This window comes from Asaia sp. As-1742 (assembly GCF_011753235.1).
GTDB classification, from domain to species: domain Bacteria; phylum Pseudomonadota; class Alphaproteobacteria; order Acetobacterales; family Acetobacteraceae; genus Asaia; species Asaia bogorensis_B.
Genome location: NZ_VWWA01000010.1, coordinates 1 through 57,671 on the forward strand (window position 1 = coordinate 1; position 57,671 = coordinate 57,671).

The window sequence follows — 57,671 nt, forward strand, 5'->3', positions numbered from 1 at the left end:
TCTTGACTATGCTGTATCGCTCGACGGACTGCCGCTGTCGTCGTGGCGCTCCCGTGGTGAACCTGGCCCATAGTGCTTCCTTCCATTCCGATGAAAAGATTGCACCATCAAAACCCGGGACCAAACACCTAATCCAGGATACCTTTCGGAAGATAGACCGCCCTATTCTGTCGGGTGATGCGCGAAATAGTAGGTATCGCTCAGGAAAAGATCCCGTTTCTGCGGTGAGGCTCGGAGATTCTGCGCTTCACGATCCAAACCATGCTGAACGTGTTCAGGGGTTAGCTCGCCCTTGGCTACTTCGTCGAGGATGTCATGGAATATGGCTTCATCCATGCGGAGCGAAAAATCGACCCAGTAATAGTCAACATATCCCCAGCGCTGGTCTGATGACAGCTCGGCCTCCAGCAAAACCTTCCCCCAGGAATAGCCCCCGATCCGATCGAGAACATGCTGGAGATCGCGGTAACCTTCCCGCTGGCGCTGTGTGCAGAAATCAATCAGCCAATGAGAGCCTAGAGGATTCTTTGCAGTATCCTCATATCTGGCAGCCTCCTGCGTGCACCGATACAGTGCTTTCTTTGCATCGAATGGCTCGAGCTTCAGCGTGTTGACCGCAGGTTTTTCATGCAGCAACGCCTGCGCATCACGCATGGCGAGGGGGAAAGAGCGCGCGTCCCAATAGGCCTCGATACGCCAGATCAGTATCAGCACGCTGCAAACCAGAGCCCCTGACAAAAGCCAGATGGCTGAACGTCTCGTCCTCATGATGCTGTCAGGCGCATTTTCAGGGGTGTCTCGGATAACCAGTCATGCCTTGGCCCGATCACATGATCCCTGCGTATACAAGGATCGTGCTCGGGTCGCCCTTCGGTAGAAATCAGAGATGCAGGGCCCGGTCGAAAGCCCCCATAGCCGCTTCCTTGAAGGCTTCGGACAGGGTGGGATGAGCGTGGCAGGCCAGAGCAACGTCCTCGGCACTGGCCTTGAAAGTCATGGCCAATGTGGCCTCGGCAATCAGCTCGCCCGCACAGGCCCCCAGAATATGCACACCGAGAATACGGTCTGTCTTGGCGTCTGTCAGAACCTTCACGCCGCCATCTGTCGCCGCAATGGCACGGGCACGGGCGCTGGCCATGAAGGGGAAACTGCCCGTCTTGTAGGCAATGCCCTCCTGCTTGAGCTGTTCCTCGGTCTTGCCCACCATCGCAAATTCCGGCTGGGTATAGATAACCGAAGGAATCGCATCATAGGGAACATGCCCGACGCGCCCTGCCAGTTGCTCGGCAAGCGCCAGACCTTCTTCCTCGGCCTTGTGCGCCAGCATCGGCCCGGCGATGACATCACCAATGGCATAGATGCTGGGGCAGGACGTACGGAAATGCCCGTCAACAGGAATACGACCAGCTTCGTCGGGATCGATCCCGACAGCGCCCAGATCGAGACCCTGCGTGTAGGGTTTGCGACCGATTGCCACCAGAACCACATCGGCCTCCAGCGTCTCGGTTTCTTCCTTCCCAACCTTTTGCAGCGTCAGGGCGAGGCTTTCACTCTCTGTCGCCACTTTGGTCACGCGGGTGGAAAGGCGGAATTTCAGGCCCAGCTTTTCGAGCGAACGCTGGAACTGACGCCCCAGACCACGGTCAAAACCCGGCGCGATATGGTCGCCATATTCGATGACCGTCACTTCACTGCCAAGGCGCTTCCAGACGCTCCCCAGCTCCAGCCCGATCACACCCGCACCGATGACGGCCAGACGCTTCGGCACGTTTTCCAGGCTGAGTGCGCCGGTCGAGGAGACAACGCGCTTCTCGTCAAAGGTCACACCGGGAAGGGCTGCGGGGGCGCTCCCTGTCGCGATCACGATGGATTGCGCCGTCACTGTCTCGCCGTTGATCGTGAGGCTGTGCGGCCCGGTCAGAACAGCCTCGCCCACACGAAAGGTCACGTTGTTCTTACGAAAGAGATATCCGATGCCCTTGACCGTATCACCCACCACGCGCTCCTTGCGGGCCATCATCTGGCCAAGATTGAGCGTTGGCTTGACGTTATCGATGCCGAGCGACGCAAATTCGGTCTCGGCCTCGTGCAGGCGTTCCGAACTGTGCAGCAGTGCCTTGGAGGGAATACACCCGACATTGAGGCATGTGCCGCCCGGCGTCTCGCGACGATCGACGCACAGCACCTTCAGACCACGCTGCGCGGCCTTGAGCGCACAGACGTAACCGCCAGGGCCTGCGCCGATAACGGCCAGATCGAAATCACGGGTTTCGGACATGGCAGCTGCTTTCTCTTCGGACATCGGGATTTTTGGGGCTCGGGCTTTTCAGAGGTGACGGGCTTCAGACATCAAGCAGCAGGCGGCGGGGATCCTCGACATATTGCTTGACGCGCACAAGGAAGCTGACCGCCTCGCGCCCATCGACCATGCGATGATCATAGGACAGGGCCACATACATCATCGGACGGATGACCACCTGACCATCCACGGCAACCGGGCGGTCCTGGATGGCATGCATCCCCAGGATACCCGATTGCGGCGGATTGAGGATCGGGGTGGAGAGCAACGAGCCGAACACGCCGCCATTGGTGATGGAGAATGTGCCGCGTGACAGCTCGTCGAGCTTGAGCGTGCCGGCGCGTGCGCGCGCGCCATAATCGTTGATATGACGCTCCAGCTCAGCAAAGCTCATCTGATCGGCATCATGAAGCACCGGCACAACCAGCCCGCGCTCGCTGCCCACAGCGATGCCCAGATTGACGAAGCGACGATAGATGATCTCGTCACCCTCAATCGTGGCGTTGATGGCCGGGAATTCCTGAAGCGCACGGATACAGGCGCGCGCAAAGATCGACATGAAGCCCAGCTTCACACCATGCTTCTTCTCGAAAACCTCGCGATATTCGGCCCGCAGGGCCTTGGCCGCGCTCATATCCACCTCGTTGAAGGTGGTGAGAATGGCTGCCGTATTCTGCGCATCCTTGAGGCGGCGAGCAATGGTCTGGCGCAGGCGCGTCATGGGTACGCGCTGCTCACGGCTGTCCTGCTCGGTCTTGCCCAGCAGGGTCGCCAGGGCGCTTGCCACTGCCGGTGAGGGGGCCGCCGGGTTATGGGCTGGGGCGGCAGATGCCGTCTGCGCGGAAGCAGGGGCTGCAACGGGTGCAGTCGCGGGCTTCTGCTCCATGTGCGTCAGCACGTCACCCTTGGTCACACGACCATCCAGCCCGGTGCCATGCGTCACGGATGACGGGTCGATATGTTCCTCCGCCATCAGGCGAGAGGCTGCGGGCATGGGTTCACGCTGGGCGGTACCTGCCGCACCTTGCGCCGCCGCAGCAGGCTGGGCCTGCACGGGCTGCGCCGGAGCAGACTGAACCGGGGCAGACTGTACCGGAGACGACTGGCCTGAAGCCGAGGCAGGCGACGGAGCCGGCTTGTCGGCGGGTTTGGCATCGGCCTTGCCATTGGGGTCCAGCGTACCAAGCACGCTGCCAACAGCCACTTCGGCCCCCGAGGCCATAAGGTCATGGCCGAGCACCCCGGCCTGCGGCGCGGGAACCTCGACACTGATCTTGTCGGTTTCGAGCTCGACAACAGGCTCATCGGCAGCCACGGCCTGGCCGGGTTGTTTCAGCCAGCGGGTTATCGTCGCTGATGTGACACTCTCACCCAGAACCGGCACCCTTATCTCGACCGACATCATCTCTCCCTTAGCCCGCTCGGACTTCTGTCGTGCGTCTGTTCGACCCGCCATGCCATGACGGCCTGAGACTGGCGACCATAAACAGGAACAACCGCCATGCCTACTCCGGCACAGCTGTCACATCGTGCTGAAATGGGGATGAATGGCCGGAAATGTCAGGTTCCACCGCCCAGGGGGTCCGTTCCGCCCCCTGATTTCACCCGATTGTGACGCGACAATCCTGCGAGGCGCGGTCTTTCATCCTGCCTGAGGGCTTTGCCTGAACCCGGAACGCGCATGCCCTTGCGGTCAGAGTCTGTGCGTCCGGAAAAAATAACCACGAAACCTGTCCGCCATCTTGTCGCGTTTCCATTTCTGCCCCGACAGGATGGCGCGTATCAAAGGCGGCGCTCATCTGCCTTTCGTCGACGCTACCCCTGATTTTCAAGCATCCCGCTCCCAGAAACCCACGACGCTTTCAAGTCCCAGACCCGAGGTTCGCTGCATCATGGCATCTGACACGCCCCCCAACGCCACCGGCGGTACTTATCTCGGCATTGATCTTGGCACGTCCGGAATCAAGGCCGTTCTGGTCGATACCAACCAGAAGGTGCTGGCTGCCCATACCGAAAAACTCGATGTCAGCCGGCCGCATCCAGGCTGGAGCGAGCAGGACCCCGAGGACTGGTACGAAGCCACCCTGCGCGCGCTTGATGCGCTTCATGCCAGCCATCCGCATGAACTGGCCGAACTCCACGGCATAGGCCTGTCGGGGCAACAACATGGTGCCGTGCTCATGGGTGCACAGGGCGAGGTCTTGCGCCCCTGCCTTCTGTGGAACGACACCCGAGCCGAGTCGGAATGCTCGTTGTTCGAGCATCGCTTCCCGCTTTGTCGTCAGATTACCGGCAATATCGCCATGCCGGGATTCACCGCCCCCAAGGTCATGTGGGTGGCCCGTCACGAGCCTGAGATCTTTGCGAAGGTAACGCATGTCGTCCTCCCCAAGGCGTGGCTCAGGTTTCGTCTCACAGGTGCATTGATCGACGATATGTCCGATGCTTCCGGCTCTCTCTGGCTCGATACCGGGCGGCGCCTGTGGTCCGACGCAGCCCTTGAAGCCTCCGGGCTGCGTCTCGCCGCCATGCCCGCGCTTTGTGAGGGAACGGCGCCTGCCGGTCGGCTCGATGCGTCACTCGCCGCACGCTGGGGCATGAAAGAGGCACCGGTCTTCGCGGGTGGCGCAGGGGATAATGCTGCGGGCGCTGTCGGACTTGGGGCCATTCACACGGGTGACGCCTTTCTTTCCCTGGGCACATCGGGGGTAATCTGGGTCACGACCGACAGCTTCCATCCGGGCGGCAACCACGCCATTCACTCCTTCTGCCATGCTGTCCCCGATCAGTGGCATCAGATGGGTGTCACACTCTCGGCAGCGGCTTCGCTTGCCTGGTGGTCGCGTGTCACCGGCCTTGATGAAAAGACCCTCCTTGCCGAATTGCCCGATGCCCCGCTTGCCCCCTCGCCCGTTTTGTTTGCCCCGTATCTGTCGGGCGAACGCACGCCGCATAATGACGGCACGGTACGCGGCGGATTTGTCGGGCTTACGCAGGACACGACACGCGCCCAGATGACGCAGGCCGTGCTCGAAGGCGTCGCTTTCTCGTTTCGCGACGCATTGGAGGGACTCGCCGAGTCCGGCACCGTGATCACTGAAGCGGATGTGATTGGCGGAGGGTCGCGCAGCCCGCTCTGGACCGCCATTCTCGCCAGCGTTCTGGGGGTCAGGCTGCATCGTCTGGCCAATGGCGAGCAGGGCGGCGCGTTCGGCGCAGCACGGCTCGCCCGCATTGCCGTTACGGGCGAGGATGTCGCCAGTGTCTGCCTGCCGCCAGAGCGCGTGGCAACCATCACGCCGGATGAAACGCTGAGTGGCCCCTATCGTGCAGCCTACGCACGGTACAGAGCGCTTTATCCGGCTCTCAAATCCATTCCCTGATCATCCCACGCCGGAACGGGCGAGCGCCGGCGACGGCTCGAATATGTTCCTCAGGGCTCGGCCGGACAGACCCGGCCGATAAATCGCTGTAACACGGCAAGCCCACCGCTCTCGATCAGGGTGGAATGGCTGCCCTGTTGCGTCGTCCAGATCTGTTTCGGCTCGGGGGCGGCCTCGAATACTGCGAGGCTCTGGGCCGGTGGCACCGTATGATCCTGCAATGTGCGCATCACCAGCAGCGGCATTTTCAATGCGGGAATACGGCCAAGCGTATCGAAGCGGCTGCGCAGGAGAAGCCGGACAGGCATGTAGGGATAACGTGAGGCGGCCACATCCACGATGCTCGTATAGGGTGCATCCAGAACCAGCCCGGCTGCCGGGAAAGCCAGGGCCGTGCGCAGGGCCACATTCGTGCCCAGGGACTCCCCATACAGAATGATCTGTCTCGGCTCGATGCCCTGCTCGCGCAGGAACGCCATTCCGGCAGCGGCATCCATCATCAGACCCGCTTCTCCCGGCTTGCCGGGATTACCACCATAACCGCGATACTCAACAGCCAGAAGCCCGGTGTTTCCTTGCGCCATAAGGGCCAGACGGCGCGCCCGGCTGGCAATCGTCCCGGCATTGCCGTGCAGATACATGATGACCGGCCCCTGCCCGACCGGCGGCCGGTAATAGGCTGAAAGCGCCAGCCCATCCTGCGTGTGCAGGGTGACGCGGCGCGCGCCGTCGATCAGATCGTCGGGGCTGGCGAGGGGGGTGGTGTCGGCTGGGAAAACCAGACTGTCCTGACGCAGGTACAGAAACGCCCCCATGACGAGATAGGCAAGAATGACGAGACCGACAAAAAGGGAGAGATATCTGATCAAATCAAGGGTCTCGGAACCAATACGACGATACAAGCGTAAGCAGGGAAATGTGACCTGCCCATCCCCAGATTGTCGAGAGCCGGATCGATGAAATATTTATGGCCCGTACCCGTTTTTCTGGCTTTCCTCTCTACTGCCGTGATGGTGCAGGCTGCCGACAAGGCTCCCCCCAAGCCGCTACGCAGCTATCAGCATCTCTGGACGGATGATAATGGCGTGAGCCACATCGCCCGTTGCCCGGTGTCGAATTTCTTTCTGAAAAGCATGTCGCCGCCTGCCGGACCTCAATGGCAAGACCCCATGGAGCCCCAGACGGCAACCGTGATGATGACCGTGCAGCCGCAGCACTGGAATGGCGCATGGCACCCCGACCCCAAGCCGCAATGGATTATCCCGCTCAAGGGGCGCTGGTGGGTGCGCGCCATGGATGGCACGCGCGTCGAAATGGGACCGGGCGATATTCTTTTCGGTGAGGACCAGAATGTGCGCCCCATGGAAAGCGGCCCCTACAAGGGCAAGAAAGGCCATGACGCCGGCAATGTGGGTGATGATGAAGTAACGCTTCTTGTCATTCAGTCGGCTAACCCACCCGAGCGCAACAAGCCTTGCCGCTACCACTGAGGGCCCTGCCCCTTCGTCACATCCGGCCTTATGCCCTGCACGCTGCGATCGGGCGGGATCGCGCAAGGGCCATGAACTGTGTCATGATCACGCCATGACCAGACGTGTGATCACCTCTATCGATGTTGCCCGTCATGCCGGGGTTTCCCAATCGGCCGTCTCCCGCGCCTTTTCCACGACGGCCAGCATCTCGCCGGCCATGCGTGAACGCGTTTTCAAGGCGGCGGAAGAGCTCAACTACAAGCCCAACCGCATACCGGCCATCATGCTGACTGGCCGTTCGGGCATGATCGGCGTCATCGTCGGCGGGCTTGGCAATCCCCTTTACGGTTATGCTCTTGAGAAGCTCTCTGCAGGCATCAGGGAGGCTGGTTTTCAGGTCCTTCTGGTTCAGGTCATTGATGACGTGACGCTCGATGCTGCCCTCGACCAGCTTGCAAGCTATCGCGTGGACGCCCTTATCACGGCGCTGGCAATCGGCGCCGAAGAGACGGTTCAGGCCATCTCGGCCCTGAATATTCCGGTCATCTGCTTCAACTCGGCGCTGACGGGGCCCGGAATCTCGTCGGTGCAATCCAGCAACATGAAATCCGGCCATCACGCGGCCACGCTTATGCATAGTCTCAAGGTGAGACATCCCGTCTGGCTGGCTGGCCCTGTCCAGAATGCTGCATCCCGCGCGCGCGAAGCCGGGTTCATGCAGGGATGCGCCGAACACGCGCTTGAGGTCACCAGAATTCAGGGTGCCGATGACTATCAATCGGGGTTTGACGCCATGTCAGCCGCCCTCGCACAGGGCCATCGCCCTGACGGGGTGTTTGCCAGTAATGACCTCATGGGGTGCGGCGCACTGGATGCCATAAGGCAACACACCGATCTGCGTTGCCCGGAGGATGTCGTGGTGATTGGCTACGACAATATCCCGCAGGCCGCATGGCAGGCCTATCAGCTCAGCAGCTTCGACCAACGCCCCGATGCGCTCGTTACCGCAGCTCTGGACATTCTCGCCCGGTCCTTCTCCACCCCGGATGAGCGTCTGTCCGAACGTCATGAGATCGAAGCGGAGCTCGTGCTCAGGCGCAGCACCGGACGGGTGTAATTCATCCTGTAACACTTGAATCCTGCAACCATCTTTTCTTCTGGCGTTAGTTTGCATAGCTATGCATTTTAGGTCGGGACGAGAGGCTCTGTACTCCCGTCCGGCCGCTCCAGGAGATTGCCTCATGACAGACCGTTCCTTCCGTTCGATCCTGACCGGATCCTTTTCCACTCCCTGCGCCAAGAACCCCACCGTCGCGATGATGGAAGCGGGTTATGCCAAGGCCGGTATCGACGCCCGCTACATCAATTGCGATGTCAAACCGGAAAATCTGGCTGCCGCCATTGCTGGTGCAAAAGCGATGGAGTGGGCGGGATTCAACTGCTCCATCCCTCACAAGATTGCCGTGATCGACCATCTCGATAATCTGGCTGAATCAGCCAAAATCATCGGCGCCGTGAATTGCGTGCAGATCCGTGACGGCAAACTGACCGGCAACAACACGGATGGAAAAGGCTTTCTGGCTTCCCTGCGCAAGGTAACAGCACCTGAGGGCAAGACCATCGTCATTCTGGGTGCTGGAGGGGCCGCGCGGGCCATTGCGGTGGAACTGGCCCTCGCCGGTGCCGCCAGAATCACCATCGCCAATCGCAGCCCCGACAAGGCTCAGGCTATTGCCCGGCTTCTGACCGAAAACAGCGATATCGAGGCCCATGCCATGACATGGGAGGGCGAGTTCGTCGTTCCTGAAGGCACGGATGTGCTGATCAACGCGACCTCCATCGGTCTGGGCGATGCTGAGGCAATACCCGCCGTCAAGGTTTCGAGCCTTGGTCATGCTTCCATCGTGGCCGATGTCATTCCCAACCCGCCCATGACAAAGCTGCTGCGCGAAGCAAAGGCACAGGGCTGCCAGACGCTCGACGGCCTCGGCATGCTGGTCAATCAGGGCATCATCGGGGCGGAACTCGTGCTTGATGCAAAGCTCTCGCCAGACATCATGGAAAAGACGCTCGCCACTCTGTTCGGGGCGCAGGACTGACCCCAAACGTCGATGAAGCCAAGAGAGCGCCATGCTGACATGGCGCCTCTCAGGCTCCTGGCACCACACGCAACGCGCACCCGTCGAGGAGCAGGATGATGACTGACTCACATGACGCGCAGCCGCCATCGCACCCCGAGACTGTCGAAGTGGCCCTGCGGCGCCTTGAAAAAGCGCCCGACCAGCGTGACCACGCGCATCGTATGGTGGCCCTTGCGGCAGCCATTGCTGCCATTGGCGGACTGCTTTTCGGCTACGATACCGGCATCATCGCTTCAGCGCTGATCTATATCACCCATAGTTTCAGCCTCGACAGCACGGGACAACAGGGCATCGCCGCTGCACTCAATCTGGGTGCCGTGTTCGGGGCAGTCATGAGCGGCCCGCTCTCGGACAGGATCGGCCGTCGCCCTTCGGTGGTAAGTGCCGCACTGGTCTTTATCCTTGCCTCGCTGGGCTGTGCGCTCTCACCGGATGAAACATGGCTGATTGTCGCGCGCTTCGCGCTGGGCTGGGCCATAGGCGCCACAACACAGATCGTCCCCGTCTATGTGGCTGAACTGGCCCCGGCCGAGCGTCGTGGCGGGCTGGTTTCACTCTTCCAGCTTGTCTTCTCGCTTGGGCTGCTCGTCGCATTCTTCACAGGATATTTTCTCGCCGGAGCTGCCGATTGCTGGCGCCTGATGTTCGGGCTTGGTGTCATCCCTGCGATCTTGCTGGCTCTGGGCATGATGTTTCTGCCCGAAAGCCCGCGCTGGCTGCTCGAACATGAGCGCGAGGCGCAGGCTGTGGCGGTGCTCTATCGCCTGCGCGGTCATCACGAACCCATCCGTCAGGAGCTTGACGCCTTGCGTGATGCACAGGCGAAATCCGCCGATATACCCGGCTGGTCGGCCCTGCGCGCACGCTGGCTCCGCCCGGCGCTGATTGCTGCCATCGGGCTTGCTGCCCTGTCACAGCTCTCGGGCCCGAATGTGATTGTCTATTACGCGCCCATCATTCTTTCCGAAGCCGGGCTGGGCCATGCGGCCTCGCTTCTCACCTCGGTCGGCGTGGGGGTCACATCGACAATAACCACCCTCATGGGGATCATGCTGATCGACCGTGTCGGCAGACGACGCATGCTGCTCGTCATGCTTCCTTTTGCTGCCCTCGCCCTGTTCGGGCTTGGGGCCTTGTTTCTTGACCACGCGCCCCTTGGCGGAACACGGCTCGTCCTCGTCATTATTGCGCTGCTGGCCTATATCTTCTTCAATTTCGGCTCGCTCTCCGTCGCGGTCTGGCTGATCGCCTCCGAGGTTTTTCCGCTGATCATACGCAGCAAGGCCATGGGGCTCGCCAGCGCCACGGTCTGGCTGTCTGACACGCTGGTCTCGCTGTTCACCCTGTCACTGGTTCACGATCTGGGGCGCAGTGGCACATTCTGGCTTTTCGGCGCCATCAACGCCCTCGCTTTTCTGTTCGTCCTGCGCTTTGTGCCCGAGACGAAAGGCACCACGCTCGAGGCTATCGAGACCCGTTTGCGTGAGGGACATTTCCGCCCCTGATACGCTTCCTGACCCGAAGCGAGGGACCTGTAGCTCAGACGGATTTCTGGCGTTTTTCGGCAGCGCGACGCCAAAAATTACACAGCACCATGCCCGTAATGCCAGCCAGCATACCGAACGCCGTGGAGCTGAGCCGCGTTGGCGGCAGCAGTGCCATCAGGATACCGCTCGACCCGCCAATGGCGAACGCCATCGTGCCCAGCAACGCCGAGGCCGCCCCCGCCTGATGCCCATGATGAGTGAGCGCCAGTACGTTGGCGTTGGGACCAATGAAGCCAAGCGTGAAGGTTGTGGTGATAATCAGCGCGCAAAGCGGCCAGGGGTCGCTTTGCCCCACGATATGACTGGCGCTGACCGCCAGCAGGATCAGCCCTGACACGAGGCAGGCCACAAGCCCTGCCTGCATGACCGTCGTGAATTCGTAACGATGCGACAGACGCCCGTTGATCTGCGTTGCCAGAATGAACCCGCCAGCATTGATGCCAAAGAAAATGGCAAAGGCGCGAGGCGTAAAACCAAGCAGATGCTCGAAAAGGAGCGGCGCGTTGGAAAGATAGGCAAACATCACGAAAGTGCTGAAGCTCGACAGGGCGGCCGAGGACATGAACACAGGCTCACGCACCAGACTGACATAACGGCGCAGAATCTCGACCGGCGGCAGGGCATAACGCCGCTCGGGCGGGAGTGTCTCGGGCATGACGGTCAGCCAGAGCCCGGCCAGCAAGGCAGCGGCGACGGCACCCGCCCAGAAAATCAGGCGCCAGCTTCCGAAAGCGAGAAAGATACTGCCCAGCGTGGGCGCAAGAATAGGCCCGACGCCGAAGACAAGGGTAAGCTGCGACATCAGGCGCACAGCCTCATGCCCGGTTGCCACATCGCGCACGATGGCACGCGGGATGACGCTCGTGATGGCGCCGCCCAGAGCGGCAACCAGCCGCAGAAGACAGAACGACCAGTAGGAACTGGTTGTCGCCAGCGCGATGGTCGCGGCCACATAGATGGCCAGACCCACCACCATGGGCTTGTGTCGGCCAAAGCGATCGGACAGCGGCCCCAGGCAGAACTGCCCGATGGCGAGCCCGATGAACCATGCTGCCAGCGTAAGCTGCGCAGAGCCTGGCCCCTGCCCCAGATCCTGTTCCAGCTGGGGAAAGGCTGGCAGATACATATCGGTCGAGATCGGACCGATCGTACTGACAAGCCCGAGCAGGATGATCTGCCCGGTGGAAAAACGTATGGCGGGTTGGGTCGATGAGGTCAGCACGGGAAAACCGGGTCCAATCAGTCTTGGCCATCGAGACACGAATACGAACCAAAGGCGCATGGCGCGCCCTGGCCATCACCCGGAAGGAGGGCTGAGCCCGGTTTCTCAGGGGGAGTCGTGTCTGTCAGACATAGAGACCTCTTCTCCTCCTCCCCTGCCAGAAAGGCAACCAGCCTTTTTGCCCATACGCCCTGTGCCGCCTGCATATAACAGGTTTGTGTGGCTGCCTTGTTCTGCTGCGGAGCTTGACCAGCCCCAACCCCGAGGATCGAGCCCCCTCACTGACGCGACCCCGATCGGGGAACCCTCACGGACAAGCGCTCCATGTCGTGACAGGCGACCTCTGTCCTGTTCCTGCGATCTGGCTCGCACATACGAAAAGAGTGCATTTTTTATTTATATTCGTCTCGCTTTTAAGAAATATTACAATAAACCACCAACTATCTCATGATTCGATATATCACATATAGACGAGCCAACGATGAAATCGCTGATACGTTCTATTCTGACGTTCATCATGATCATGACCGGAGCATCCGGTTATGCGCGGGCCAATGCCCTGCCCCACTGCACCAGTCCTCGGGAAGTGGTGTCAGGCACCTGACTGACCATCAATCGCGCCAAAGGATATTTCGACTGGCAAAGAACGCGTGAGGTATTCAGGTTTCACCCGGTGTTCCACCTCGATTTCGTCTTCTGCATTCCTGATATCGTCTCATTCAATACCGGTGTGTTCGCAACACGTGACCGCCAGCTCTTCGAACTCAGTCCACGGGGTTTGAAGCATTAAGGAACTGACAGGGCCTGCGACCCCGCATTTGACGATCAGGGTGAAACCAGACGTTGCAACGAATACTCGGTAACAGCCGATATCTAAGGCAAGCGCGATGTCGATCATGCTGTCATCTTCATCGAGAACCATCGCCCGCCCCGGCAACGCATTGAGCTCATCATCTCCAGAACCAGAGCCATACGAAGCTTCGCGTTTCTCCCCTCCCCCGATGCGCCCGGTTGTCTCGTCAGTCTGATGATCGATGGGCGCACCGGCCATGATTTCATCACGGCTGACATCTGGCTGCTGTCAGAACAGCCATGGTCAGAAGCACGGTCAAGGCCAGCTCAGACACCATAGAGGAGGCGAGCCGCCCCCCTTTCCAGTACGCGAGCTTTATCCCGTGCCCGGTTTGGGCTACGCCCTGCACAAAGAGAGTTCGCACAGGATAAGAGATCACATGCGCATAGCGATGATTGGCGGCGGTTATGTCGGACTGGTTTCCGGCGCCTGCTTTGCTGAGTTCGGCACCGAGGTCGTGATTGTCGAAGCGGATCAGGACAAGCTGGCCGCGCTCCGCGCCGGGTCCATTCCCATCTACGAACCTGGTCTCGACAAGATTGTCTCGGCCAATGTCGCAGCCGGTCGCCTCAGCTTTACCGATGATTTCGCCACCGCCATTGCGCAGGTCGAGGCTGTCTTCATTGCCGTGGGTACACCGACACGGCGCGGCGATGGCCATGCTGATCTGACCTATGTGTATGAGGCCACGCGCCAGATTGCCCGTCATGCCCGTACGGGTCTGCTGGTTGTGACGAAATCGACCGTGCCAGTGGGCACAGGGCGTGAAGTCGCCCGCATCCTGCGTGAGGAACGCCCCGAACTGACCTTCAGCGTAGCCTCGAACCCGGAATTCCTGCGTGAAGGCAATGCGATCGGGGACTTCATGCGCCCTGATCGCGTCATCATCGGCATTGACGACACCGGCGCCGACAAGGGCGAAACTGCCAGCGCCCTCATGCGACAGCTCTATCGCCCGCTCTATCTGATCGAGACGCCCATCGTCATGACCGGTCTTGAGACGGCCGAACTGACGAAATACGCTGCCAATGCCTTCCTTGCCATGAAGGTGACCTTCATCAACGAAATGGCCGATCTTTGCGAAAAAGTCGGTGGCAATGTTCATGACGTAGCGCGCGGTATGGGCCTCGACCAGCGCATCGGCCGTAAATTTCTCCATGCGGGGCCGGGCTATGGCGGCTCCTGCTTCCCCAAGGACACACGCGCCCTGACCGCCATTGCCCGTGATGCCGGGGCGCCCTCCCTTCTGGTCGAGGCCACGGTCTCCATCAACGAGTCCCGCAAATCGGCCATGGCCGAACGCGTGATCGCCCTGTGTGGAGGCACGGTCAAAGGCAAGACGGTGGCCGTTCTCGGTCTGACCTTCAAACCCGACACCGATGACATGCGCGAGGCCTCTTCCCTTCCGCTCATTCATCGCCTCGTGGAAGAAGGTGCCATCGTTCAGGCTTTCGATCCGGAAGGCATGAAACCGGCCCGCCCCCTCCTGCCAGAGAGCGTGATCTACGCAAATTCTGCCCAGGAGGCCGCAACGGATGCCGATGCGCTGATCGTCCTGACCGAATGGAACGAATTCCGCGCCATCCCGCCCGCCAAGCTCAAAGCCGCGATGCGCGGCAGGGTGATTGCCGATTTCCGCAATATCTGGGACCCCGCCACCCTGCGCGACGCAGGGTTCACCTACCGCTCCATCGGTCGCCCCTGAGCGATCCCGCCCATGAATACGGTGAAGTCAGTTCCCTGACGTCACCGCACCTGGGTCGATCCGGTTTCTGTACCCATGTCCCTGACGCGGTACGGGCCGGAGTCAGGCATGGCAGGGGCAACGCCCCCAGCCATGCATAAGTAAAATGGTTCAGATTGCGCGTTTGGCCATAGCAGCGGCACGGGCTGCCGCCTTCTCTTCATCGGTCCAGATCTTGCGCTCGCGTATTTTCGGCACCTTGATCTGCTTGACCGGGCCGCCGCCCAGCACCGGCGCCCGTGCCGTGGAATGGCGTGCTTTCTCGCAATGCCATTCGTGATTTTCATGCACTGTCAGCGTGCGTCCGATCGTGCGCTCCACATCGTGCAACCAGGCGCGCTGCTCGGCATCGCACAGGGTGATGGCCCGCCCGCTCCGTCCCGCACGGCCCGTACGGCCAATACGATGGACATACGCCTCAGGCAGGCTGGGCAGATCGTGATTGACCACATGCGTCACCGTATCGACGTCGATACCGCGTGCGGCAATATCCGTGGCGACAAGAACCCGTGCACGGCCTTCGCGGAATGCTTTGAGCGCCCGTTCGCGCTGACCCTGCGACTTGTTGCCGTGCAGGGCTTCAGCCGTGATGCCCGCTTCGGTAATATGAGAGCAGACCTCATTGGCGATGTTCTTCTGAAGCGTGAACACGACAGCCTGCCCGACATCGGGGGCGCTGAGAAGCGATAGCAGGGCCGCCTTCTTGTGCTCTGCATCGAGAAACATGACTGTCTGCTCGATACGATCCACAGTGGTGGAAGGCGGGGCAATTTCCACCTTCGCCGGATCGCGCAGCAGGCTGTCTACCAGTGCCGCAATGGATTTCGGCATGGTTGCGGAAAAGAGGACCGTATGGCGCTCAGCCGGCGTTGCAGCAACGATCTGCTCGATAGGCTTGGCAAAGCCCATATCGAGCATCTGGTCTGCCTCATCCAGCACCAGGGCTTCGAGAGTGGACAGGTCGCAAAGCCCCTGCTCGATCAGATCCAGCAAACGACCCGGCGCCGCGACGAGAATATCGACGCCTTCCTTCAGCGCATTGACCTGATGAAACTGGCTGACACCCCCAAAGATTGTGGTCACGCTGAAATCCAGATGGCGGCCAAATGCCTCAAACCCATCGGCAATCTGGCTGACCAGTTCACGCGTAGGCGCCAGCACAAGAACACGGGCACCGTTTTTCGGCGCGGGACGTGGGTCAGCAGCAAGGCGATGAAGCAGGGGCAGCGCGAAGGAAGCGGTCTTGCCCGTTCCCGTCTGGGCCATGCCAAGAAGATCTCGGCCTTGCAGCAGCAGGGGTATGGATTGCGCCTGGATCGGCGTGGGCGTCTTGTAGCCAGCCTCGGCCAACGCCTTGAGAATAGCGGGCGCGAGGGCCAGTTCGTCGAATGTCATGGTCAAGATAGAGCAGCGCCTCCGGCGCACAAATTGGTTGCGCCTTGGCGGGCATTTAGACTGTGGAAGTGCTCTTTTGCGGGCGAATGGTCGTCGCGTCAACGCAATCGCGCATTCATGTCCTTATGGTCATCCATTGTGGCAAAACGGACGCGTTTCACGCTTGTTCTGCCCCTCGCACGATGCCCGGATCACACTCTCCAAGGAAAAGCGCCGGAGTAATACAGCCGATCCAGCAGGGCATTTACACCCCTTGAGGCGACAACAATGCCGAACTCGGGGCAACAGCTTATCCCTGCCACCTGTCAGAAAAGCAGCGCGGTACACACCCCGACTATATCACCCCTGAAAAAACCCCCTGTCAGCGTGCAGGCTCGCACATCTTCCGAGCGTCGATCGCACCAACATACGGAGGCAATTTCTCCCAACTTATGGTGGTTTACACCATATCAAAATGAACAAAGGCGGACACCCCTCAGGGATAATAACTTTGGCATGTTTTTTGCATGATTAAGATCATGCTCAAGATCCCACCCCTTTCAGGCTTCGGTTCCGACGGATTTACGAGCGTTACGCTCGGCGAAGCCATGCGCACGGAGCAGGTGCCGGAACTGGTAATAGGTCAGCCCCAGAGCCGTGGCGGCCTGCTTCTGGTTGAAGCGCGCATGGCTCAGGGCGTGTTCGATCAGGGCACGTTCATAGGCGCGCGTGGCTTCGGTGAAGGTCAGCCCCTCAGGGAGGGAAGCAGGCAAAGGCGCGGATGGAGCTTCACGCGAGGCCGGCGCGGCGGCGTCCTGCACGATGCGCTCCGTCATGACGGGCAGCTTCGTGGCCGTCACTCCTTCGGGGGCGAGAGGACGCAACCAGTCGGGCCCATTGCGGAAAGGATCGAACACGATGTCATCGAGGGGGCGCTCAGGACGCTCCATACGATAGACGCTGCGCTCCACAACGTTGCGGAGCTCACGCACATTGCCGGGCCATTCGTACTGCATGAGACGCTCGCGGGCCTTGTCGCTGAACCCGGCGAAAAGCTTGCGACCAAGGCTTGCGGTCATACGGGTGGCGAAATGCTCGCAAAGAATGAGGATATCCTCGTGTCGGACGCGAAGAGGTGGCAGCATGACCACATCGAAGGCGAGACGATCGAGCAGATCGGCTCGAAAATCACCCTTGCGGGCCATGTCGGGCAGGTCGGCATTGGTTGCGCCGATAATGCGGACATCGACATGGATGGTCTCGTTCCCGCCCACGCGCTCGAAGCTGCCATACTCGATGACACGCAGGAGCTTCTCCTGAACCGCCATGGAAGCCGAGGCAATCTCATCGAGGAACAGCGTGCCACCATGCGCCTGCTCGAAACGCGAAAGCCTGCGACGCTGGGCCCCGGTAAAAGCACCAGCCTCATGACCGAACAGCTCGCTATCGAGAAGGGTATCGGGCAGGGCTGCACAGTTGAGCTTGATGAGCGGCCTGTCCCAGCGCGGCGAGAGGAGGGCCAGTCGCGCAGCGACAAGCTCCTTGCCTGTACCGCGCTCGCCGATGATCAGCGCCGGCCGATCGAGCGGTGCGAGACGCGAGATATGGTCGAGCATCTCCAGAAACGCGGGAGATTGTCCGATCGGTGTCGGGTTTTCTTCGTTTCTGGCAGATCGCGCCATTTTCTGGCCAGTCTCATCCGTGGTGTTGCAAGAACTCTATCTTTCACCCCGGATCGTTACGCTTGCAAGAGAAGCCTGTGTTCTCCTGCCCCGATTTCCTGTTAAATTCGTTCCAGCAAAGAAAGATCGTCACATGGGTATCTTCTCCCGCCTTGCGGATATTGTGAACTCCAACCTCAACGCCATACTGGCCAGCGCCGAAGACCCGGAGAAAATGATCCGGCTGATCATCCAGGAGATGGAAGACACGCTGGTTGAGGTACGCAGCCAGGCTGTCACCATGATTGCCGAGCGCAAGGGGCTTGAGCGCCGTGCACGCACGATGGTGCAGGAGGAAGACGAGTGGCTGCGCAAGGCCGAACTGGCCCTGACCCGCGACCGCGAAGATCTGGCCAAGGGCGCACTTGCCGCCAAGGCCACCATCGAGCAGTCGCGCAAGACGCTGGAGCGGCAGATTGCACAGGTCAATGAAAGCCTCGACCAGCAGCATGACGATATCGGCAAGCTGCAAGCCAAGCTGGCCGACGCGAAATCCCGCGAGAAATCGCTTTCGCTGCGCCACAAGGCTGCGACCAATCGCATCAAGACACGCGAGCGCCTTTATGACACGCGCGTGGAAAATGCCTTCAACCGCTTCGAGCAGGTCGAGCGCGCACTTGACGCCCTTGAGGGGAAGGCCGAAGCCTATGATCTCGGTCGCGGCCCCGGTGGCACACGCAAGCCGAGCCTGCAGGAAGAGCTGGCGGGTCTCGAAACCGATATGGCGGTCGAGAACGAACTCGAAGCGCTGCGCGCCAGAATCAAGAGCCGTCAGGGATAAGAACAAGCATGAGACGCTTTGACAGCACAAGGGTCGCTTATGAGGCATGCCAACATGGATGATCTTATTGGTCTTGCGGCAGTCGTCCTGTTTTTTGTCACGATCATGTATATCGTGACCATTCGGGCCCGCTCGAAGACAACGGCCAGCAAGTTGCAGGAAGCGGATCTCGCTGCGCTCAATATGGCGCATGTGCAGGCACGCCGCCTTGAAGAACGTGTCGACCAGCTCGAGCGTATTCTGGACGAGGATGTCCCTGGCTGGAGAACGCGGAGCTTTTCATGATGGCAGACTGTCTGTATCGCCGCCCCGCCTCTCGTCACACGCGCCGCGTGGCGCTTGCGGCCCTGCTTCTGGCTGGCCTGGCACCGCTCGGGCCGGGTGGGGCCCTGTTTGGCGGCCATGCCATGGCTGCGCCGGCTCATGCCGGTTCGCCGGTCGTGATGGATGCTGAGGATCTCGATCTCAGCGTTCCCTGCCTGGGGCGCTTCGAGATCATGGTCGATCCGGCCATGAGCGACGGGGTATCGATCGACAGTTCTCCCTCGGGTGGGGCGCATCTGACCATGCGCACAGGCAAGACGCAGGGATCGTCCAAGGTTCTGATCACCAGCCGGACCTGTGCTCCCAATGCCCGCGTCTCCATTCTGGTCGCGCCGAATGTCGGGGTGATGATCCATGACAGTCATGACACCCATATTATCATTCACGGCACGCTGGCCTCGCTGGAGGCCAGCCTTGAAGCCGGTCAGCTCGATGCCGACACCATCCAGTCGCTCGATCTGAGCCTGCGTGGCACCGAGCAGGTCCATATCGCCAGCCTCAACCGCGCCGCGCAGGTGGTCGAGACCGGGGCTTCGGGTCTTGTCGTCGATCACGCCGATCTCGATGCCTTTTCGGCCCAGCTTTCCGAGACCAGCCATCTGACCGTGACGGATGGCCGTTTCGACGTGTTGACCCTCATGGTCGAAAACGCCGCCAGCGCTCGCCTTGGGGGGAGCGCCAATACGGCCACCGTCTCCGCCTCTGGCACAGGCCTCGTCGCCATACCAACGGTGAGCGGTGCCCTGACACGCACGGGCAACGTGCAGATCGGCCCGGTCGCCTCGCCACCGCCCGATGCAGGATCACCACCCCAGAGCCCCTCTGCTCCGACAGACGCACCGCCCGCCCCTCCTGCTCCCGGGGACAAGACCCTGCCGCAGGATCATGCTGCGCAAGGGAGCGTTCCCCAGGATAGCGCTACCCCGAGCGGCGTCCCTCAGAGCGGTGTCGCAACGGGAAGCGCTTTCCCTGCCGGAATACCGCAGGGTAGCCCTGTGCAAGGCAATGGCGTTTCTGGCCCGACACAAATTGCACCGCAGGGCATGACGCCCCCCAGCACGCCGCCGCTTCCCCCGGAAGCATCAGGCCAGAATGTGCCGACACCGCCCACACCGGCACCTGCCCCAGGGAATCCGGGCCAGAGCCGCACGGCAACAGCACCCGCTACGGGCTCGACTTCGCGCATCGCGACGCCCCCTCCCGCCTCGCCCTCTGTCGCGACGGTACCGAACACGGGTATCGCGCCCCAAAGCCCAACAGCGGGCACACCGGGAGTAGCCAATGACGCTCCCAATAGCGCCGGGCAGCCCTCAGGCACGAACACGCCCACCACGCAGCCCGTGACGAATGGTGCAGCCCAGAGCAGTCCTCAGGATTCCTCAGGCGCGGCGACGCGTACGACAGGGAGCGTCACGCCCGCTGCCCCTGCCGCTCCCCCCGCATCAAAGGGAGATCAGACGAGGTGATCCGCCTGCCCCTGCCCCGCTATCCGTATGCAACCGTGAGCCGGATCCTGCTACAGGTCATAGGCCCTATGGGTCTGTGCATCCTGCTTCCCATCACGGCCCCTGCCGATCCGACACTTTCGAATGCGGCCCTTTCGAGCGCGGCCACGCCTCAGGCGCTTCTTGATGCAGCCCCCTATACGCTGCGCCTGAACACCTCATGCACGTCATCCATCACGATCGAAGGGGCCAGCGAGGGGCAGGGTGACGCTGCCCTGCTGGAGGACCGGGATGGTGGGCAGATGGCAGGGCTGACGATTGCCGGCTCGGGCCATGAAACAACTGTCGATGGCAATCAGTGCGAGCGTGCCGCGACCCTGCATGTCAGGCAGGGTACAGCCATCATCGCGTCCATGCGTGGCTTTGGTTCGCTGCATATTTCCGGCGTCAACGGGCCGGTTTCGCTCACTCAGCGTGGCAGCGGCACGATTTCCATCGATCAGGCAACGGCGCTTGTGCTGAACGAGAATGGGTTTGGCAGTTTGCGGCTCGGCTGGCTGAACGGCCCCGCCACTCTGACCACTTCAGGCAGCGGCAGTGTCACGATTGCCCGCGTAGATGCCTCACACCTTGCAGCGGATTCGGGAGGGTTTGGCTCCATCACCCTGAATGCCGGGACCATCGGGGCACTCAACGCCGATATTCATGGCTCCGGGCATCTGAAATTCGGCGGAACAGTCGGCACGGCAAACCTTGTCGCTTCAGGCTATGGCGGGATCGACATCGACAAGGTAACGGGCGAACTGCACCAGGAAGCCCATTCCCCAGCGACGATTTCACTCAATCATGCGTCGACCTTCCGCAAATCGTCTCATGCAAGCCATGCTATCCTCACCCTGCCTGATGGCACCGTCATCACGGCCCATAGTCTGACGCGGCCCGACGGCACGGTTATCAGCTTTGACAATGATGAAAGCAGCGACCGGGCCACAGCCGGTGATGACGCGACACCGCGTCACGGCCATCGGCGATGGCTGGGCTGGGGCCTGCTAGCGCTGCTCCTTATCGTGTTCCGTCGGCGTATCGCAGGCTTTGTACCGGTGGATTTTCTGTCGCGCATCCGGCGTTCTGTCGGCTCGTCCCATGCGCCCCAGCCCTTGGCGGCGAGCGCGCCGGAAATTGCTACACTGGAAGCCCGGTTGCAGCGTCTCGACAAACGCGTGAGCGATATCGAGCAATGCGTAACCTCACGCAATTTCCACCTGCATCGCGAATTTCATCATCTCGCCAGAAATCACGGGTGATGCAGAGCGTGCCTGGCGGCGACAGGACAACCGACGCCTGCGCGCAGTCAGCGGGTCCGAACTGCGGCCCCATGAAAAAAGGACAGACGTCATGAGCCGTATCAGCCTGGGCGTTTTTCTCGTCCTGACCATATCGCCCGCCCTTGCAGAAACGAGCTTGCCCACGACACCGGAGGCCGCACTCGCCGCCGCACCTTATACGCTGCATATCGAGGCGGGATGTACCGCCCATATTCACGTCCGGGGTGCCGGGGCACTCCAGCAGAATGCCGACATGCAGGAGGTGCCAGCAGGTCTTTCCTTCGAGGCAGGTCACCACGACGCGTGGCTGACCGGCAGCGCCTGCGGTCAGGATGCCACAATTCAGCTACGCGAGGGGGCAGCCATTGTCTCCACCGCGATGAATTACGACAAACTGGATATCGACTGGGTCAACGGGCCGCTTTCCCTGCGTCAGGGCCGGGGCGATATCTCGGTCGACAAGGCGAGCGCCCTTCTGCTGAGGGGCAGCGGTCCGGGGGCGCTTTCCCTGGGCACACTGACCGGGCCGGCAATTCTTGCCACCTCCGGGCCGGGCGAGGCGCAAATCGATACCGCAACTGCACGCTCGGTCGTGATCGGCACGACCGGCCCCGGCGATGTCGTCATACGCGGTGGCACCATCGACCAGCTTGCCGTGTCGCTGTCCGGTCCGGGTGACGCCATCTTTGACGGCGTGGCACGCAACGCCACGCTACGCACCAGCGCTTCGGGCGATATCCGCGTGCATCAGGTGCTGGCAGACGAGCACGCCCATTCGAGCGCGAGCGGCAGCATCGAAATTGCCATACCGTCCGGCCATGGCGAGCGCTTTACCGGCGTGGTGCGCGACAGCAACACGAATAACGGCACCCGCATCACGCCCGACGACATGCGTCTGGCCGATGGGACACGCATCAACAGCCATCGCCTGATCAAGCCAGATGGTACGATCATTGATTTCGATGCGCTGCGTCGCATGGGAAGTGAGAGCGTTCACGTCTCCACCCCCGAACCGCCTGAGCCTCCAGAGCCGCCTGAGCCACCAGAACCTCCCGAGCCACCGGTAGCGCCAGTCACGTCGGGGACGACCCATGTCAGCACGCAGCATACGTCCTCCAGCACAGGCAAATCCGGGCTGAGCCTTCCTATGTTGTCCGATAGCAGCGGAATGGTCTCCGGGCTGGTTGCGCTGGCTGTGCTGGCCATTGCCTTGATGCGTCGGCGTCTCATCCCGAAGATCATCGCGGCCCTTCAAAGCCATCATCCGGCACTTGCCCGCAAGGTCGAGCCTTTCCTTCTGTCGCTCATGACCCGTGTGTCAGACCCGATGCCACAGACCCAGCTTCCGCAGTTGCTTGAGCTGACAGAGCGTCTGCAAAAGCTCGACAGGCGTGTGGGGGCCGTCGAGACCTGCGTCACCTCGCGCGACTTCCACCTGCATACCCAGTTCCGCGATCTGGACCGGCGTCAGAACGGAGCCTGACCGCCTCATCTGACACACATGCCCTGCGGTCCGGAAGCATCTGTGTGGGCTGACAGAATTCAGCCCTCTCACACCCCGTCATCCCGATCCGGTTTGTCGCAGGTGTCCTGCGCGGAAAGGCAGACGATCGGGGTGCATCCTCGCGTCACAGAGGGCTTTGACGTAGCGCGTCAGGCAGGCTAGGGCTTGAAGCATGACCTTCCCTGATGGCAGCTGCTGACCGTGAATTTCCTACTCGATCCCGTTGCGGCCATCGGACGTGCCTTTCTCGGCATCGTGCGCAAGGCTGGTGCTCTGGCGCTTTTTGCCCTGGCAGGCCTGTCGCATCTGCTGCGACCGCCCTTCTATTGGGGCGTGTTCTTCAACAGCCTGATTGAAATCGCCTTCTATTCGCTGCCAGTCGTGGCGCTGACCGCGATTTTCTCCGGCGGCGTGATCGCACTCCAGTCCTATGCAGGCTTCGCCCAGTACCATGTGCAGAGCGCCATTGCTGGAATCGTCGTTCTGGCCGTGGTTCGTGAGCTTGGCCCGGTTCTGGCCGGTCTGATGGTGGCGGGCCGCGTCGGCGCAGCCATGTCAGCCGAGATCGGCACCATGCGCGTGACCGACCAGATCGACGCGCTGCGCACCCTTTCGACCGACCCGATGAAGTATCTGGTTACGCCGCGCCTTCTGGCTGGTACGCTGGCCCTGCCCTTTCTGGTGCTTATTGCCGATATTCTGGGCGTGCTCGGCGGCTTTACCGTTTCGGTTTCCAAGCTCGGCTTTGACCCGCAGAACTACATCATTGCCACGTTCAACGCGCTCAAGCCGCTGGACGTGCTGGTCGGTCTTTCCAAGGCGGCCGTGTTCGGGTTCATCATCAGCCTGATGGGCTGCTATCATGGCTATACCAGCCGTGGCGGCGCCGAGGGTGTGGGTTCGGCCACCACGGCTGCGGTCGTTGCTGCCTCGATCCTGCTTCTCGCTTTCGATTACCTCCTGACGGATCTGTTCTTCGCCCAATGAGCGCCCTGCCCAAGATCCGCATTCGCGGCCTGACCAAATCCTTCGGCTCCAAAACCGTACTGGATGGCATCGACCTCGATGTCGAAGCCGGAACGTCAATGGTGATTATCGGTGGTTCAGGCAGTGGCAAATCGGTGCTTCTGCGCTGCATCCTCGGTCTGATCACCCCGGATTCCGGCACGATCGAGATCGACGGCGAAAACGTGCTTACCGCTTCCCCCGCACGACGCGATGCCCTTGTCGAACAGATTGGCATGCTGTTCCAGAATGCTGCCCTGTTCGACAGCATGAGCGTGGCCGATAACATCGTGTTCGGCCTGCGCGCCAAGGGTCGCGGCAAGGCTCACCGCTTGAGTGCGGCACAAGCCCGTGCCCAGGCCGGTGATATTCTCAAGCAGGTCGGGCTCGATCCCTCGGTAGGGGCACTCGCGCCTTCCGAGCTGTCGGGCGGTATGCAAAAGCGCGTGGGGCTTGCCCGCGCCATTGCAGGCACACCCAACATCCTGTTCTTCGACGAGCCGACAACGGGCCTCGACCCGATCATGGGGGCTGTGATTGACGGGCTGATCGTGGATTGCGTCAAACGCCTTGGTTCAACCGCTATTGCCATCACCCATGACATGGCCTCGGCGCAGCGTATCGGCGACCGGGCGGCCATGCTCTATCATGGAAAACTGGTCTGGCAGGGGCTGGCGTCAGAACTGATGAACAGCGGAAACGCGATGGTCGATCAGTTTACCCATGGCCGCAAGGATGGGCCGATTGGTATGGAATTGCGGCGTTAGGGGACAAAGGGGCGTTCTTTTTTGCAAAAAAGAACCAAAAAACTCTTTCCCATGGTGGGGATCAAACCCCCCGGTTTTTCTCCGACTAGAATCTGAAAGTCTTTTTGCTTCTTTTTCCTCTGAAAAAGAAGAACCTCATCGCCGTTCTTGTTATGTTTCCCCATCTGCCCTATCTTCCGATCTGAACCCCAGACCGGAAGATGTTCCTCATGGCCAAGCGTCCCACAGCCCGTTTCGTGTGTCAGGCCTGTGGGGCAGTCACCAGCAAATGGTCGGGTCGCTGCGATGCCTGTGGCGAGTGGAACACCATCGTTGAAGAGGCCGTCGAGCCGACCAGTCGTGAAACACGCAAGCGTGCAGGTCGCCTCACGCTCATGCATCTGGATGGCGATCTTACTCCCCCGCCACGCATCCAGACCTCGATTGCCGAATTCGATCGCGTGCTCGGCGGCGGTCTTGTTCCGGCCTCTGTTGTGCTGGTGGGCGGTGATCCGGGCATTGGCAAATCCACGCTTCTGCTTCAGGCCACCTGTGCTTTGGCGCAGGCAGGCCGGCGCGTACTGTATGTGTCGGGCGAAGAAGCCGTGGACCAGATACGCCTGCGCGCGCGCCGCCTGAAACTCGATGCGCCGACGCTCGATCTGGCAGCCAGTATCAATGTGTCCGAAATTGCGGGTTCGCTGGAGCAGGACCGCGTTCATCATGTGGTGGTTATCGACTCGATCCAGACCATGTGGCTCGAGACCATCGAGAGCGCGCCGGGCTCTGTCGCTCAGGTGCGCGCCTGCGCTTTCGAGCTGATCCGACTGGCCAAGACGGTCGGGTTCTCGCTCGTTCTGGTCGGTCATGTCACAAAGGAAGGCGCTCTGGCAGGCCCGCGCGTGCTCGAACACATGGTCGATGCCGTCATGTATTTCGAGGGCGATCGCGGTCACCAGTTCCGCATCCTTCGTGCCGCCAAGAACCGCTTTGGTGCGACAGACGAAATTGGCGTGTTCGCCATGACCGATACAGGGCTGACGGAAGTCCCCAACCCCTCGGCCCTGTTTCTGGCAGAACGGCGCGGCAATATTGCGGGATCGGCTGTTTTTGCGGGCATGGAGGGCACACGCCCTGTCCTGCTGGAAATTCAGGCCCTCGTCTCGCCCAAGGCCGGTGAAGGCGCAGCCAGACGTGCGGTAGTCGGATGGGAAACGGCGCGGCTCAACATGCTTCTGGCTGTTCTTGAAGCCCGCTGCGGCCTCAAGATGGCTGGAATGGATGTGCACCTCAACATCGCGGGCGGTCTGCGGATCAGTGAACCCGCCTGCGATATGGCGGTGGCAGCTGCATTGATCTCGGCCGCGACGGGCGTACCGACATCGGCGGGCTCAACCTATTTCGGCGAGGTGGGGCTGTCCGGTGAGGTGCGTCAGGTCTCGCAAACGGATCTTCGTCTCAAGGAAGCCCAGAAACTCGGCTTCGCACAGGCCATCCTCCCCCGGCGTGTGGCGAGCGGAGGCGCACGCCCGAAACCTCCTGAGAGTCTGGCGCTGAAGGAAATCGGTCATCTGAACGATCTGGTGGAGCTGTTCCAGCCGCTTGACGAATAAGCGCGTCGTCCTGAGCCGTCAGGCAATGAGCGTCCGCATAGGATGTGCCGAACAGGTGCAAAAGACTGCCCGGTAACCGGGGCACCCGCTCCTTTTCACGGCTCGTGCGCAATCACCGCGCCAGTGTCGACGTTACGGTAGCGGCAACCTCATAAGCATGGGATTTTTGAAAAGCCACGATCATGTGGCCCGAGCAGGACCGCGACACACCTGTTCCCACCGCCCTTGCAAAACCTGTTCAGGCCTGCTTCCTGACCGGAGAAGAACCGCAACTCAGAACCCTAAAAAGGGCGAGGCAGGATTGAGGACGCATGACCCGAACACTGGTGGCTGAAACGCAGCAGGACACTGTGGTCAAGAAGAGCCTGTTCCGTGTCCATGCTGCGCCGATTGCCCATGAAGCCGAGGCACTGGCTTTTTTCGAGCGCGTGCGTGTGCCAGACGCCACTCATAATTGCTGGGCATGGCGCATCGGGGGGCGGTATCGCAGCTTCGATGATGGCGAGCCGGGTGGCACGGCGGGACGCCCCATTCTGCAGGCCATCGACTCACAGGAATTCGACCGGGTGGCGGTCATTGTCGTGCGCTGGTTCGGTGGCATCAAGCTGGGCGCTGGCGGTCTCGTGCGCGCCTATGGCGGGGCAGCGGCTTCCTGCCTGAAACAGGGCGAGGCGGTTGAGATCGTGCCCATGCAACGTCTTGGCTTTCATGCCTCGTTCAGCCTGCTGCCCATCGTTCAGGCCAGACTGGCGGAGTGGGAGGCCACTCAGGAGAGCTGCTGTTTCGATGAGACCGGGGCCACGCTCTCACTCGACATTCCCCTCTCACGCTCTGAAGCCGTGCAGGCTGTTCTGCAGGATCTGCTGCGCGGCGGCCCGGTTCGCGTGCTGGATGATGATGAACAGGACCTGCCCGGTGAGCAGGATAATCCGGTACGTTAGCGGAACATCATGCAGGCGGTTTGACGCCTCTTCGTTTCCTTCCTACGGTAACATATCATGTTACGATCGTAGGATCCTTGTTCATGCCCGTTTTCAGACACGCTGCGGCTCTGGCAGCTGTTGCCCTCCCCCTTCTGTCTTCCACGGCGCTGGCTGCCCCTGCCAACCCGCTGTTTCAGGCAAGCCCGCTGCCCTATCAGGCCCCCCCCTTCGACAAGATCAAGGACAGTGATTACGTGCCGGCCTTTGAAAAGGGCATGGCCGACCAGCTGAAGGAAATGCAGGCGATTGCCAACAACAAGGCTGCGCCGACCTTCGACAACACCATTGTCGCCATGGAGCGTTCGGGCCAGTTGCTGAACCGCGCCCAGAGCGTGTTCTATGGTGTCTACTCGGCGGACAAGGACGACGCCATGGACGCTATCGACAGCAAGGAAGCGCCCAAGCTCAGCCAGCATCAGGACGAGATCTATCTCAATCCCAAGCTCTTCCACCGCGTCAAGACGCTTTATGACAACCGCGCCAAGCTGAACCTGAACGCCGAGCAGGCGATGCTGCTGGAGGTTTACTACCAGCAATTCGTCCATTCGGGCGCTGAGCTGAATCATGCCGACCAGCAGAAGCTGCGCGCCATCAATACCCAGCTGTCCAAACTCGAAACCGCCTATAACCAGAAGCTGATTGCCAGCGCCAAGGCCGGCGCTCTGGTTGTGGACAAGAAAGAGGCGCTCGCCGGGCTCGATGACGGCGCCGTTGCCTCTGCCCAGAAGGCCGCCGAAGGACGCAAGCTGACAGGTAAATATGTCCTGCCGCTGCAGAACACGACGCAACAGCCCGATCTCGCTTCTCTGAGCGACCGTAGCACGCGTGAAGCCCTGTTCAACCAGAGCTGGACCCGTGCGGAAAAGGGCGACGCCAACGACACCCGCCAGACGATTGCGGAAATCGCCCAGCTGCGCGCCGAAAAGGCCGCCCTGTTCGGCTACCCCAATTACGCTGCCTATACGCTGTATGACCAGATGGCCAAGACGCCGGCAGCTGTGAACAGCTTCATCCACCAGCTCGTGCCGGCAACGGCTGCCGAACAGCATCGTGAGGCTGCCGAGCTGCAAAAGGCCATCGGTGAAGACCATCAGAGTTTCACACTCAAGCCGTGGGACTGGAATTACTACGCCGAGCGCGTCCGCAAGCAGAAATTCGACCTCAACCAGAACGATGTGAAGCCCTATTTCGAGCTGCATACCGTGCTGACAGATGGCGTATTCTATGCAGCAAACCAGCTTTACGGAATCACCTTCGAGCCCCGCAAGGACATCCCGGTCTATAACCCCGATGTCATGGTCTTCGAAGTCAAGGACAAGGACGGCTCGCCGCTTGGCCTGATGTATTTCGACTATTTCAAGCGCGACAACAAATCGGGTGGCGCCTGGATGTCGAATTTCGTGGGTCAGAGCGACCTGCTGAAGACGCGTCCGGTTATCTATAACGTGGCGAACTTCACCAAGGCGGCGCCCGGCCAGCCGCAGCTGATCACGTCAGACGACGTGACGACCATGTTCCATGAATTCGGTCACGCGCTGCATGGTCTGTTTGCCAGCCAGACCTATCCCACGCTTTCCGGTACGGCGGTTGCGCGCGATTTCGTCGAGTTCCCCTCACAGTTCAACGAGAACTGGGCGATGGATCCGAAGGTGTTCGCCCATTATGCCCGCCACTACAAGACCGGCGCCCCGATGCCGGCCGAGCTGGTCGCCAAGATCAAGAAAGCCGCACATTTCAATCAGGGCTATGCACTGGGTGAAATCGTGGCGGCAGCGCAGCTCGACATGTCATGGCACGGTCTCTCGGCCGATGCGCCGCGTCAGGATGTGGATCAGTTCGAAGCCAAGGCACTCAACGAGACCGGCCTCGACGTCGCGAACGTTCCGCCGCGCTATCGTTCAAGCTACTTCCTGCATATCTGGGGCAATGGATACTCGGCCGGATATTACGCTTATCTCTGGACCGAAATGCTCGATCAGGATGTGTTCTCATGGTTCCAGTCGCATGGCGGCCTGACACGTGAAAACGGCCAGCGCTTCCGTGACATGATCCTGTCCAAGGGACACACCATGGATTACGGCCCGATGTTCAAGGCCTTCTACGGCAAGGCCCCCGAGATTGGTCCCATGCTGGCCCATCGCGGCCTGGTGTCTGACGGCAAGTAAGAAATACTCGTTCCACGGGCTTCCTGTTTTGGGCCCTTGGAACCCTATCCTGTCTCAATACAAATGCGGCTGCCTGTGCGTCACGCAGGCAGCCTTACTTCCGGGCGTCACTTCAGGCTGATTGCTTCAGATCCACCCCGATGGCTTCAGACATCCTGTAAGGGCCCGCATGCCGGATCTCGATAGAGAGTCTGGCAAGCCCCTCGTGCTTCCGCTTGGGGAGCGGCAGCAAAGCGCCCCCTGTTGTCCAGCGCATGTCCCCGGCAACCTCGGCCTGCCAACCAGCGAGATCGATTTGTTCGATATGCGTACGCACCGGATTACAGACACCCCCGGTTTCCATCATGATGTCTCCCACGAGCACACCCAGAAGACGACGATCGTCGACGAAAGGACCATACACATCGCAAGGACGACTGGTTCTGCTCATGATATGGACAGATTGCACCGCATGCGGAACGGCAAAATGTACGACGCCATGCGTCCCCGGCTGTCCCTCGATACATCTGCCAGCATCCGTCACGAGATACAGCCCTGGGTCCTCACATAGCGAAGCAGGTGGCCGAGGCCTCTCGCCGGTTATCAGGCAGGCTCGTGCTTCCAGCTCTCTGTAAAGTGGCTCGACAAATGTGCGCTCTGTATTAAGGGGGGCCGCAGCACTGTTCCAGTCGCCCATGAGGGCGGATAACGAGAAACCTGACTGGTCATGCAAAAGGTCACTGTGACCCATGCCGATAAGCGACTCACTCAGAACGCCATTCGCCCGGACAATGGCATGTGGCTCCATGATGATATGGTAGTAATTGAAACAACTTACGGTCTTGTCGTAAAAAATGGTGAGACCATTGACGAGCATTCTCACAGGAACGAAGCACCCGTTGAGGTATAAACAATGCTCCGAGGTGACTAGCAGATCCTTGTAGGGAATGCCCTCCGACAAGGCGCCCTTGATTATACGTACCGGCCATCCTGACAAATCGTCGAAAGCGGACGCACAGACATTCGACTGGCCGCAACCGATCGAAGTGATCGTTCTCGTTGACCGTCCGTCAGCGCTATAGACGATGATCTTGTCTCCGGCACGCAGCGATTCGACGGCACGCTCCCCCTCTGGGGTCTCGATCAGGGTGCCTGGAAGATAGCATGGCGCAAATTCCACCTTGCCTGCGTATGGCCCCATGTAGCTTGTCAGATTACTGATCGCGATCGGCTGCCCCTGATATTCTACCGAAATATCGAAGTAATTATAGTCTATGTAAATATCAATGCCATTCGTTTGATCATTGGTCTGGTAGTGGATAAGCGTGGTATAATTCTGCATGAACGTCACTGTTGTCTTCAAACATGCAGACGGATCGATGTATATCGCGAATTTTCCCCTGAGGTAGGTTGGATTGTTGGCGCTTCCTGTCGATGGCGCAGGAATTGAGTCGTCACACCCGTCAAAAACAACACGCGCATCATCCGAGGTAGCGGCATAAACTGAGACATAGTTCCAATAAGTGGGGCCAAAAATACTGGTATGGAGATCACCAGAGAATTCCCTATAGATCTGCATGGGTCCCTCTTTCACTTTTTTATTATTGATTACCAGTCAATAATGATAATTTCACCCATTTATAAATATAGATCAAGCATAAGCCCGAAAAAATTTCGGTGACGCAGCGTTTGGCGGTTCTCTCAAGTTGGTACCAAGTACGGCGTTGCGCTATCAAAGCTCACCCTGGAAAGCCACTGGAGCGCGATTCAGGCTTTGGGAGTAAACATCAGAGCAGAGGGCCCGAATGCCCGGGATTGCCTGAGGGGCAAAGCGCTATCCATCTGACATGACGGACGGAGGATGGGAGCGGATTGCGCCGCTGACGCCCGAACCGGTGTGTATCGGCCATCCGCGGGATGTCGAGTTCTGCGAGGTGATTAACGTGGTCCGATATCCGGTCCGCCTGAGTTGCAGCGGACATACGCTGCCAATCCATTTCCACCGCTGACGTACGGTCTGTAGCTGGTTCAGCAAACTGGCGCAGTGGTTCCTGTCTTCCGACCATCAATGACGTTGAACTGATGCTCGATCGGAAGCGGGCAAGACGAGAAGCCAGCCCAATAGCCGCAGTGATCCTGAATGCGATCCGCGAGCGCTGGCCATGGGAAAAGCATCGGTAATCCGGGCGAGCCTATGACCACCTCCAACGGCTGGACAAGGCGAGTTGCCCGGGAGACGTCGTCAGGATCCTCCATCGTCGGGACGCATCGAAGGACTTGCGGTTCCATCCTCTCGGTAGGTCGTGAAACACATTGACGGCTACATAGCCCGCTGGCGGCGCCAAAACGTTTCACAGGCCATGCTCCTCGTCGCGATGGGCACCAATTTCACCCAACGAAACGGCTATCCGCAACTATTCCCAGCCGGCTCGTAGCCAGTCGGCACTTATCCCAGACGAGTGTGCGGGCATGTGCAGGAAGCAAATCGAGCGAAGAAACGAAGAGGATTTTTTGTAACAGCCACAGGAGCCACACTGTTATCGAGTGACTCGATCCGTTACCCACATTATGGTCACTGCAAGCCTTACATGAGGATATTGCATCCATGACAAGTACGGTGATCTTCCGATCTGAAAATCTCCTCGTACGCTTCGTGGGAGGGTTCGCTCGTTCGCATCTTGTGATTACGTTTGACTGTCACAACAGTACGCGATCCCTCGAACGAAGCGGCTTTGGCGAGGTCTTTCTGTCGGAAAGATCTATCGATGCCATCCACGTCATGAGCAAGGATAATGACTGGTATCAGTATCCGGAAATGGATCAGGCGCTGGATGCCATTGCAGCCCATACCCGACCGTATAGCCGCGTCGTGTCTTACGGGGCGAGCATGGGGGCCTATGCTGCCATCCGTTTTGCGTCACGTGTCAAGGCGCAGGCTGCAATAGCCATTTCACCCCAATACTCGATTGATCCGGCTGTTTGCCCCTTCGAAGACAGGTGGGGAGAATCGAAATCAATCAGTTTCAGATACGATGCTGGCGCGAAAATCGACCAGATATCCAATGCTGTCGTTTTCTACGACCCTTACGATGTCAACGACAACCGGCAGGTGTCTCGCATAAAGGAGGATATTCACATAACGGAAGTAAGACTCCCTCATGCAGGTCACTCGGCCGGGATCTATCTCTCCGAATTATCGCTCCTCACCGAGAGTGTCCTTTCCATCATCTATGACACATTCTCGGCCAGAGAGACGACTGTGTCTGCACGGATGAGAAGGCGTGAAACCAGTAAATATCATGCTACTCTGGCAAAGCGGGCATCGCGCAAAGGACATCTGAATTGGGCTCTCTCTCTTGCCAAGACTGCGAGCGAAAAGAACCCCTCCCATGCACGTTACATCAGTACCGCGGCCCGAATTATAGCCAAGACCGGCGATATTGGAGATGCAGCCTTCTGGCAGAGGCAGGCCGTAGCACTGGAGCCTGATCAGCTCGAACATTCGATAGACCTGACAGCACTGTTACTGAGAACCGATGCCTATCTCGAGGCACTGGATATCTGTAACCGTATCATCGAAAGGGACCCTGGCAGGGGGATGGCCTACTATCTTCGCGCCAAGGCGCTCATGATCAAAGGAGATTACAAAGATGCCCTCTTGTCCGCGCACGCCGCCAAAAATCTGGAGCCGGATCATCTCTGGTTCAGAGAGTGCGTAACAGAGTGCGAACTTGCATTTTCGAATTCTGCCCTGTCGTATTACAGGCCAACACCGCGCTATATACCCCAGTTCAGCAATGATCAGTTTCTCTAAACATGCTCTCATTGCTCAGGCCCACGCTGACTCAACCAAGCGAATGACCATGAAAGCCACAATGCTGGATGGCAGGTACACAGCATCTGGAGGCACCATGGCCGGATGCCATATTGGCAAAGCTCACGACCCGGCGTCGAACTGGCCTTGCGTACCAGACGAGCCTTGCTCCGCCCCTTCCTGGGTTTCATGGACAAGGGGTATCCGCCGAAGTGTCGACACGAGACTGACAAAGCCAAGATGTGGTTCCTTGGTTTTGTCATATTGGGTGGGGATGCGTCGCCAGTTCCTGAATTTATTGAAAAGGCGCTCGACGAGATTGCGCCAGCAGTATCTGGTTCCATCATGAGGGATAGGGGTGCGGTGGTTGTTTTTGGCCGGGATGACCGCCTCGATTTCGGCCGTGGCAAGCTCCTCACGAATGACGTCGGCATCGTAACCCTTGCCTGCCCGTAACGCCTCGATCTTGTTAGCGATCATGCGGAATAGCGGGCCGAAGCAATGGATATCGTGGGACGGTCCCGGCGTCAGGACAAAACCGAGCAGCCGCCCCCTGGCGTCGCATCGGGCGTGCAGTCTGGTGGTGAAACCACCACCCGATCGGCCAAGCGCCTCGGTTTACCGAGACCCTTTTTTATACCGACGGCACAATGATGTGCTCGGACCAGTGTGCTGTTGATCATCTCAGCGGTGGCATCTCGCTCCACCATTTCAGCCAGCGTTTCGCGCATCGCGTCGAACACGCCCGTCATCACCCATCGCCGGTAACGTCGGAACACGGTGTTCCATTTACCATAGTCATCAGGCCGGTGCCGCCATTGCGACCCTGTTCGGGCAATCCACATTATACCCTTGAGATACAGCCGGTTACCTCGTGCAGGGCGGCAGCCACGACCCGTCTCAGGCGTAAGCAGCGTCCCGATGATTGTCCATACCTCGTCCGAAAGCCCAATTCGCTCGCCCAACGACGCCTCCAAAAGGCAGCGTTGAATCAATCACGGACGTTACTGGCAACCTTTGTCGACGAAACCTAGCAAAATCCATGCTGGAGATCTCTCTGGGGCTTCTGAGTATATAAAGAGCCGAGATCCTCACGATGATTGATATATCATCAACGCAAGAAAACTTTGGAGAAATAATCATGATTAAATTGCGTATGATAATGTCAATGCTAGCTTATGCACTGATTTTTCCAGGAAATTTGCACGCGGAAGAAAATAAATGCTATTTCCCGGATATTCCCTCTTTTTCGGAAGGGAAAAAGCTCCCGGATGGAAGCCCAGCCGAGCTTTGCTTTGCCGACTACAGGATCGTCAATCCTAAGGGAGCTGCGCTACTGCTGAGCTGTGCTCAAAACATGTATAAAAATGCCAACCTGTCACAGTTCAACGATGCATCGCGGAAAAGACTGGATCGCACGATGAAGACTACTTGGCAGCATCATGACACTGCCGCAACAGCGCGGAAAGACGGATTTATTGCACTTGGAGGAAGTTCGGATATTGGACGCGCCAATGATTTTGGGACAATGATTCTCGATCAAGATAAAAAATTAGTAGCAGTGGGCCTGTTGCTAAACAAGGTAGATTTAATAGATGAAAGCGTTCCATTGAATTATATAAATTCTAATTTTGTCTTTATTTATAATCCACGCCCCTTCGCTGACGGTCAGGATATAACTATACCTGAGATGCAATCTATACTCGATATAATAAATCCTGGTGTGAATGGTACTTTTATTTTCTCGAATGAGTATTTTGTAGGGCCTGACTTGTAGGGAAATATAAATCGATAAAATTTTTATTCTTTGATTTATTTATTTTGTTTTATTGGCAGTATTGTAATTTTGGGGGATCATCTTGTAAAAAACCTGCTTGAGTGGGCTTGGCGATCAGCTAAAAGCGTTTTTCCAGAATGTGGATTTCGAAGCGTTTCGAGCCGATCTGGATAAGGCTCCGGCATATTCAGGCGGAAGCAAAGGCGGCCGCCTGCCGTGTGATCCGATGCTGATGTTCAAAATCTTTTTGATCCAGATGCCGAATAATTTGTCCGATGAACGAACCGAGTACCTGATCAATGACCGCCTTTCCCTCATGCGCTTCCTCGGTCCGGGCCTGTCAGTCGCGCACCTAATGCCATGATGATATGGCTGTTTCGTGAGTAACTGACACGGCTGGCGCGATCGACGATTTGTTCAATCGCTTTGACGCTACCCTGAGGAGGGTCGGCTTTCTGTCGATGTCAGGCCAGATCCTGGATGCAACACTGGTGGCGGCTCCAAAGCAACATAATGCCCAAAATCCTCCCACAACATCTCTCAGGAAATCCCGCCATGCGCCTGCTCATACGTTCCCTAATCCTGGGGAGCCTTGCCCTCCTGCCAGGGAATCCGCAGGCGCAGGCAACGCCGCGCGTACAAGGATTTGCCGTCAGCCCATTCGGGATACCTCCCGTCACGGATCCCGTCATTGATCCCATCGATAAAGACGGGATCGTCGCTTCCATACGGGCAGGAAACCAGCCTGCCCTTTTGGCCATACGCGATCGTATGGCACAGAAAGCGCCCCTATCGTCTGTTGACCAGTATCTGATCACCCTGGCGGATGCCGGTCTGGCCCGAATCAATGGAGACTACACAGCCTCCAATGCCGCTTTGGACCGAGGCTTGCGGCTCGTCGGACATCACGCGGATACGACTCAGGAACTCAATGCTCTTCTGCTGTTGGGTGAATCACTTCGCTACGGCAATCTGTTTCTCAGCAGCGATCTTTCTGGCTGGATCGAGCGTACGACCTGGCTGGAGCACGTCTATTTCGCGCCCATACGCGCCTTCTACGAACTGCCAAACCTCAAATTCCCCAATTTGACCCTGCTGACACCGCTCGTCCCCGCCTCGTCTGTTACCAATCCCTCGGTGATCGCCTCGGATGAAGAGCAGATGCCCCTGCTGGTCACGAGCAATGACAACGACGGACGGCACGTGATCGACGTGCAGGTACAGGCCACTTTATTCGGCCAGAATGACTGGGCCCTTCTGGATACAGGCAGTCTGGCGGGCGTAATCCCGCGCAGCTATGTAACGCGCTATCATCTGCCGGTTATCGTCAGATCGACACGAGGTTCGGACGGGTTTCGCAGGAACATGTCGATCAACTATGTCATCGTGCCAGAAGTCAGGCTGGGCAAGACCGTGCTCAAAAACCAGCTTTTCACGGTCGCTCCCATCCCCTTCCCGGTACTCGGCCTCCTCCAGCTGGGTCAATTGAGGCATCTCACCATCGACTCGACCATGCTGCGTTTTGGGCCCCACGCACCGTTCGATTGTCATGAACCACTCCGCATGGCCTCGGTCATGGCAGGCGTCGAATCTCGTCTGATCTTCCCGTATGAACGCGATGGACAGAAAGAAACTGCCGGTCTCGACACGGGCGATAACGCAACGTCAATCCTGTCGATACGTACCCCAACCCTGCCTGCCCATCTCGCGGGAAGAGCACAAACGAGGTTGCTGACGACTGTCGCCGGGAAGGTCACCTATCGAACGACAACGGCCCCTGCCACAGTCGCGTTTCCGGACTTTACCGTCCAGGATCGCATTAAATATATCCAGTCATCCATGCCAGATACACTGATCCCTTCTGGCATCCTCAAGCACGCCCGTCTCAGCCTGGACATGACAGAGCATGTCGCCTGTCTGACACCTTATAAAACAGGCCACAAACCCTCGGTGCAGCGCGCAAACTGAGGGATATGATTCTCCTTCGACACCGTTAAGGGTGTCGAGCTCCCGCTATTTGGTTCTACCCATAGAAACAAAGCCACCTCCCCCTGTGGCTGCAGAAGCCTCAGGGCTTTCCCGTCGAATGGAACGAAAGTCTCACCACCCTGAAACCGAGCGTTAACAGCCATCACCCCGTGGGCGAAATCCCCCCGGCTTCGAGAAACGCAAAGCCTGCCTCTACCGCGGATCTGTTTGCCGATGAGACCTATGACCGCCTCCAATCGATGGACAAGGAGGCTTGGCCGGACTTCATCGTCGATGATCGTTCGCTGCCTGGACAGTGCGAAAAACGTCGTTCTTCTGCCCCCTCAATGGGTGGTTGAACGCACCTTCGGCTGAATGACCCACTGGCGTCGCCTGGACGTTTCAATGAACATGATCCTCATCGCCCGGCGCACCAGACGAGCCTTGCTCCAGCCCTTCCTAGACCGTCACCCACCCACTCGACCGCATTTCATCCAAGCGCGACGCGGTCCGCTCAAAAGCCTTTGCATTTTCACCGGTCTGGTACAGCGCCTCAGGCTCTGCCGCTGCACTGGCGAATAATGCCGTGTGGTTTTCGTACATGACATCAACCAGCGTGATGAAACGCCGCGCCTTGTCGAACTGATCCGGCACAAGAACGGGGATCCCCTCGATGAAAAGCGTGCGAAATCTGCCCACAATAGCCAGATAATCGGCTGGCCCAAGCGCCTCGCCGCACAAGGCCTCGAAGGTAAACCACGCCACGTCACCACTGCATGCCGGGACGCTTATCTGACGCGATCCAATGGCCACAGAACCGGGTTCGGCACGGGTATCGGTCAGAGTTTCAAAGCGCTGTCGCAGATGCGCACGGTTTTCTTCCGAATCCGGAACAAGCCATGTCTGTGCATCGATCTCGCGTCCCCGGCGGTAGTCACGGGCGGAGTCCAGCGTCATTACCGTCATGCAGCCTGCAAAGGCCTCTAGATAGGGCCGCATGGTCGCACGGTTCTGAACCTGATGCTTCATCAGGTCAGCGGGGATTGTGTTGGATGTCGCGACAACTACAGTCCCCAATGCCATAACCCGATCGAGCAGACGCAGGACAAGCACAGCGTCGGACATATCGTTGATCTGGAATTCGTCGAAGCAGAGCAGCTCATATTGTTCATGAATCCGGTCCGCCAGCTCGTGCACCGGGTCCTCACGGCGCTCGGCCCGGCTCTGCCCCTTGTGCAGGGCGCGAAGCACCTCCTGCATGAACACATGAAAATGGATGCGCCGCTTTTTGGTGAGACTGACCTCGCGGCAGAACAGATCCATGAGCATGGTCTTTCCCCGTCCCACCTGCCCGACAAGATAAAGCCCGCGGATCGGCTCGGGCTTGCGTCTGGCAAGACGGGAGAACAGCCCCGGTTTTGCTCCTTCGCGCGCCAGGAGCGCCTGCGCGAGCCGGTCCAGAGCAAGTGCGGCTTCCCGTTGCGCGTCATCGGCCTCGATCTGTCCCTGATCGACAAGACGTTTATATGTGCCAAATACCGCGCTGGTCGTCGAGGAAAGCGGGGCGAAACTCACGTCAGACATCGAACTCTCTCTTGTCGCGCATTACGGGTTTGTGCCCCCCTCCTAACACGCCCTCGAACAGAACGCGCCCCTTGTGAAATGTCACGCATTGGTGAGGCGCAATATCGGAAAAAACGGGCCAAATCCGTAACATACAAGACAAAATCAGTGCCAATTCTCACATCAATATGCACATGACGAACCATCTGAATGAGACTATGTGGGTAATGTATCGCCCAGCCCGAACACAGAATTCAGAGGTATCGCCATGGCTTCCGACGGACGTGAAGCGTTCTATCACGGCACCGACACAGAGGGGCGGCCCATCAGACGGCCCATGTCGCCGCATCTGGATATCTATCGTTTCCGCCTCTCCATGGCGCTCTCGATCGGCAATCGCATATCGGGTGTCGCCTCGTCCCTCGGTGCAGGTCTGGCTGTGGCATGGCTTGCTGCCCTGGCACAGGGCCCACGCGCCTTCGCACGTGCCCAGCGCGTGGCAACGCATCCGCTGGGGCGTCTGGTGTTTCTCGGCTGGGGCGTCGCCACACTATACCATTTCGTCGCCAGCATCCGCCATCTGATCTGGGATAGCGGCGCACGCTTCGAGAAGAAGGAAATCGACGAGGACGGGCGGCGTTCGGTCTTTGCCACGGCCGGGCTCTCGGTTGCGCTTGTCACGGCCTTTGTCGCCCTCTCCCGGCTGCGCAACAAGGGAACAAAAGCATGAACCGTTCTTCCGACATGCGCACGCCTCTGGCGCGTGCAAAGGGGCTTGGCGGCATGGCCGACGGGGCCGAGCACTGGACGGCTGAGCGTATCTCAGCCGTACTGCTCGGCCCGCTTTCCATATGGGGTGTCGCCCAGATCCTGCGTCTGGCCGGACGTGACCGCGCTGCCATTCTGGCCTGGGCAGGTCGCGTGCAGAACGCTGCCCCGCTTGGATTGCTGATTGCGCTGACAGGCCGGCACGCTCAGCTCGGACTGGAAGTCGTGGCTTCCGATTATTCGCGAGGCTGGCGACGCTTCGGCCTGCGTCTGGTCATTCGACTGAGCACGCTTCTTTTCGTGGCGCTCGGTTGCGCCTCGCTCGCCCGTATCCTCATGACCCGCACGACGGAGGCAAAATAATGAGCGCGGAATCCGTCAGGAAATACCGTATTGTCGATCACGCCTATGACGTGGTGGTCGTGGGTGCGGGCGGTTCGGGCCTGCGTGCCACGCTGGGCATGGGGGCCGGTGGCCTGCGCACAGCCTGCGTCACCAAGGTTTTCCCCACACGCAGCCATACCGTGGCCGCCCAGGGTGGGATTGGTGCCTCGCTTGGCAATATGTCCGAGGATAACTGGCGCTGGCATATGTACGACACCGTCAAGGGGTCGGACTGGCTGGGCGATCAGGACGCCATCGAGTTCATGTGCCGCGAGGCCGAAAGCGCCGTGATGGAGCTGGAACATTTCGGCGTTCCCTTCTCACGCACGGAAGACGGCAAGATCTATCAGCGTCCGTTTGGCGGCCATATGAGCGAATATGGCAAGGCCCCTGTGGCCCGCGCCTGTGCCGCTGCCGACCGCACCGGCCACGCCATCCTGCACACGCTCTATCAGCAATGCCTCAAGCATCGAGTCGATTTCTACGTCGAATATTACGTGCTCGACCTGATTATGGATGACGATGGGGCATGTCGCGGCATCGTGGCCTGGTGCCTCGATGACGGCTCTATTCATCGCTTCAGCGCCAAGATGGTCGTACTCGCAACCGGCGGTTACGGGCGCGCCTTCCAGAGCTGCACCTCGGCCCATTCCTGCACGGGCGACGGTGGCGGTCTGGCCATGCGCGCCGGTGTGCCGACACAGGACATGGAATTCGTGCAGTTTCATCCTACCGGCATTTTCCCGGCGGGCTGTCTGCTCACGGAAGGCTGTCGCGGTGAAGGCGGTTATCTGACCAATTCCGAGGGCGAGCGCTTCATGGAGCGCTACGCGCCCACCGCCAAGGATCTGGCCTCGCGCGATGTCGTGTCACGCGCCATGACCATCGAGATCAATGAAGGCCGTGGCTGTGGTCCCAAAAAGGACCATATCATGCTGCATCTGGAGCATCTCGGCCCGGAATTGCTGCACCAGCGTCTGCCCGGCATCTCTGAAACCGCGCGCATTTTCGCCGGGGTGGACGTGACCAAGGAGCCCGCTCCGGTGCTGCCCACGGTCCATTACAATATGGGCGGTGTACCGACCAATCTGCACGGCGAGGTCCTGCGCCCCACCAAGGACAATCTCGAAGCTGTCGTGCCCGGACTGATGGCGGTCGGTGAAGCCGCCTGCGTTTCCGTGCATGGTGCCAACCGTCTGGGGACGAACTCCCTGCTTGATCTGATCGTGTTCGGTCGTGCGGCTGGCAAGCGAGCTGCCGAGATCATCGATCCCAGCGTGCCGGTACCACCGCTGCCCAAGGAGGCGGGCGAGGCCATTCTGGCCAAGTTCGACCAGATCCGCGAGGCTTCAGGCAAGTTTACCGTGGCGGAACTGCGTGAGCGCCTTCAGCGCATCATGCAGAGTCATGCAGCCGTGTTCCGCAACACGAAATCCCTCGCTGACGGATGCGAGAAAATCCGGGAACTCTGGAAAGACGCGCAGCATATGGGGCTGGCCGATCGCTCGCTGATCTGGAACAGCGATCTGATGGAAGCCCTGGAATTCGCGAATTTGCTGGCCAACGCGACGGTTACGATCGAAAGTGCCCATGCACGCCACGAAACGCGTGGCGCCCATGCCCATGACGATTATCCCGAACGCGATGACGAGCACTGGATGAAACATACCGTCTCCTATCTCGATAAGGATGGTGCGGTGAGCCTGCTCTACCGGCCGGTGCGGATGCAGACCCTGACCAATGATGTCGAGGTCTTCCCGCCCAAGAAACGTGTTTACTGAGGAGCCTCACCATGGTTGAACTCCGCCTGCCCAAAAACAGCACGACCCGCCCCGGCAAATTCTATCCGGCGCCTGCCGAAGCCAAGCGCAAGGCCACGTTTCAGGTCTATCGCTGGTCGCCCGATGACGAGTCCAATCCGAGCCTCGACAGCTATGAACTCGATCTCGACAAGGTCGGACCGATGGTTCTCGACGCGCTGCTGTATATCAAGGACCATATCGACGCGACGCTGACCTTCCGCCGCTCCTGCCGCGAGGGTATCTGCGGGTCCTGCGCCATGAACATCGATGGCGAGAACACGCTGGCCTGTCTCAAGCCCATCAGTTCGATCAAGGGCACGGTCAGGATCAATCCGCTGCCGCACATGCCCGTGGTCAAGGATCTGGTGCCCAACCTGAACGGCGCGTACGCACAGCTTGAATCCATCCAGCCTTGGCTAAAAAGCGACACCCCGCCGCCGCCCGATACCGAACGCCTGCAAAGCGTGGAAGAGCGCGAAAAGCTGGATGGCATGTGGGAGTGCATCCTGTGCTTCTGCTGCAGCACGTCCTGCCCGTCCTATTGGTGGAATGGCGACCGTTATCTCGGGCCAGCCACGCTGCTGGCCGCCAATCGCTGGATTATGGACAGCCGCGACGACCATACGGGCGAGCGACTGGAAGCGCTGGATGATTCCATGAAGCTCTATGGCTGCCGCACCATCATGAACTGTACCCAGACCTGCCCCAAGGGTCTGAACCCGGCCAAGGCCATCGCCAATATCAAGAAACTGCAGGTCGAGCGGGAATAGAGTCTCCGCATCAGCCATCAGGATAAGGAAAAAGGCCGGGAAAATCTCCCGGCCTTTTCTGTTGAGGGGCTCATTACACCATTGGGTGTGCGCTTCGTTCCACATAGGGCCGCGACACGATAGCGGCCAGCAACCCGCAAAGCGCTGCCCCCGAGAGCCACAGCGCCGGCATGGCGCGGTCACCCGTATGCTCGATCAGCCAGGTACAGACAGCCGGGCTGAACCCGCCAATGCAGGTGGCGAGACTATAAGCCAGCGAAAATCCCGTTGTGCGGATGCGCGGCGGAACGATCTCGGTCAGCCAGACGATGGCCGCCCCGTTATAGGCGCTGTAGAGCACCGCCAGCATCAGCTCGACGCCAAGCAACCTGCCGAAACTTGGGGCGGCCACGAGCCATTTCATCATCGGCCATACCATACACAGCACGAGCGCTGTGGCGCCAATCAGCAGCTTCTTGCGCCCGATCCTGTCGGAAACCAGTCCGAAAACCGGGACCAGAACCAGATTGGCAAGCCCCGCGCAAAGCGTGACCAGCAGCGCATCCTGTCGCCCCAGATGCAGCACGCGTGTACCGAAAGCGGGGCAATAGGCGGTGATTACATAAAACGAGACCGTGCTCATCACACCGGTCAGGATACCAATCAGCCCCACATACCAGTTACGAACCAAAGACACCGCAATCTCCCAAATGCCGGGATGCGTGGCCTGAGAGGAGAAAGCCTCGGTCTCCTGCAGATTGCGCCGCAGGAATATGAGCACAGGCACAATCATGCAGCCCAGTGCGAGCGGAATTCGCCACCCCCACGCCGACATGACCGGACCGCCCAGCAGGGATGTCAGGCCAAATCCGATTGCCGCGGCCAGCACGACGGCCAGCTGGATGGAGGCAGACTGGAAAGCCACGATGAAACCACGATTTTTCTCCGTGGCGATTTCGGACAGATAGACAGAACTCGATCCCACCTCGACCCCGGCGGAAAACCCCTGGATCAGCCGCCCGAGCAACACCAGAAGCGGCGCGAGAAAACCGATCCTCTTGTAACTGGGCGTCAGGGCCAGGGTCATGGTGCCAATGGCCATGAGGGTGAGCGTGAGGATAAGCCCCTTGCGCCGCCCGATACGATCAACATAGGCGCCAAGCACAAGCGCACCGAGTGGGCGCATCAGAAACCCGGCACCGAACGTGGCAAAAGACGACATCAACTCCGCCTGGGCGTTGCCCGAGGGGAAAAACGCCTTGCCGATATCGGCAGCGTAATAGCCGAACACCATGAAGTCATACATTTCGAGCATGTTGCCGCTCGCGACCTGGCCTACGGCCTTGGCAAGACGACGGCGTGAGGGCGGCTCGTTTGTCATGATGCGGGTTCGCCTCTGTCGTGATAGATGTCAGATCTGCCAGGCCGGGGGTTCCGGCCCGCAGGATGAAATCCATCCTAACGACAAACAGGCATCATGCGAAATGATGCAGGCAAAGTGCAGGTATACTGTCAGTACAGGGCAGTTATCACCACACGCACCCGGCTCTCAGCCGGGCTTGTTCGCCTCATATTCCTTCATGAGATCAGCCAAGCCATGCTGACGCTTCGTTTTGAGCCTCGCTGCGACCAGAATCGACTGTGCTTCCCGCACGGCGCGATCAAGTTCAGCATTGACGATCACATGATCGAATTCGCTCCAGTGCGAAATTTCGGCCAGAGCCGCGCCCATGCGCTTGTCGATTTCGGATTCCGCATCCGAAGCCCGCGAGCGCAGGCGGCGATCGAGCTCCTTCATCGAGGGGGGGAGCACGAAAAGGCTTACCACGTCGTCCGGCAGCGCCGCGCGCAGGAGCCTGTGCCCCTGCCAGTCAATATCGAACACCATGTCCCGCCCACTGGCGAGCGCGGCCTCGACGGGCGCACGGGGTGTGCCGTAGCCGCGACCGAACACCTCGGCCCACTCCAGCAACTCCCCTTTCGCGGCCATGTCGCGAAACTGGTCCATGCTGCGAAAATGGTAATGTATGCCCTCTTTCTCGCCGGGACGCGGGGCACGCGTGGTGACCGATACGGAATGGGCAAGGCTGGAATCACCCGCGCGCAGCGCATTGGCAATGGTCGATTTCCCTGCGCCGGAGGGTGCCGAAATCACGAGGCAGACGCCACGTCTTGCTATGGTCGTCATGTTACACCTCCACTCCCAGGTCATCACTCGTGCTGAGCCATAGCCGTTCGGGCAGGATTTGAAAACATGGGAGCATAGGTCCCCCCGCTCCGTGGACAGAGCGCGGCGATTCGTCTGGCGTTCAGGGCCGCCCCTCCCCGTCATCCACTATGAGCGTCATCGTTACAAAACAGCTGTTTTTACGCCACAAAGCGCCTACACAGTTCGACACAATCAAAATGCACTCCGGTCACCACGCATCCCGGTCCTCGTCAGGAGAGATCATGCAGGCTGTCGATATGGAAAACCGCTTTGGCTGGGGTGCTTGCCCCGATGCCCCAACGCCTGATTCAGGGCGTCAATGGCTGATGGCGCAGCTTGAAGGCCCGCAAAGCCGGTCCTGGGGTGCCCTTGGCTCGAGCGCCGATGGTCTGGTGGCACTGCGTACGCAGCGACAGGAAAAACTGCGTGGCAACCCATTGGTCAAACCCATTCTGCAAGCGGAGATAACCGCCCAGCTCGACGCCGTGCTCGATGGCGTGCAGCCCTTTCGCGAGAGGCTGGTGTGGTTCTGGTTCAATCACTTCACGGTCAGCCAGAGGCAGGATCGTACGAAAGCGGTCGTCGGGGCCTATATGCGCGAGGCCATACGCCCGCATGTGACCGGACGCTTCGTCGATATGCTGACTGCCGTCATGCGCCATCCGGCCATGCTGATGTATCTCGACAATGTCGCCTCGATCGGGCCGGACAGTCCCGCCGGCCTGAAGCAGCATCGCGGCCTGAACGAAAATCTGGCGCGGGAATGTCTGGAGTTGCACACGCTCTCGCCTGCCTCTGGCTACACACAGAACGACGTCACGAATTTTGCGGCAATCCTGACCGGCTGGGGCGTGGACATGAAAGCCGAGGCACCGGGATTCCGCTTCAATCCCCGCGCCCACCAACCGGGTAGCAAGATGCTGCTTGGCCAGGTTTTCCCCGAGGGCGAGGCGGGCGGCGTTGCGGCCCTGCAATTTCTGGGTACGCATCCCGCAACGCACAAGCATATCGCCACGCAACTCGCCCGGCATTTCCTGACCGACACCCCGACACCTGCCCAGATCGCCCCCATCATGACCGCCTTGCAGCGTAGTGGCGGCAATCTGCAGGATGCGACCCGGGCCCTTGTCGATCTGGCAGGAGCAACACCGCACGGCAGCAAGCTGCGTACACCCATGGAATATGCAGCCGCCGCCCTGCGTGCCACGGGAACGATACCGGCGCTAATCGGCGCGGATACGAGCAACCCGTACGACCTTCACGCCCCTGCCATGATACTGGCGGCCGCCTGTGGCGCGATGGGTCAGCCGGTCTGGGATGCCCCCATGCCCAACGGGTGGAGCGACCTTGCGCCGGACTGGTCGGCCCCTGCCGATATGATGGCCCGAGCCGACTGGGCCTATCGCTTTGCTGGCAGGCTGACCGAACAGAACCCCGAGACCGTGGCTCAGGTCGCATTAGGCCCCCTGCTACGCCCCGCCACAAATCTGGCCATGCAACATGCCGGGTCACGGCGCGACGCTTTCACCCTGCTTTTCTCTTCACCCGAGTTCCAGAGGCGCTGACCCATGATGCTCCGTCGTCGTTCTGCCCTTCTCGGTCTGGCCGCGAGCTGGTCTCTCGGTCGTTCCTCCCTTGCTCTCGCGGCGCCATCCGCCGTCTCGTCCGGTCAGGCTCAGGATGCGCGACTGGTCGTGATCCTGCTTCGCGGTGCGCTTGATGGCATGGCGGCTGTCACCCCCTATGGCGACCCGGGGCTTGCTGCGCTGCGCAAGGCGCTTGTCCTGCCTGAACCGGGGCAGGATCAGGGATTGCTCGATCTGGGTGGTACATTCGGGCTGCATCCCGCCCTGGCGGGGCTGCACGACCTATATGGTGCCGGGCAGATGCTCCCAGTCCATGCCGTTGCCGCGCCGTATCGCACGCGCTCTCATTTTGACGCCCAGGATTATCTTGAAAGCGGGGCGGATCATCGTCTCTCCAGCGGTTGGCTCAATCGTGCCGTTTCTTTCCTGCCGGGGCAGAGGCAGCACCCCGAAGGGCTGGGTCTATCGCTTGGGCTCGATGTGCCCCTGTTGTTGCGCGGTCCAGCCCGCATCGGCAGCTATGCCCCGGCGGGCAGCCAGCATCCCACAGACGAGCTTTACCACCAGATTGCAAAGCTGAACGAGCATGACAGGCTGACTGGCCCGGCCTTTCACAACGGCCTTCTGGCCCGTGGTTTTTCAGACAATGCCCTGGCGCAGGGCGCAATGCGGGACGGACGCAAGGAGGATGGTTTCACACGTCTGGCCTCGGCAGCAGGGCTCATGATGTCACGCGACGACGGGCCACGTGTCGCCGCCCTGGAAATAGGAGGATGGGACACCCATGCGGGCCAGATCGGGGCGCTCAAGGCCCCACTTGCCCGACTCGATCAGGGAATAACAACCCTGAAAAACAATCTGGGCGCGTCCTGGTCACGCACGGTGGTGCTGGCCATGACCGAATTCGGCCGGACCGCCCGCATGAATGGCACGGGCGGAACCGATCACGGCACGGGGGCCGTGGCCTTTCTGGCTGGCGGCGCTGTGCGTGGCGGACGTGTCGCCGGAACATGGCCGGGATTGCGCCCCGGGCAACTTTTTGAAAACCGCGATCTCGCACCGACAACCGATCTGCGCAGTGTCATAGCCGGAATCCTGTGTGCTCATATGCACCTGCCACGCACAGCACTCGCGCAGGTTTTTCCCGATGGCACACCCGATCTGATGACAGGCCTTGTAGCGTAGCAATACGCCGGGGCTGAATTGCCCCGGTGCAACAGTCAGTCTCAGGGGATGAGTTTTCGCGCCTGCAGCAGGGTAAACAGATCGGCAAAGGAACGCCGTGTATCGTGATACCCTGTAAAGCCGAACAGACGGCTTTTCGTCATATCGGTCACACATTCCACCGGGCGGCCCAGATCAGCATCCGTATGCCACGGCGAGGCCAGACGGGTCAGGTCAGGCTCAACCAAATCATGCTTTTGGGCGAGCGCCGACCATACATCTTCCTTGCCGCGCAACAGGGCTTCGAGCGACGTTGCCTCACCGGGATAGGGCGCAGCCTCGATGCCAAACCAGTTGGCCAGTTCACCCCACAGGCTCGACCAGCGAAACACGTCGCCATTGACCACATTGAAAGCCTGGTTACGCCCGGCCGGATTTGTCGAGGCCCAGTGAATCTGGCTCGCAAGCTGCCTTGCATCCGTGACATCTGTGAGTGCGTTCCACTGGGTCGGGGAGCCGGGAAACACAAAGGGCATCCCCGTCTCGCGGCATAGCGAGGCATAGACAGCGAGCGTTGTGCCCATATTCATCAGATTGCCAATGGCAAAGCCGATCACCGTATGAGGGCGATGCACCGACCACGTGAAGTTGAGGCTGCGCGATGCCTCAAACAGCACGTCTTCCTGCGCGTAATAGAAATTCTTGACATCCAGCCGCCCCATGCTTTCACGGAAAGGGGTGACCGGCGGTGCCCCTTTGGCATAGGCATCGAATGGCCCGAGATAATGCTTGAGCCCGGTAACAAGCGCTGCATGGACAAGGGCTTCCGGCCTGGGGAGCGCCTCGAATACATTGCGCAGCATGGCGGCATTGGCGATGCAGTTCTCACGCTCGGTCTCTCGTCGCGTCCATGTGGTGAAGAACACATGGCTTGGCGCGATATCTACCAGCGCCGCCTTCAGCCCCTGCGGGTCGAGCGTGTCGGCCTTGATGGGCAACACCGTGGCGGGAAGCGCCTCAATGCGACGGGCAAGGCCATAAACGGTCCAGCCTTCAGCCACCAGACGATTGGCAAGATTTTGCCCGACCAGACCGGTCGCACCGATGATAAGGGCAGTATGGGTCATCAGAAATACTCCAGCGTCGTTCCTGTCTTTGCGAAGCTGGAGCGAGGGACTAAAAAACACAATCCGGCACCTTTTTGTGCCCTGGTTACCTGAAGGGCTCCATGACCGACCCCACCCCGTCTCCTGATCTGCTGGCCGGCTACCGTCAGGCCCCGTTTGCCGAGGATTGCGCCCCACGACGCCTGCTCAAGCTGTTTTCAGGCAAATGGGTGACCATGATCCTGCATGCCTTGCACATGTCCGGGGGGGCAGCCCGCCCCGGCGCCCTGCAGCGCAACCTGCCCGGCTTATCGAAAAAGATGATGACCCAGACGCTGCGCGACCTTCAGACGGCCGGTCTGGTCGAACGGGTCGTGATCCAGACCATGCCACCCAATGTGGAATACAGGCTGACCGCGCTTGGCCAGCGCTTTATCGAACCGCTGGAAATGCTTTATTGCTGGGGTGTCCGTCATGCGGATCTCCTGCAGCAGCTTGGCCAGCACCCCGACTGACCAGCGCCCGAGTGATCCGCACCCGAGTGATCAGCGTCCTACGAGCGCTTTCATGCTGGCGGGATAACGTTCACCCACAACGTCGATCTGCGTCAGCGCCTCGTCGATCGACTGCAATTCATCGGAGCCAAGTGCCAGTGTCGCGCCGCCAAGATTTTCCTCCAGACGCGACAGGCGACGCGTACCGGGAATGGGTACGATCCAGGGTTTGCGGGCCAGAAGCCAGGCAAGCGCAATCTGCGCCGGGGTGGCCTGACGCTGCGCCGCAATGGCTTCGAGCTGCGTGACCAGCGCCTGATTGGCCTGCAACGCCTCCGGAGCAAAACGTGGCACGATCTTGCGGAAATCCTGATCGCTGAACTGTGTGCTCGTGTCGATCTTGCCCGTCAGGAAGCCCTTGCCCAGCGGGCTGAAGGGGACGAACCCGATGCCGAGTTCTTCCAGCAGCGGCAGGATTTCCTGTTCGGGCTCGCGCCACCAGAGCGAATATTCGCTTTGCAGGGCGGCGACCGGCTGCACCGCATGGGCCTTGCGAATGGACGCCGCACCCGCTTCGGACAAGCCGAAATGGCGGATTTTACCCTCCCATATGAGTTCCTTGACCGTCCCTGCCACATCCTCCATCGGCACATCAGGATCGACACGATGCTGATAGAACAGATCGATCACATCGGTGCGCAGACGCCTGAGCGCGTCCTCGGCAACCTGACGGATGCGAGCCGGATGACTGTCGAGCCCATCGCCCGGCCTGCCATTGCGAAAGCCGAACTTCGTGGCAATCACCACATCCTTGCGGAAAGGCGCGAGCGCCTCGCCCAGCAGGCTCTCATTGGTGCCGGGGCCATAAGCCTCGGCGGTGTCGAAAAACGTGACCCCGCGCTCATAGGCACCGCGCAGGAAGGTGATGGCGCTTTCATGATCTTCGGCGGGGCCATAACCGAAACTCAGCCCCATGCATCCCAGACCAAGGGCAGAAACCTCGAGTCCGCTTTTTCCCAAAACCCGCTTTTCCATGTTCCGGTCTCTTTCCGATGATTATGATGTGTGTGGGGACCTGTTCAGCCCTCAACCTCAGTCAGCGCGGCGGTATTGTTCGTCGCTCACCTTATCCAGCCATCGGGTGGAAACACCCTCGACGCTCTCGGTAATCGCGACATGGCTCATCGCGCATAGCGCCGAGGCACCGTGCCAGTGTTTCTCATCGGGCTCGAAAAACACGATATCGCCGGGACGCACTTCCTCTATCGCGCCGCCGTCGCGCTGCACCCAGCCCAGCCCGGAAAGCACCAGAATGGTCTGTCCCTTGGGGTGCGTATGCCAGGCCGTACGGGCACCGGGCTCGAATGTGACCGTTGCACAGGCCAGCGCACCGCTTCCCGAAAAAGGCGCGTCCACACGCACCCTGCCGGTAAACCAGGCGTCATTTCCCTGTGCAGAGGCTGTGCTGCCTGAACGTGTGATCTGCATGGTGATCCCTTTCCCGAAATTCCCGGATCAGCCGCCTTGCGGGCGCGACGGGGCGATGAGTCATAAAACCATTATCCTGCGCAAACGATTAGCGCGTATAATCGGCACGTACCTATGTTGGATTTTCATGAATGAAACGCGATGATCTGGTCGATCTGAACGCCTTTCTGGCCGTGGCGGAAGAGCAGAGCTTTACGCGTGCGGCGGCAAGGCTTGGCACCTCGCAATCGGCACTCAGCCATACGGTCAGACGGCTCGAAACCCGTCTTGGCGTGCGGCTGCTGACACGCACCACGCGACGGGTCTCGGCCACCCTCGCCGGTGAAAGGTTACTCCAGACCCTTGTCCCTGCGCTTGACAGTATCAGCGACGAAATCGCTGCCATCAGTGAATTGTCCGAGCGCCCCTCAGGCACGATCCGGCTCACGACCTCCGACCATGCCGCCCGAACCCTGATCTGGCCCGCATTGCGGCGCCTGCTGCCCGGATACCCGGAAATACAGGTCGAACTCGCCATCGATTCAGGCCTGACCGATATCGTAGCCGAGCGCTTCGATGCGGGTGTGCGACTGGAAGAAACCATCGCACGTGACATGATTGCGGTACCGATCGGGCCACCGTTGCGCATGGCCGTTGTGGGCGCCCCTGTTTATTTCACGCATCAGGCACCTCCCCGGCAGCCGCAGGATCTGTCACAGCATCAATGCCTGAAACTGCGCATGGCCAGCTCGGGGGCGATCTATGCCTGGGAGCTGGAAAAAGGGCGACGCAGCCTGCGTGTTCGCCCCGAGGGGGCCCTGACATTCAACAATGCTCCCATGCTGCTCGAAGCTGCGCGAGACGGGTTTGGCCTGGCCTGCGTCATGGAGGATCAGATTCTCGATGATGTGGCAGCCGGACGGCTTGTCCGCGTGCTGGAGGATTGGTGCCCCCCCTTCCCCGGCTACCATCTCTATTACCCGAGCCGCCGCAATACTTCGGCAGCCTTTCGACTGCTTGTCGAGGCCTTGCGGTATCGCGCCTGAAACAGCGCCCTTCGCTCAGTATTCCTGAGCGGTCGGGCGGAACAGGATTTCGTTGATATCCACCGCCTCGGGCTGGCTCATGGCGAACATCACACATTCCGCAAAGGATTCCGGCGGAATGGCGTAATTCTGGTAGAACGCCTTCATCGATTTCGCCGTATCCGGATCGGTGATGCTGTCTGTCAGTTCTGTCGCCACCGCGCCGGGGGAGATGATGGTGGTGCGGATATTATAGGGTTTGACCTCCTGCCTCAGCCCTTCGGAGACAACACGCACAGCCGATTTGGTGGCGGAATAGACGGCTCCACCGGGCCCTACCTTGTGCCCCGCCACTGAGGACACGTTGATAATATGGCCGCTCTTCTGCTTTTGCATCTGCGGCAGAACAGCGGCGATGCCATAAAGCGTGCCCTTGAGATTGACATCGATCATGCGATCCCAATCCTCGATACGGCGCTTTTCAAGCGGCGAATGAGGCATCAAACCGGCATTGTTGATCAGCACATCCACACGCCCATGCAGCGCGATGGCGTGATCGACCAGAGCCTGCACTTCGGCGCTGCGGCTGACATCGGTTTTCTTGACAGCATCACGCCCGATGGAAAGGGAATCCGCCAGGGCTTCAAGCCTGTCGAGACGCCGAGCCCCCAGAACGATTTTGGCCCCTTCTGCGGCAAGACGACGCGCGACTGCCTCGCCCAGCCCGCTGCTCGCCCCGGTCACCACAACGACCTTGCCTGCAATTTCCCTGGTCATGATCAGGACTCCTTTCTGTCGGCAAAAACCTGTCTCGCAATGCCCAGCGCGGTCGAGGCGGTAGGCCAGCCGGCATAGAAAGCGAGATGGGTGATGATTTCGATGATTTCCGCCTCGGTCACACCGGTCTCGAGCGCCTTGCGCAAATGAAAACCGAGTTCATTGCCTCGATAGAGGCTGATCAGGCAGGTAACGGTAACGATACAGCGCTCACGCGGTGCAAGGCCGGGCCGGGCCCAGACCTCGTCGAAAAGCACCGTATCAGTATAGCGCGCCAGATCTGGCGCAATATCACCAAACGCCTTGCGCGCCGTTGTCGAGGCAGGAATGTTCTGCTCTGTGCGGGGCTCGTTCATGACCTGACCCTCCCTGTCATTATTGGCAAGGACCTAGTCTAGAGCGCGAAAACCCAAGCCAATAAGATCATGAATTCCGCATGGTCCTATATCGATCATTCATGAAACTGGGAGAGGATCAAGCGAGCCATGCCATGGCCCGCCTTGCCTTCACCCTGCCACCAGCAGACCCGCAAAACATGCCTGTATATGAGCGCGCGCCCGCATTACCGCCGCCAGTGGGGGGGCCTTGTCGGGGTCCTGCTCGGCCTCAACCACCATCCAGCCCTGATAACCACTTTGGGCGACAAACGCTGCGAGCGGGCCGAAATCGATGCAGCCATCACCCGGCACGGTAAACACCCCCGTGCGTACAGCTTCATTGAAACTCAGATCATCACCGCGCACACGCTCCAGTACTGCCGGGCGCACATCCTTGAGGTGGATATGACAGATACGTGCGCCATAGCGATCGATCAGGCGGCGATAATCGAACCCTGCCGCCATTGCGTGCCCGGTATCGAGCAACAGACCCACCTCGGCCGAGAGCGCATCGAAAACCTGACAGATTTCCGGAAATGTTTCTGCCACCATCATCAGATGATGATGATAGGCAAGCCGTATGCCGTACCGCGCGCGCAGCATGGCATCGAAAACACCCAGCCGTCCGGCATAGTCGCGCAAGGCCTCACGCGACAGTTTCAGGCGGCGTGACATGGGCTCATCGAGCGGCGCGGCAGACGGGGCCATGGCGCCACATTCACCATAAACCATGACCTGACAGCCCATCGCCCGCAGAAGCTGGGCATGACTTGCGACATCCGCCCATTCCTCCTCCACATCGCGCTCACCCAGCCGGCCCGAATACCAGCCCGAAGCCAACGCCAGGTGATGGCGCTGCAGAACAGGTGTCAGATCCTCGGCATTGCGCGGGTATTTTCGCCCCAGCTCCGTCCCCTCATACCCGGCGGCGGCGATCTCGCTCAGACATTGATCAAGCGGCGTCTCACCGCCCAGATCCTCCAGCACGTCGTTCGTCCATGAAAGCGGGCTGCATCCCAGCCTGACGTTCGGCGGCAGACCCGCGCTGCCTGATGTCTCGTCCATCATCACCCCTCCGGTCACAGGTGCTCATCGTTCCGATTGCCTGAGGCTAGGGCAGAGCGTGGGGCTGGACACGCACAGATTTGATGTGTTCGCATCACTTGTGTGAGATATATAACATCTGTCATAACAGATGGTCGGATATGCCATGTCGCAGCGCGCCACGATCCACGATATTGCCCGGTATTCCGGAGTTTCAACCGCGACAGTCGATCGGGTGATCAATGGCCGCGGCGGCGTAAGACCCGACAAGGAACGTGTGGTGCTCGAAGCCGCCCGCGAGCTGGGTGATGGCCGTAGGCTGATCGCCCTCCATGCACGGCTTGCACGTATTGCCGTGGTTACCCAGCCGCCAATCAACCCGTTTCATGCGGCATTGCAGGATGCCTTTCGCGTTATCATGCCTGCCTACAGGGAACAGAATATCGCGTGTTTCGAACACCATGCCAGCATTGAGCATCCTGACCGGGCGGCAAGTCTCATCCGTACGCTGGCCCGTGAATATGACGGGCTCATCCTGTGTCTGCCCGATCACCCCGGCATCAGGCAGGCCGTAAGCGATGCCTGTGTGAGACTTCCCGTTGTGACCATTGCTTCCGACATCACGGCCCCCGAGCGTCTGGCCTATATTGGCTCGGACAACTACCGTGCGGGTCGTATTGCGGCTGACATGATGGGCCGCCTGCTCGGCCCGCGTGAGGGACGCGTGGCCCTCATTGCGGGGACGATGCATTATATCGGGCATCAGCAGCGCTATGCAGGCTTCATGGCCGCACTCGATGAGCGTTACGCAGCACTCAGTGCCACACCTGCGCTGGAATGTCTGGAAAACGACGACAGGGCAGCCGACGCCGTTCATGCCCTGCTGCAGGAACATCGCGATATTGTCGGGATCTATCATTTCTCGACCGGGGCCGACGCCATTGCGCGCCTGCTTGAAAAACAGGGCATGGCCGACAGGCTGGTCTTCATCACCCATGAACTGACACCCCACCGTGCCACGTTGCTGCGCTCAGGCACGATCGACATTGTGCTCGACCAGAACCCCATGCTCGAGGCGCGAACGGCACTTTCCACTCTCAGCCACTATCTGGGGCGCTGCACTGCCCCTCTTGATGGCCCCATCATTCCGCTATCGGTTCATACGCGCGAGACCGTCTGATCAGCGATCGCGAGAAACCTTCCCTCATGCCCAGTGCAGGGACATGAGGGCTGGGGCAGGACGACAGAAAAGACCTCATCATGGCAAGGCGACGAATCAGGAGGCCATCAAGACTGTCGGCAGCCTCCACCAGTCATGTATCGTCAGAAGCCCCCCGGACATCATGACCCCCACCGGAAATCACAACAATATTATCTATAATATTTATGCAATAAAAATTTAACTATACATCGCATTACAGGCACCTGAGATTACCCGCCATTCTGGGAAGCTCACATCCAGAGTAACGCAGTATGGTCGTCATCATCATTCTGCGGCTATTTAAAATGCACGCGGGAAGAGGCAACGCCAGCCGGGGCTATCCTCCCCTCAAGACTACCTCAAGCCAGTACCCCCGCTCCGGTCCGGTTACGCGCGGAGGACCTGCCAGAACGAGAGAGCCATGTTCCTTAACAACACGCTTGTTTGCCTGCTCACCGCTACAGCCCTCGCCTCGGCCCCGCTTGCCAGTGCCGCAACGGATACGAACAGCCTTGCCACGGCTCAGGTGACAATGGTGCCGCAATACACTCTGGTCTGGCCCCATGCCCTCGGAACCGTCGATATCTTCGCCTCCCATACTCCCGACAAGACGAGCATGACCCTGGTGCAGCAGCACAATGACAGCGGCGCGGCCCGTGTGATTTCCCCGCTGCCGGGACAGGGACGTGTCTATTTCTTTATCAAGCCGGTTGATGGCAAGCCGGGCCAGTGGGTTGCGAACCGCGTTCTGCCGCTCGATGGTGTCGCAAATTTCCGCGATACGGGCGGTTATGAAACTGCAGACCATCATCATGTGCGCTGGGGCGAATTCTACCGCTCGGCCGCGCCCGGCGGCCTGACGCGCGCCGATTATGCGCTGGTCGATACGCTGGGCATCAAGAGCGTGACCGATCTGCGCACGCAGGCGGAACAGCAGAAACAGCCGACGCACTGGCAGGTCAGCGGGCAGGAAAAACCACCCGCTTTCTATCCCTCGGAGAAGCCTGTTCTGCCGGGTGACATGACGGACAAATCACGTCTGGCGAAGATGGATCAGACCCAGGCCAAGGCGCTGATGGAGGCATTTTATGCAAAGATGCCGGATTACTATGCGCCTGAGCTGAAGGCGCTATTTGCCCGCCTTGTCGCGCATCAGACCCCCACCCTGACTCACTGCACCGCGGGCAAGGATCGCACCGGATTTGCCTCTGCACTCATTCTCTATGCTTTGGGTGTGCCCGAACAGACGATCCTGAGCGATTACGCGATGAGTGGTGATCTGCTTCGCGCGCATATGACGCCCAGCTTCAAGGCCGCGATGAATGACCCCAAAAACGGTGGGGCCATGGCAGCATCCCCCGCCATGAGTGCGCTGCTCAATTCCGACCCTACCTATCTAGAAGCGGCCTTTGCCTCGATCCGCAAGCAATATGGTTCGATCGATGCCTATCTGGCCAAGGCCCTCGATGTCGGTCCGGTACAGATCAAGGCGCTACGCGACGCCTATCTCGACTAACCGACAGGTCTGAAGCCGATGGGCGCTGGGCTTCGGCTACAGATGATGGCACCGGAGCCGAGGGACCGCCCTAAGGAGGCCCCGGACTTTCCAGTTTAACCCGGCAGCAGAGGCGCTGCCGGCGATGATTTATCTGGACGTGCCGTCCACCAGGGTGGCGCGATAGACGGCCCCGCGAAAGCGATGTTCACGGGCCTCGCGATAGGCATCGCTTTCATACCAGGCCATTGCGGCTGCACGATCCGGGAATTCGAGAATGACGATGCCTTCGGGTCCTTCGCCTTCCAGACATTCCTGCGCGCCATAAAAAACGATCGGGGTTAGAGGGTGCTTGTCGATCGTTGCAGCCGCCAGACCCGAATAGATATCCATCTCGCTCTGGTCGATCAGGCGTTCCTTGGTGAAAACGATATAGACGCTCATGATGTGTATCCCTTCTGAAATGCGACAGATGATCGGGCCTTATGGACCTCAATGTCCGATATAGCGGCCCGGTCGGTGATAGGCGATAAGCACACCGCTCGTGGCCACAGCGCTGAGAGCCGACAAGGCAGCCTTGTCGAGCGGTAGATAGAACGCCGAAACAGAAAGAATGACGGCATCGATTGTAATCTGCACACGCCCGGCATTGATCCCGCGTGCCTTCTGCAACCACAGGCATATGATGCCCGTCCCTCCGACGCCCGCCTGATGGCGCGCCAGACATAATATCCCAAGCCCGATCATCGTGCCTGAAAACAGGGCAGAGAACAGCGGGTTTATGTAAGACAGGTTCATCACCAGTGGCATTTCCCCGGCGGCGAAGGTCACGCCCAAACTCGCCAGCATGGTTCTGAAGGCAAACCCCGTGCTCATGGCGCGTATGGCAAAAAGCAGGAAAGGAAAATTGATCAGGGTAAACAGATTACCCGGTGAGACAGGCACCAGATAGGACAGCAAAAGAGCGATCCCGGCCATGCCTCCCGTAACCAGCCCAGCCTTGTGCAGGCACAATATGCCCATGACGATCAGGGAACACCCGATGAAAAAGGCGTAGATATCTTCTGCGAGCGAGTGCCGCAGGGCCGGTACGTGCGGCGTGGTCATTTCCGGATCTTGTCCTTGGTGCAAGGTCGGGCGGTCCGCTGTTGCAAGCAGCAGACCGCCGGGTCGATGTCATTCTTAAGGAATGTGCAGGGCGCTAGTCGCCGTAGAGCGTTCCCACGGCATCATGCATCGCCAGCGCGACGGGTGCCGCATCGTAACGCCTCATGC

Annotated in this window: 52 protein-coding genes and 1 pseudogene (1 of these 53 running past the window's edge); 30 read left to right on the forward strand and 23 right to left on the reverse strand. The window is 59.7% G+C overall.

Annotated features, from left to right (window positions below; translation table 11 throughout):
- Positions 1-162 precede the first annotated feature (162 nt).
- From F3J08_RS13130 to odhB, 3 genes are all read right to left on the reverse strand, one after another.
- Entirely contained in the window at positions 163-768 is a 606-nt protein-coding gene (locus F3J08_RS13130; protein ID WP_166930545.1) for a hypothetical protein, read from the reverse strand.
- A 112-nt stretch (positions 769-880) separates the two neighbouring features.
- The gene (gene lpdA / locus F3J08_RS13135) at positions 881-2,278 is read right to left on the reverse strand and encodes a dihydrolipoyl dehydrogenase (RefSeq protein ID WP_166930547.1); all 1,398 of its coding nucleotides are present in this window, start codon (positions 2,276-2,278) and stop codon (positions 881-883) included.
- A gap of 64 nt (positions 2,279-2,342) precedes the next feature.
- A complete protein-coding gene (odhB, locus tag F3J08_RS13140) occupies positions 2,343-3,701 on the reverse strand; it encodes a 2-oxoglutarate dehydrogenase complex dihydrolipoyllysine-residue succinyltransferase (RefSeq protein WP_166930631.1) in 1,359 nt (452 codons plus the stop codon).
- A gap of 490 nt (positions 3,702-4,191) precedes the next feature.
- Between odhB and xylB the strand changes: the two genes are divergently transcribed.
- On the forward strand, positions 4,192-5,682 hold the full coding sequence (gene xylB, locus F3J08_RS13145) for a xylulokinase (RefSeq protein ID WP_166930549.1): 1,491 nt from the start codon (positions 4,192-4,194) through the stop codon (positions 5,680-5,682).
- 50 nt (positions 5,683-5,732) lie between these two features.
- Here the strand turns inward: xylB and F3J08_RS13150 are convergent, their stop codons facing one another.
- Positions 5,733-6,551, reverse strand: a complete 819-nt coding sequence (locus F3J08_RS13150; RefSeq protein WP_166930551.1) for an alpha/beta hydrolase — start codon at positions 6,549-6,551, stop codon at positions 5,733-5,735.
- Positions 6,552-6,692: 141 nt separating this feature from the next.
- Here F3J08_RS13150 and F3J08_RS13155 point away from each other — a divergent pair, with 141 nt between their 5' ends.
- From F3J08_RS13155 to F3J08_RS13170, 4 genes are all read left to right on the forward strand, one after another.
- Complete coding sequence (locus F3J08_RS13155; RefSeq protein WP_240149355.1) at positions 6,693-7,172, forward strand: cupin domain-containing protein; 480 nt, start codon at positions 6,693-6,695, stop codon at positions 7,170-7,172.
- A gap of 94 nt (positions 7,173-7,266) precedes the next feature.
- Positions 7,267-8,271, forward strand: coding sequence for a LacI family DNA-binding transcriptional regulator (locus tag F3J08_RS13160; RefSeq protein ID WP_166930553.1), 1,005 nt, complete (start codon positions 7,267-7,269; stop codon positions 8,269-8,271).
- A gap of 124 nt (positions 8,272-8,395) precedes the next feature.
- Positions 8,396-9,253, forward strand: a complete 858-nt coding sequence (gene aroE / locus F3J08_RS13165; protein ID WP_166930555.1) for a shikimate dehydrogenase — start codon at positions 8,396-8,398, stop codon at positions 9,251-9,253.
- Between the two features lie 98 nt (positions 9,254-9,351).
- A complete protein-coding gene (locus tag F3J08_RS13170; RefSeq protein ID WP_166930633.1) occupies positions 9,352-10,800 on the forward strand; it encodes a sugar porter family MFS transporter in 1,449 nt (482 codons plus the stop codon).
- Between the two features lie 34 nt (positions 10,801-10,834).
- Here the strand turns inward: F3J08_RS13170 and F3J08_RS13175 are convergent, their stop codons facing one another.
- Together F3J08_RS13175 and F3J08_RS13180 are read right to left on the reverse strand one after the other, a co-directional pair.
- On the reverse strand, positions 10,835-12,124 hold the full coding sequence (locus F3J08_RS13175; RefSeq protein ID WP_122038570.1) for a multidrug effflux MFS transporter: 1,290 nt from the start codon (positions 12,122-12,124) through the stop codon (positions 10,835-10,837).
- Between the two features lie 655 nt (positions 12,125-12,779).
- Positions 12,780-13,115 (reverse strand): hypothetical protein, encoded by a 336-nt coding sequence (locus tag F3J08_RS13180; protein WP_166930557.1) that lies wholly within the window; start codon positions 13,113-13,115, stop codon positions 12,780-12,782.
- A gap of 181 nt (positions 13,116-13,296) precedes the next feature.
- Here F3J08_RS13180 and F3J08_RS13185 point away from each other — a divergent pair, with 181 nt between their 5' ends.
- Positions 13,297-14,622 (forward strand): UDP-glucose/GDP-mannose dehydrogenase family protein, encoded by a 1,326-nt coding sequence (locus F3J08_RS13185; RefSeq protein ID WP_205207014.1) that lies wholly within the window; start codon positions 13,297-13,299, stop codon positions 14,620-14,622.
- A 150-nt stretch (positions 14,623-14,772) separates the two neighbouring features.
- Here the strand turns inward: F3J08_RS13185 and F3J08_RS13190 are convergent, their stop codons facing one another.
- Positions 14,773-16,056, reverse strand: a complete 1,284-nt coding sequence (locus F3J08_RS13190; RefSeq protein ID WP_205207020.1) for a DEAD/DEAH box helicase — start codon at positions 16,054-16,056, stop codon at positions 14,773-14,775.
- Positions 16,057-16,595: 539 nt separating this feature from the next.
- Complete coding sequence (gene pspF / locus F3J08_RS13195) at positions 16,596-17,717, reverse strand: phage shock protein operon transcriptional activator (RefSeq protein WP_166930561.1); 1,122 nt, start codon at positions 17,715-17,717, stop codon at positions 16,596-16,598.
- 133 nt (positions 17,718-17,850) lie between these two features.
- Between pspF and pspA the strand changes: the two genes are divergently transcribed.
- The 10 genes from pspA (at position 17,851) to F3J08_RS13245 (ending at position 29,647) form a co-directional block, all read left to right on the forward strand.
- A complete protein-coding gene (gene pspA / locus F3J08_RS13200) occupies positions 17,851-18,537 on the forward strand; it encodes a phage shock protein PspA (RefSeq protein ID WP_166930563.1) in 687 nt (228 codons plus the stop codon).
- A 54-nt stretch (positions 18,538-18,591) separates the two neighbouring features.
- Positions 18,592-18,822, forward strand: a complete 231-nt coding sequence (pspB, locus tag F3J08_RS13205) for an envelope stress response membrane protein PspB (RefSeq protein WP_166930565.1) — start codon at positions 18,592-18,594, stop codon at positions 18,820-18,822.
- Positions 18,819-20,327 carry a hypothetical protein gene (locus tag F3J08_RS13210; RefSeq protein WP_166930567.1) on the forward strand — a complete coding sequence of 503 codons (1,509 nt, stop codon included), beginning with the start codon at positions 18,819-18,821 and terminating at the stop codon, positions 20,325-20,327. The genes pspB and F3J08_RS13210 overlap by 4 nt, the downstream gene beginning before the upstream one ends.
- Positions 20,324-21,610, forward strand: a complete 1,287-nt coding sequence (locus tag F3J08_RS13215; protein ID WP_166930569.1) for a GIN domain-containing protein — start codon at positions 20,324-20,326, stop codon at positions 21,608-21,610. Before F3J08_RS13210 ends, F3J08_RS13215 begins: the two co-directional genes overlap by 4 nt.
- Positions 21,611-21,701: 91 nt before the next feature.
- A complete protein-coding gene (locus F3J08_RS13220; RefSeq protein ID WP_166930571.1) occupies positions 21,702-23,114 on the forward strand; it encodes a GIN domain-containing protein in 1,413 nt (470 codons plus the stop codon).
- Positions 23,115-23,336: 222 nt separating this feature from the next.
- Positions 23,337-24,122: an ABC transporter permease gene (locus F3J08_RS13225; protein ID WP_023979657.1), complete on the forward strand. Its 786-nt coding sequence runs from the start codon at positions 23,337-23,339 to the stop codon at positions 24,120-24,122.
- The gene (locus F3J08_RS13230; protein ID WP_122038579.1) at positions 24,119-24,907 is read left to right on the forward strand and encodes an ABC transporter ATP-binding protein; all 789 of its coding nucleotides are present in this window, start codon (positions 24,119-24,121) and stop codon (positions 24,905-24,907) included. The genes F3J08_RS13225 and F3J08_RS13230 overlap by 4 nt, the downstream gene beginning before the upstream one ends.
- Before the next feature lie 209 nt (positions 24,908-25,116).
- Positions 25,117-26,499: a DNA repair protein RadA gene (gene radA / locus F3J08_RS13235; protein WP_166930573.1), complete on the forward strand. Its 1,383-nt coding sequence runs from the start codon at positions 25,117-25,119 to the stop codon at positions 26,497-26,499.
- A gap of 311 nt (positions 26,500-26,810) precedes the next feature.
- Complete coding sequence (locus F3J08_RS13240; protein ID WP_166930575.1) at positions 26,811-27,440, forward strand: YigZ family protein; 630 nt, start codon at positions 26,811-26,813, stop codon at positions 27,438-27,440.
- An 83-nt stretch (positions 27,441-27,523) separates the two neighbouring features.
- On the forward strand, positions 27,524-29,647 hold the full coding sequence (locus F3J08_RS13245; protein WP_166930577.1) for a M3 family metallopeptidase: 2,124 nt from the start codon (positions 27,524-27,526) through the stop codon (positions 29,645-29,647).
- A gap of 112 nt (positions 29,648-29,759) precedes the next feature.
- Here the strand turns inward: F3J08_RS13245 and F3J08_RS13250 are convergent, their stop codons facing one another.
- On the reverse strand, positions 29,760-30,968 hold the full coding sequence (locus F3J08_RS13250; RefSeq protein WP_166930579.1) for a Hint domain-containing protein: 1,209 nt from the start codon (positions 30,966-30,968) through the stop codon (positions 29,760-29,762).
- 1,473 nt (positions 30,969-32,441) lie between these two features.
- Between F3J08_RS13250 and F3J08_RS13260 the strand changes: the two genes are divergently transcribed.
- Positions 32,442-33,440 (forward strand): hypothetical protein, encoded by a 999-nt coding sequence (locus tag F3J08_RS13260; protein ID WP_162922177.1) that lies wholly within the window; start codon positions 32,442-32,444, stop codon positions 33,438-33,440.
- Between the two features lie 123 nt (positions 33,441-33,563).
- Here the strand turns inward: F3J08_RS13260 and F3J08_RS13265 are convergent, their stop codons facing one another.
- Positions 33,564-34,016, reverse strand: coding sequence for a transposase (locus F3J08_RS13265; RefSeq protein ID WP_166930635.1), 453 nt, complete (start codon positions 34,014-34,016; stop codon positions 33,564-33,566).
- Positions 33,968-34,405: a transposase gene (locus F3J08_RS13270; protein WP_166930581.1), complete on the reverse strand. Its 438-nt coding sequence runs from the start codon at positions 34,403-34,405 to the stop codon at positions 33,968-33,970. The genes F3J08_RS13265 and F3J08_RS13270 overlap by 49 nt, the downstream gene beginning before the upstream one ends.
- 131 nt (positions 34,406-34,536) lie before the next feature.
- On the opposite strand from F3J08_RS13270, the gene F3J08_RS13275 reads away from it, so the two are divergent.
- The 3 genes and pseudogenes from F3J08_RS13275 (at position 34,537) to F3J08_RS13285 (ending at position 37,185) form a co-directional block, all read left to right on the forward strand.
- Positions 34,537-35,217: a hypothetical protein gene (locus F3J08_RS13275; RefSeq protein ID WP_166930583.1), complete on the forward strand. Its 681-nt coding sequence runs from the start codon at positions 34,537-34,539 to the stop codon at positions 35,215-35,217.
- Positions 35,218-35,314: 97 nt separating this feature from the next.
- Positions 35,315-35,771 (forward strand): annotated as a pseudogene (locus tag F3J08_RS13280) (transposase); the annotation flags it as partial.
- Position 35,772: 1 nt separating this feature from the next.
- Entirely contained in the window at positions 35,773-37,185 is a 1,413-nt protein-coding gene (locus F3J08_RS13285) for a retropepsin-like aspartic protease (RefSeq protein WP_240149348.1), read from the forward strand.
- A 459-nt stretch (positions 37,186-37,644) separates the two neighbouring features.
- Here the strand turns inward: F3J08_RS13285 and zapE are convergent, their stop codons facing one another.
- Positions 37,645-38,769 (reverse strand): cell division protein ZapE, encoded by a 1,125-nt coding sequence (gene zapE, locus F3J08_RS13290; RefSeq protein WP_166930587.1) that lies wholly within the window; start codon positions 38,767-38,769, stop codon positions 37,645-37,647.
- Between the two features lie 247 nt (positions 38,770-39,016).
- Here zapE and sdhC point away from each other — a divergent pair, with 247 nt between their 5' ends.
- From sdhC to F3J08_RS13310, 4 genes are read left to right on the forward strand one after another with little or no spacing between them, the layout of a single operon-like run.
- Positions 39,017-39,478 carry a succinate dehydrogenase, cytochrome b556 subunit gene (gene sdhC / locus F3J08_RS13295; protein ID WP_240149349.1) on the forward strand — a complete coding sequence of 154 codons (462 nt, stop codon included), beginning with the start codon at positions 39,017-39,019 and terminating at the stop codon, positions 39,476-39,478.
- The gene (sdhD, locus tag F3J08_RS13300) at positions 39,475-39,879 is read left to right on the forward strand and encodes a succinate dehydrogenase, hydrophobic membrane anchor protein (RefSeq protein WP_023979651.1); all 405 of its coding nucleotides are present in this window, start codon (positions 39,475-39,477) and stop codon (positions 39,877-39,879) included. The genes sdhC and sdhD overlap by 4 nt, the downstream gene beginning before the upstream one ends.
- The gene (gene sdhA / locus F3J08_RS13305; RefSeq protein WP_166930589.1) at positions 39,879-41,681 is read left to right on the forward strand and encodes a succinate dehydrogenase flavoprotein subunit; all 1,803 of its coding nucleotides are present in this window, start codon (positions 39,879-39,881) and stop codon (positions 41,679-41,681) included. Before sdhD ends, sdhA begins: the two co-directional genes overlap by 1 nt.
- Before the next feature lie 11 nt (positions 41,682-41,692).
- On the forward strand, positions 41,693-42,472 hold the full coding sequence (locus tag F3J08_RS13310; RefSeq protein WP_166930591.1) for a succinate dehydrogenase iron-sulfur subunit: 780 nt from the start codon (positions 41,693-41,695) through the stop codon (positions 42,470-42,472).
- 73 nt (positions 42,473-42,545) lie between these two features.
- On the opposite strand, the gene tcuC is transcribed toward F3J08_RS13310, so the two are convergent.
- Positions 42,546-43,832 (reverse strand): tricarballylate/proton symporter TcuC, encoded by a 1,287-nt coding sequence (tcuC, locus tag F3J08_RS13315; RefSeq protein WP_166930593.1) that lies wholly within the window; start codon positions 43,830-43,832, stop codon positions 42,546-42,548.
- A gap of 168 nt (positions 43,833-44,000) precedes the next feature.
- On the reverse strand, positions 44,001-44,639 hold the full coding sequence (gmk, locus tag F3J08_RS13320) for a guanylate kinase (protein ID WP_023979648.1): 639 nt from the start codon (positions 44,637-44,639) through the stop codon (positions 44,001-44,003).
- A 263-nt stretch (positions 44,640-44,902) separates the two neighbouring features.
- On the opposite strand from gmk, the gene F3J08_RS13325 reads away from it, so the two are divergent.
- Together F3J08_RS13325 and F3J08_RS13330 are read left to right on the forward strand one after the other, a co-directional pair.
- Positions 44,903-46,225, forward strand: coding sequence for a DUF1800 family protein (locus tag F3J08_RS13325; RefSeq protein ID WP_166930595.1), 1,323 nt, complete (start codon positions 44,903-44,905; stop codon positions 46,223-46,225).
- 3 nt (positions 46,226-46,228) lie between these two features.
- The gene (locus F3J08_RS13330; protein WP_166930597.1) at positions 46,229-47,431 is read left to right on the forward strand and encodes a DUF1501 domain-containing protein; all 1,203 of its coding nucleotides are present in this window, start codon (positions 46,229-46,231) and stop codon (positions 47,429-47,431) included.
- Positions 47,432-47,472: 41 nt separating this feature from the next.
- Here F3J08_RS13330 and F3J08_RS13335 read toward each other — a convergent pair whose 3' ends face one another.
- Positions 47,473-48,537 carry an SDR family oxidoreductase gene (locus F3J08_RS13335; RefSeq protein ID WP_166930599.1) on the reverse strand — a complete coding sequence of 355 codons (1,065 nt, stop codon included), beginning with the start codon at positions 48,535-48,537 and terminating at the stop codon, positions 47,473-47,475.
- 101 nt (positions 48,538-48,638) lie between these two features.
- Between F3J08_RS13335 and F3J08_RS13340 the strand changes: the two genes are divergently transcribed.
- Positions 48,639-49,031 (forward strand): helix-turn-helix domain-containing protein, encoded by a 393-nt coding sequence (locus tag F3J08_RS13340; RefSeq protein ID WP_166930601.1) that lies wholly within the window; start codon positions 48,639-48,641, stop codon positions 49,029-49,031.
- A gap of 30 nt (positions 49,032-49,061) precedes the next feature.
- Here F3J08_RS13340 and F3J08_RS13345 read toward each other — a convergent pair whose 3' ends face one another.
- Positions 49,062-50,045: an aldo/keto reductase gene (locus F3J08_RS13345; protein ID WP_166930603.1), complete on the reverse strand. Its 984-nt coding sequence runs from the start codon at positions 50,043-50,045 to the stop codon at positions 49,062-49,064.
- Positions 50,046-50,102: 57 nt separating this feature from the next.
- A complete protein-coding gene (locus tag F3J08_RS13350) occupies positions 50,103-50,498 on the reverse strand; it encodes a cupin domain-containing protein (protein ID WP_035443978.1) in 396 nt (131 codons plus the stop codon).
- A gap of 131 nt (positions 50,499-50,629) precedes the next feature.
- Between F3J08_RS13350 and F3J08_RS13355 the strand changes: the two genes are divergently transcribed.
- Entirely contained in the window at positions 50,630-51,523 is an 894-nt protein-coding gene (locus F3J08_RS13355) for a LysR family transcriptional regulator (protein WP_122038602.1), read from the forward strand.
- A gap of 15 nt (positions 51,524-51,538) precedes the next feature.
- Here the strand turns inward: F3J08_RS13355 and F3J08_RS13360 are convergent, their stop codons facing one another.
- The 3 genes from F3J08_RS13360 to iolE form a co-directional block, all read right to left on the reverse strand.
- The gene (locus F3J08_RS13360) at positions 51,539-52,279 is read right to left on the reverse strand and encodes an SDR family oxidoreductase (RefSeq protein ID WP_122038603.1); all 741 of its coding nucleotides are present in this window, start codon (positions 52,277-52,279) and stop codon (positions 51,539-51,541) included.
- 2 nt (positions 52,280-52,281) lie between these two features.
- Positions 52,282-52,635: a carboxymuconolactone decarboxylase family protein gene (locus F3J08_RS13365; RefSeq protein WP_062163867.1), complete on the reverse strand. Its 354-nt coding sequence runs from the start codon at positions 52,633-52,635 to the stop codon at positions 52,282-52,284.
- Positions 52,636-52,785: 150 nt separating this feature from the next.
- A complete protein-coding gene (gene iolE / locus F3J08_RS13370; protein WP_166930605.1) occupies positions 52,786-53,724 on the reverse strand; it encodes a myo-inosose-2 dehydratase in 939 nt (312 codons plus the stop codon).
- 142 nt (positions 53,725-53,866) lie between these two features.
- On the opposite strand from iolE, the gene F3J08_RS13375 reads away from it, so the two are divergent.
- Both F3J08_RS13375 and F3J08_RS13380 read left to right on the forward strand, forming a co-directional pair.
- Positions 53,867-54,880: a LacI family DNA-binding transcriptional regulator gene (locus F3J08_RS13375; RefSeq protein WP_166930607.1), complete on the forward strand. Its 1,014-nt coding sequence runs from the start codon at positions 53,867-53,869 to the stop codon at positions 54,878-54,880.
- A gap of 442 nt (positions 54,881-55,322) precedes the next feature.
- Complete coding sequence (locus F3J08_RS13380) at positions 55,323-56,417, forward strand: tyrosine-protein phosphatase (RefSeq protein ID WP_166930608.1); 1,095 nt, start codon at positions 55,323-55,325, stop codon at positions 56,415-56,417.
- A gap of 129 nt (positions 56,418-56,546) precedes the next feature.
- Here the strand turns inward: F3J08_RS13380 and F3J08_RS13385 are convergent, their stop codons facing one another.
- From F3J08_RS13385 to F3J08_RS13395, 3 genes are all read right to left on the reverse strand, one after another.
- Positions 56,547-56,840 carry a DUF1330 domain-containing protein gene (locus F3J08_RS13385; protein WP_035443981.1) on the reverse strand — a complete coding sequence of 98 codons (294 nt, stop codon included), beginning with the start codon at positions 56,838-56,840 and terminating at the stop codon, positions 56,547-56,549.
- Positions 56,841-56,888: 48 nt separating this feature from the next.
- On the reverse strand, positions 56,889-57,503 hold the full coding sequence (locus F3J08_RS13390) for a YitT family protein (RefSeq protein ID WP_023979629.1): 615 nt from the start codon (positions 57,501-57,503) through the stop codon (positions 56,889-56,891).
- A gap of 94 nt (positions 57,504-57,597) precedes the next feature.
- On the reverse strand, positions 57,598-57,671 hold the 3' portion of the coding sequence (locus F3J08_RS13395; protein ID WP_166930610.1) for an alpha-keto acid decarboxylase family protein. Its footprint extends 1,576 nt past the window's final position; the window shows 74 of its 1,650 coding nt (coding positions 1,577-1,650); its start codon lies off the right edge, out of view; the stop codon is at positions 57,598-57,600.

Excerpts from the sequence above, each read along its gene's own strand:
- zapE (WP_166930587.1), bottom strand. The coding sequence starts at position 38,769 with ATGTCTGACGTGAGTTTCGCCCCGCTTTCCTCGACGACCAGCGCGGTA.
- F3J08_RS13275 (WP_166930583.1), top strand. The coding sequence starts at position 34,537 with ATGATTGATATATCATCAACGCAAGAAAACTTTGGAGAAATAATCATG.
- F3J08_RS13130 (WP_166930545.1), bottom strand. The coding sequence starts at position 768 with ATGAGGACGAGACGTTCAGCCATCTGGCTTTTGTCAGGGGCTCTGGTT.
- F3J08_RS13230 (WP_122038579.1), top strand. The coding sequence starts at position 24,119 with ATGAGCGCCCTGCCCAAGATCCGCATTCGCGGCCTGACCAAATCCTTC.
- tcuC (WP_166930593.1), bottom strand. The coding sequence starts at position 43,832 with ATGACAAACGAGCCGCCCTCACGCCGTCGTCTTGCCAAGGCCGTAGGC.
- F3J08_RS13185 (WP_205207014.1), top strand. The coding sequence starts at position 13,297 with ATGCGCATAGCGATGATTGGCGGCGGTTATGTCGGACTGGTTTCCGGC.
- F3J08_RS13360 (WP_122038603.1), bottom strand. The coding sequence starts at position 52,279 with ATGACCAGGGAAATTGCAGGCAAGGTCGTTGTGGTGACCGGGGCGAGC.
- F3J08_RS13385 (WP_035443981.1), bottom strand. The coding sequence starts at position 56,840 with ATGAGCGTCTATATCGTTTTCACCAAGGAACGCCTGATCGACCAGAGC.
- lpdA (WP_166930547.1), bottom strand. The coding sequence starts at position 2,278 with ATGTCCGAAACCCGTGATTTCGATCTGGCCGTTATCGGCGCAGGCCCT.
- F3J08_RS13375 (WP_166930607.1), top strand. The coding sequence starts at position 53,867 with ATGTCGCAGCGCGCCACGATCCACGATATTGCCCGGTATTCCGGAGTT.
- F3J08_RS13175 (WP_122038570.1), bottom strand. The coding sequence starts at position 12,124 with ATGCGCCTTTGGTTCGTATTCGTGTCTCGATGGCCAAGACTGATTGGA.
- F3J08_RS13340 (WP_166930601.1), top strand. The coding sequence starts at position 48,639 with ATGACCGACCCCACCCCGTCTCCTGATCTGCTGGCCGGCTACCGTCAG.
- F3J08_RS13155 (WP_240149355.1), top strand. The coding sequence starts at position 6,693 with ATGGTGCAGGCTGCCGACAAGGCTCCCCCCAAGCCGCTACGCAGCTAT.
- F3J08_RS13345 (WP_166930603.1), bottom strand. The coding sequence starts at position 50,045 with ATGGAAAAGCGGGTTTTGGGAAAAAGCGGACTCGAGGTTTCTGCCCTT.
- iolE (WP_166930605.1), bottom strand. The coding sequence starts at position 53,724 with ATGATGGACGAGACATCAGGCAGCGCGGGTCTGCCGCCGAACGTCAGG.
- F3J08_RS13210 (WP_166930567.1), top strand. The coding sequence starts at position 18,819 with ATGATGGCAGACTGTCTGTATCGCCGCCCCGCCTCTCGTCACACGCGC.
- sdhA (WP_166930589.1), top strand. The coding sequence starts at position 39,879 with ATGAGCGCGGAATCCGTCAGGAAATACCGTATTGTCGATCACGCCTAT.
- F3J08_RS13220 (WP_166930571.1), top strand. The coding sequence starts at position 21,702 with ATGAGCCGTATCAGCCTGGGCGTTTTTCTCGTCCTGACCATATCGCCC.
- F3J08_RS13310 (WP_166930591.1), top strand. The coding sequence starts at position 41,693 with ATGGTTGAACTCCGCCTGCCCAAAAACAGCACGACCCGCCCCGGCAAA.
- F3J08_RS13285 (WP_240149348.1), top strand. The coding sequence starts at position 35,773 with ATGCGCCTGCTCATACGTTCCCTAATCCTGGGGAGCCTTGCCCTCCTG.
- F3J08_RS13260 (WP_162922177.1), top strand. The coding sequence starts at position 32,442 with ATGGATCAGGCGCTGGATGCCATTGCAGCCCATACCCGACCGTATAGC.
- pspA (WP_166930563.1), top strand. The coding sequence starts at position 17,851 with ATGGGTATCTTCTCCCGCCTTGCGGATATTGTGAACTCCAACCTCAAC.
- sdhD (WP_023979651.1), top strand. The coding sequence starts at position 39,475 with ATGAACCGTTCTTCCGACATGCGCACGCCTCTGGCGCGTGCAAAGGGG.
- F3J08_RS13365 (WP_062163867.1), bottom strand. The coding sequence starts at position 52,635 with ATGAACGAGCCCCGCACAGAGCAGAACATTCCTGCCTCGACAACGGCG.
- gmk (WP_023979648.1), bottom strand. The coding sequence starts at position 44,639 with ATGACGACCATAGCAAGACGTGGCGTCTGCCTCGTGATTTCGGCACCC.
- pspB (WP_166930565.1), top strand. The coding sequence starts at position 18,592 with ATGGATGATCTTATTGGTCTTGCGGCAGTCGTCCTGTTTTTTGTCACG.
- F3J08_RS13180 (WP_166930557.1), bottom strand. The coding sequence starts at position 13,115 with ATGGCCGGTGCGCCCATCGATCATCAGACTGACGAGACAACCGGGCGC.
- F3J08_RS13380 (WP_166930608.1), top strand. The coding sequence starts at position 55,323 with ATGTTCCTTAACAACACGCTTGTTTGCCTGCTCACCGCTACAGCCCTC.
- F3J08_RS13350 (WP_035443978.1), bottom strand. The coding sequence starts at position 50,498 with ATGCAGATCACACGTTCAGGCAGCACAGCCTCTGCACAGGGAAATGAC.
- xylB (WP_166930549.1), top strand. The coding sequence starts at position 4,192 with ATGGCATCTGACACGCCCCCCAACGCCACCGGCGGTACTTATCTCGGC.
- pspF (WP_166930561.1), bottom strand. The coding sequence starts at position 17,717 with ATGGCGCGATCTGCCAGAAACGAAGAAAACCCGACACCGATCGGACAA.
- F3J08_RS13355 (WP_122038602.1), top strand. The coding sequence starts at position 50,630 with ATGAAACGCGATGATCTGGTCGATCTGAACGCCTTTCTGGCCGTGGCG.
- F3J08_RS13170 (WP_166930633.1), top strand. The coding sequence starts at position 9,352 with ATGACTGACTCACATGACGCGCAGCCGCCATCGCACCCCGAGACTGTC.
- radA (WP_166930573.1), top strand. The coding sequence starts at position 25,117 with ATGGCCAAGCGTCCCACAGCCCGTTTCGTGTGTCAGGCCTGTGGGGCA.
- F3J08_RS13335 (WP_166930599.1), bottom strand. The coding sequence starts at position 48,537 with ATGACCCATACTGCCCTTATCATCGGTGCGACCGGTCTGGTCGGGCAA.
- aroE (WP_166930555.1), top strand. The coding sequence starts at position 8,396 with ATGACAGACCGTTCCTTCCGTTCGATCCTGACCGGATCCTTTTCCACT.
- odhB (WP_166930631.1), bottom strand. The coding sequence starts at position 3,701 with ATGTCGGTCGAGATAAGGGTGCCGGTTCTGGGTGAGAGTGTCACATCA.
- F3J08_RS13325 (WP_166930595.1), top strand. The coding sequence starts at position 44,903 with ATGCAGGCTGTCGATATGGAAAACCGCTTTGGCTGGGGTGCTTGCCCC.
- sdhC (WP_240149349.1), top strand. The coding sequence starts at position 39,017 with ATGGCTTCCGACGGACGTGAAGCGTTCTATCACGGCACCGACACAGAG.
- F3J08_RS13245 (WP_166930577.1), top strand. The coding sequence starts at position 27,524 with ATGCCCGTTTTCAGACACGCTGCGGCTCTGGCAGCTGTTGCCCTCCCC.
- F3J08_RS13190 (WP_205207020.1), bottom strand. The coding sequence starts at position 16,056 with ATGACATTCGACGAACTGGCCCTCGCGCCCGCTATTCTCAAGGCGTTG.
- F3J08_RS13250 (WP_166930579.1), bottom strand. The coding sequence starts at position 30,968 with ATGCAGAATTATACCACGCTTATCCACTACCAGACCAATGATCAAACG.
- F3J08_RS13240 (WP_166930575.1), top strand. The coding sequence starts at position 26,811 with ATGACCCGAACACTGGTGGCTGAAACGCAGCAGGACACTGTGGTCAAG.
- F3J08_RS13390 (WP_023979629.1), bottom strand. The coding sequence starts at position 57,503 with ATGACCACGCCGCACGTACCGGCCCTGCGGCACTCGCTCGCAGAAGAT.
- F3J08_RS13160 (WP_166930553.1), top strand. The coding sequence starts at position 7,267 with ATGACCAGACGTGTGATCACCTCTATCGATGTTGCCCGTCATGCCGGG.
- F3J08_RS13330 (WP_166930597.1), top strand. The coding sequence starts at position 46,229 with ATGATGCTCCGTCGTCGTTCTGCCCTTCTCGGTCTGGCCGCGAGCTGG.